Genomic DNA, 56,308 nt, shown 5'->3' on the forward strand with positions numbered 1-56,308 from the left:
GGCAGGCGATTTGGTGAGACCGGGCGGGTTGGGTAGTCTGTAGATACCGACGCGGGGTGGAGCAGCTCGGTAGCTCGCTGGGCTCATAACCCAGAGGTCGCAGGTTCGAATCCTGTCCCCGCTACTAGCGAAACGGCCCCCGGAGAAATCCGGGGGCCGTTTTCGTTCGTCGAACTGGTTATCCGCTCGTCTCGGCAACGCGACGGGTGATTTCCTGCGTATGGCGCTCCAGCCGCGGAAGTAACCGGTCGGCCACATCCTGGGCAGCGGGACTGTCGATGCCGGCGAGTACTGACCGGAATGCATCCGGCGCGGCGATCGCCAGGTCTGCGACCCGGGCCAGTCGCTCGGCGCGGTCGAGCTTCATCTCGTCAGCATGGCGTTCGAAGTTCTTCTTGAGCACCTGACCGAACTTGCGTCGCCCACCGATCGACATGGCTACGGAGGAAAGGTCATAACCGCCCGCTCGTGGTTCGTAGGCCAGCGCCGAAGACAAATCGTAAAGCGGTGCCATCCGGGGTCTGCCCCGAGGTGGATAGAGCAGCGCGAAGTTTTTCGCATGCGCATCGGGTGCGCCGACGACGTAGTTGAACAGCACGGCGTCGGAGAAGTGGCGGACATCCTGCTCAGGGAGTGCCGATTCACGGCGCAACATCGCTGCCAACTCGGCGGTGCGTGGCCCGTTGCGCTCTTCGTACTTGTTCGCGGGCATGCGCCCCATGGCCTGGCAGAAGTCGACCTGGTGAAGACGGCACACCGCGGAACTCGGGTCGTGGTAGCGATCGAAGCGGGTGATGACGATCGCGGTTTCGCCGGCGAAGTCGGCTAGTTCGGTCGCCGCGACGGTCAGCCCGAGCCGTGCGGCGACCTGCATCGTCGCGTATTCGAGGACGGCCTGATGTCTGAGCCGGGCGACGCCGGGTTTGACGATGTGGGTGGACGCGGCGGCTCCGCGTGCCTCATGCCAGCGATTTGCCAGGCGTGCCAGGGTGAATTTCTCTTGGGCGCCCGGCAGGCTCCAGTGTTCTTCGGGGAGTGTCCAGGACGCTCCGGTGGCATGCAGGGCGGCGAGCCTTGCGCCAATCTCGGTGTTGCTGACCGGTCGGTAGTCGGCGGCTCGGCGGGTGAGTTCGTCCAGTGCGTCGTCATGGGCGAATTGGACGGCACCGACGCAGTCCCTGCCCATCACGGCCAGCAGATCGAATGCGGTCTCGCCGGTCTTCAATTCAGCCGCCCAGGCCCCGCGCACGTCGGGGCTCTCGGGAAGGAGCCCTTCGACGTAGGCCGTGACCGCTTGGTGTCCGAACCGGGTGTCGCTGATCGGCAGTGCCGGACTCAATGGAATCCGACCGGTGTTGCGGTAGCCCTCGCGGTAGGTAAAGGTGTACTGGCCCAGGCGGTTTCGAGACCAATCGCCGACGATCTGGCCTCGCAGCAGCACAACTAGCCGGTCAGTCATCGAAGATCGACTCGAACGCAGTCTGGGCTGCGTGATCCTCGGGGGTGTCCTGAATGGGTGAGAGCGTTACTGTCAGGCCCAGTGCGGCGATGACACGGAAAACGCTATCCAGCTCCGCAGTCGCATGCCCGCCTTCCAGTCTGATCAGCCACCCGCGCGACACCTGCGCTCGACCGGCCAGGTCAGTCTGGGTGAGGCCTTGACGACGGCGCTCTTCGCGCAGTGCACGGCCTAACCGGCGAGGCTCGGTGAGCTCGTACATGAATGTCATCGTACGTGAACATACTCCAAATGTCATCGATCAATAACATTTGTGAAATGTCATTGCTCGATGACGTCACGAAGGCAGTCGCGCCGTCAGGTCCTGCCGGAGGAGGCCGACCTCCGCGCCGAGTGCCTGAAGAATCTCACCCGCGACTTCCGGTCCTGCCCATGGATCGTCGAGCCGGCCCAGGATTCCGAGGAGGAGGTGCTCGGCACCGATGTGGTGGTGGCCGAGTCGGCGCGACTCCGTCATGGCCAGATGCAGTACGTGCTTGACCCCCGGGCTGTAGGGCAGGTGTTCCGGGGGTCCGTCAATCGCGTCGCCGACGAGACGGCGTGCTTGCGTCCAAATATCGCGTGGTGAGAGGTTGGCCGTGAACAGTGCTTCGGTGACCGGCCCTCGGGCGTGATCGACGAGGGCCAGCAGGAGATGCTCGACACCGATGTGACCATGCCACAGTGCCCGGGCATGCTCGGCCGCAGTCAGCAGTGTCTGGCGTGCGTCGTCGTTGATCGACTCGAACATGACTCGTTCCTCCCAGATCCTCGTCGGAGCTGTTGTGCCAGCCCGACCACGTAGTGGCACGTCTCCCGCAGGCGGTCCTGTGAATCCGCAGGCCATTCGCGCAGCGGTGGGCAGGTCAGGATGAAGTCGCATAGTTTGTCGCGGCTCTCGGCGCAGTCGGTTTGCTCGGCGGCCAACGCCAGCAGTGCCTGAAGCGCCGCGTCGACGGGCTCGACGACATCGTCGGGATCCATGGCCGGCACGGTATCGGTAGCTACCGACACTGGGGATGGCCGGACGCTGCTGTCGCCCAGCGCCCCACTGCCTCCGTCGTCCGAACCGTCGACCCGTCATCGCTTGTCCCCTGCCTCTGCGAAGCTGACACCCATGACCTACACGCCAGAACAACTGACGTCCCTGATCGCCCGCTGCGAGCAGTTCCGCGGCACCACGGCCCCCGCCGGCTACCGTGAGGGCCTCGCCTTGTGCATCACCGACTCGGTGCAGTCGACCGGTGTCACATACTCCAGCGTGGAGAAGGTCGTCAACCGCTACCGGGCTTACCGCCGTGACCGGGGCGGCGACCCGAACAGCGACGGTGTGCCCGAACTCCTCGCCACGTTCGATGTGCTGGGCGGTCCGGACGGGTGGGTGGAGCAAATCGGTAACCGAAACCGCACCTCCACCCGTAACGGGGTATTGAAGGCCGAGGCGATCCGGGATGCGGCCCAAGCGCTCGCCGCCCAGGGCATCGAAACAACGGAGGACCTTCGCGGCGCTGCCAGCGACGAAGCCCGTCTCGCGCGACTAGGGGCGGCATGGCGGGCCGTGGTCGGTCAAGGCTCCGGCATCACCTGGCACTACGTGCAGATGCTCGCCGGAATCCCGGGCGTGAAACCCGACCGAATGATCTGTCGATTCGTGGCGGATTCTCTGGAACTGCCGCGTAACAGCGTCACAACGGAGTTCGCCGGTGCAATCGTCACGGCCGCAGCTGCCGAGATGGGTTTATCGCCGACCGACCTCGACCACGGGATCTGGCAATGGCAGCGGGTACGGAAATAGGTGCGGTGCGACTCGTAAGACAGCCTCAGATCACTGGATGCCAACGCCAGGAAAGGGTCGGGCGTGAGCGGTCATCCGAGGTCTACGAGTTCAAGCCAGTTGCAACCGCTCCGTGGGTTGCCCGGTGATCGCGGTGATGAGGTCGAAGTCATTGTCGACATGCAGGATGGTGAGTCCGGTCAGTTCTGCGGTCGCCGCGAGGATGAGGTCGGGGATCGACGGGGCGCGGTGCTGGCCGCGGTCGGCGAGGAGGGCCTGCACCTCCACGACGCGGTCCTCGATCCGTGGCTGCAAATGCTCCACCGGCATGAGGGAAACCGGTGGTTCACGCAACTCGCGGCGGGCGATGTCACCGGTCTGACAGGAGAATCCGATTTCAAGTCGGGTGACGGTGGTGATCCGGACGAGGCCCCGTGCGATCCGGTTCAACCACAGTTGCGGGTCCGTGCAGACCGGAATCCGGATCAGGGCCGACTTGTCGATCAGCCATTGCTGCTCGCTCACCAGCCCCACGCTTTGCGCATCAAGTCCTCGTCGGCGAGGCCGGCGCAGTTCTGCGCAAACCGCTCCATGTCCGCGGGAGTGACCGACCGCTGCGAGGCGGCAGGTGTTGCAGCCAGTTGGCGATGTACGTATTCTGCGCGAGACAGGCCGAGTCGCGCGGCCTGGACATCGAGGCGGGCGATAACGTCGTCAGGAACGTCACGGATCAGGAGGTCGCCCATTCCGCAACGATAGCGAGCGATATCGCGACGGTGTTCCTGGTGATAGGAGACATCGAATCGCACCGTGTACCTGTCGTGGAGGGGTGCTTCGAGGCTCAGTCATGCTGAGTTGCCTGCCGGGCCGGGTAGACCACCGTGCCGCTGTTGAGATCCTTGATCAGGGAGGGCCAGTCGCGGTAGTCGAGGGCTAGCGCGTCGTGGTAGCGGCATGTTGGTAACTATCTGCGGGTGTTCAACTTGAGTCGTGTCAGCCACGGATGGTTGGCGGGAACGTTTGATCCGGACACGACGACGACCTGGCCAATGGGACTGGACGCATACGTCACCTGCACCTGCGGCCGCGATGGTTTGACATCCGAACCGCCCTGCCGCGCAATGAATTGACTCGGATAAGCGGGGCGATGTGGTGCTGGGGGGATGCGTTCGCGCTCTACCGGGATACCGCAGGGGCGACGATCACCGCGATCGCTGCCAGCCGGTCGGGCGACTCCACTCGAACCGGGTGGTGTCCTCATCGCCGAGCGCCGCGGTGATCCGTCGATGCATGTGCGTCGGCATCTCCGGCAGCGCGTCTAGCGCACACCCGCGGGCCGCGGTGCTCTCGTCGTCGGCGGGATAGGGCTCCCCGGCCACCCAGCGCATCAGGAACGTGTGGTCGAGGTATTGGGCCTGATCGCCGTTGACGTGGGTGATCAGCGGCGTGGTGTGCACCCACGCCAGTCGGACGGGCTCGGCCCGCACCCCGGTCTCCTCGGTGACCTCTCGGCAGGCGGCGTCGGCCGGTTCCTCGCCGGGGTCGACGATTCCGGTGACCGGTGTCCACCAGCTGTTGTCTGCGCGCTGGACCAGCAGCACGTGATCGTCGCGGATCACCACCGCCGTCGTGCCGATCAGCCAGAGCGGGGTGTGCCCGACGTGGGTGCGCAGGGCGGCGATGAACGCGGGGACCGGCATGGCCCGATCGTGCCAGCCCGCCACGCGTCCGTCACCGGTGGGCGATGCCGCGCTGGAGTCACCCGCTGCGCAGCCAGCGCAGCACCTGTCCGGCGTGCTGGTTGGGCGGGAACACCGGGTAGAAGACGTGTTCGATTACCCCATCGGCGACGATCAGCGTCAGCCGCCGGTACAGCCTCGCCCCACCCGCCCGGAACGTCGGCATGCGCAGGGCGTCGGCGAGCGCGAGGTCCGGGTCGGCGAGCATCGGAAACGGCAGGTGCAGCCGCTCGACCACTTCCTGCTGATAGTCGCTGTCCTGGCTGGACACCCCGTACACCCGCGCCGCGCCGGCGGCGAGCAGGTCGGCGTGGTGATCGCGGAAGTCGCAGGCCTGCGCGGTGCATCCCCGTGCCCCGGGGATCTCGTCCCAACCGTCGGGCAGCGCGATTCCGGGCCGGCCGGTCAGCGGATAGCAGTACAGCACCGTGCGGCAGGGCCCGAGTGCGTCCACGCGCACCCGGTCGCCGGTCGTGCCGACCAACGTGAGCGGTGGCAGCACCAGGCCGGGCAGGTGCGCGGCGGCGCCGTCGTCGACCGGTTCGGGCAGTCCGGCCGGGAGCCGGGTGTAGTCGGGGTGGGGCCGTGGGATGGCGAACATCCGGCTGGTCCGGACGGTGCCGTCGGCCCGAATCCACTGCGGCTCCAGCCGTGATGGCAGTTCAGTGACCCCTGCCAATTTGAGGATGGCCGCCGCAGAGCGCTGATTGCGTTCGTCGGTTCGTAGTCGGACCCAGTCGGCGCCGCCGTCGAACGCGGCGGCCAACATCAGGCGCTTGGCTACGGTGTTCACGCCGGTGCCCCACGTCGTGGGGGAGAGCAGTGTGGAGCCGATCTCGATCCCGTCCGGTGCTGCCGGGTCGAAGTGAAACGATGACGTACCCACCACTGTGCCGGCGCGACGGATCACCAATGGCTGTTGGGTTGCGGCGCCGGTCAGCCGGATCGTCAACTCCGCTGGTGTGTGCGGTCGCGCACCCGGGATGTGGGTCCACACGGCGTCGGCGTCCAAGACCGGGAACAGTTCGGTGGCGTCGGTGGCGAGATAGGTAGTCAGGTTGATCTCGTCGGAGGTCGCGATTCGCACGGTGACGGGGAACTTCACCGGCGCGACGTTAACCGCCGTGGATACGGTGCGCCACCGATTTTGGGGTGCGGATCGTGCTCGTTGCGGCATGTTTTAGCCTGGCGATGTCCGCATTGCGGGTGCGGCCGGTAACTTCATCGCGATGACCGCGATCGAGGTGCTGCGGGTGTTCACCGATGCCGACGGGGCGCACGGCAACCCGCTCGGCGTGGTTCTCGACGGGGCCGCGGTCGCCGAGCCCGAACAGCGGCAGCGGCTGGCCGCCGCGCTGGGCTACAGCGAGACGATCTTCGTCGACGACCCCGACCGTGGCCGGATCCGCATCTACACCCCGGTGACTGAACTGCCGTTCGCCGGTCATCCCGCCGTCGGCGCCGCCTGGCTGATCGCCCGCGAGACCGGCCGGACCCCGACCGCGCTGGACACCCCCGGCGGGCCGGTGCCGACCTGGGCGGAGGGCGAGACGGTGTGGGTGCGCGGTCGGTTGGCCGCGACACCGCCGTGGTGGCAGGAGCGGTTGCCCGATGCCGTCGCGGTCGCCGCGCTGACCGGCCCGCTCAGCCCCGAGCAGGACGCCACCCAACTGTGGGCGTGGCAGGACGAAGCCTCCGGTGCGGTGCGCGCCCGCGTCTACGCGGCCCGGTACGGGATCACCGAGGACGAGGCGTGCGGGTCGGCGTCGATGCGCCTGGCCGCCGCGCTCGGCCGCGACCTCACCATCTGCCACGGGGCGGGGTCGGTGGTGCGGGCCCGCCCGGGTCCACCCGGGACCGCGGAACTCGGCGGGCGCGTGGTCAGCGACGGTGCCGTGCCGAACCCGCTGGAGACGCGGACCGGCGGCGACCGGTGACACCGGGGCACTCGGCGGGGGAGTCGACGGGGTTCTTCCGGGTCGGATACTTCGGCGATTTCCACTACGGAGAACCGGCCATCGTGGTTGGTGCCGACCGCGCAGGCATGCGGGCGTGGCAGCGTGCGATCCGAGCGGCCCGGCAGCGGGGACAGGCGACGTTCACCCGGCACGGCGTTGAGCACACGATCCGGCGACACGACGGCTCCGTCGGTGTGGAACTTCGACGGGACCGCACCAACTGGTGCCTCGCCGATACCCGGCTCGAGGAGATCCTCGATCTGGGGCGGTCACTGCTGGAGTCCGGCCGGGCCGGACATCACTACCTGGATTTCCGCACCGACCCGGCGGTGACCGTGATCCTGTCGGTCGACGAGTACGTCGACGATGCGATGTTCGACGAAGCGGCGGAACGATCTGTTGCCGTCGGGGTGCGGCGGTACGTCTGAGTGCTGACTGGGAACGTGCGGACACCGCGGACGGCGCCGGTCGCGCACTGCAGTCACGGCTCAAATCGGCATGCGTTCGCTGCGGCGCGTAGTGCGCTGCGAGCCGCGTCGATCGAAGGGTGAGACTCGGTTCCCCGGCGATATGCCAGGTGTGTTCTGCGGCGGATCGGCAGCGGATTCAACACGACTCCGGCGGGTTTGGCGGTCGTGCCGAGTTCGGGGACGAGAGCAACGCCATGACCGGCCGCGACGAGTGCGAGAACGGCGCCGAAGTCATCGACGAGGTGGCGGATTCGGGGGGTGAATCCCGCAGCCCGGCAAGCGCTCACGGTCAGCGTGTGACACAACGTGCCGAGGGTGCCGGTGATCCAGTAACGGTCTCGGCAGGTATCGAGGGTAGTGGCGTTCGGAGCCGCCAGATGGACCGGCTCCACCAGTAGCGGCTCGGTGCCCAGACTGGGGTCCGTTGCGATCGGCACGTAGTCGTATTCCTGGATCAGTGCGATGTCGAGATGTTCTCCGCGTAACGCGTCGGGGACCGCGGCCGGGTCGAGTTCGGTGACCGTCAGATCGAGGTGCGGGTGGTCGGTGCCCAGCGAGATGAGTGCGGGCGTCAAGATCGTCGCGACCGCCGACGGGAAGCCGCCGATGCGCAGCATTCCCGTGAGAGTGCCGCCTGCGGTATCGAGGTCTGTGCTGGCCTGCTGCAGGATCGCCAGGACCGCCTCGGTGTGGGCGACCAGGGTGTGGGCCGCCGAAGTCAGCGTGACACGCCGGCCGGTGCGTTCCAGCAGCATCACCCCGGTCTCGCGCTCCAGTGCGGTCAACTGTTGGGAGACCGCCGACGGGGTGTAGGCGAGCGCCTCAGCCACCGCCGCGATGGTGCCGCGATACGCCAGTTCCCATAGGAGTCGCAGCTTGCGAACATCGAGCATAAGTAAAATTTACGGTAACGGTCATAAATGCGAACTGGATCTGACGCCGTTGGTGGGTCATCGTCAAAGCCATGCCGCTCTCCGGACTTTTCGTACCGCTGGTCACGCCGTTCACCCCCGGCGGTGATCTCGCCGCTGACGCACTGGAGCGGTTGGCCCACGACGTGCTCGACGACGGTGCCGCCGGCATCGTGGCCCTAGGTACGACGGCGGAGACCGCCGCGCTGACAGTTGATGAACGCAGCCGTGTCATCGATGTCTGCGCCGACGTCTGTGCGCAGCGTGACCGGCCACTGATCGTCGGCGCCGGTACGAGTTCGACGGCCGAATCGCAGACGATGGTGACGTCGATCGACCGTCGTGCGACGGCCGCGCTGGTGGTCGTTCCGTACTACGTGCGCCCCACTGAGCAGGGCGTGGTCGAGCACTTCCGGCAACTCGCCGGAGCCAGCCCGGTACCGCTGCTGGTCTACAACGTGCCGTACCGCACCGGCAGGCCCCTGGCGGCGGGAACCCTCGCCGAGTTGGCGCGCATGCCGAACATCATCGGCTTCAAACATGCGGTCGGCGGAATCGATGACACAACAATCGAATTCATGAGCCGTGCACTGCCGCACACCACCGTCCTGGCCGGTGACGACCTCTTCGTCGCGCCGATGCTGGTGCTGGGCGCAGCCGGTGCGATTTCTGCGAGCGCCAATGTCGCCACCCGCGCTTACGCCGATCTGCTGACCGCTTGGCGCGACGGTGCCGTAAGCGTGGCTCGTGGCCTGCACGACCGACTCGCCCCGCTGGTGGCCGCGCTGTCTGCCGGGCCCAATCCGGTAGTGCTCAAAGCGGTGCTGCACGCGCAGCGGCGAATTCCCAGCCCGCGCGTCCGACTGCCACTGTTGCCCGCGGACCCTGCGATGACCGCAGCCGCCCTCGATGCCTGTTGATCCGGCCCCGGTTGCGCCAACCCCATCCCGACGGTAGTGAAGGACCCTTGCCCACATGACCCGCGAGCACCGCTACGCCGACATCACCGTGACCTGGACCGGCAACACCGGGTCGGGGACGAGTTCCTACCGGGCCTACAGCCGTGACCACGAGATCGGTGGTGCCGGGTTGCCGATGATCCCCGGAACGGCCGACCCGGTGTTTCGCGGCGATCCCGCCCGCTGGAACCCCGAGCAGTTGCTGATCGTCTCGCTGTCGCAGTGCCACCTGTTGTGGTACCTGCACTTCGCCGCCGAGGCCGGGGTGGTCGTGACCGCCTACCGCGACCAACCCACCGGCGTCATGTCGATCGGGGCCGACGGCGGTGGCCAATTCGAGCGGGTCACGCTGCGTCCGCACGTCACGATCGCCGCCGGCGGGGACGCCGAACTCGCGGCCCGCCTGCACGCCAAGGTGCCGGCGGTGTGCTTCATCGCCCGGTCGGTCAACTTCGCCGTCGAGCATGCGCCGACGATCGTGATCGAAGGATGAGCCGGGGCGGTGAAACCGAATCCGTCGGTGCCATTGCCTACCCTATGTCTCGTGGACTACCCGGCGATCGAGGCGCTGCGGGACCGGCACCCCGCCTGGCGGCTGCTGCGCGCCGGCAACGCCACGCTGATCCTGTCGTTCCTGGGGGCGTTCTTCGTCGAAGACAACCGCGGCGCGTGCTCGGCCAGCCAGGTCGCAGCCGCCCTCGATGACCACCTGTACGCGCTGAACACCGAACTGGGTACAGACGGTGAGCCGCGGTTCCCCAAGGAAGCCCGCGCCTACCTGGAGGACTGGGCGGCCACCGATGCCGCCTATCTGCGGCGGTTCTACCCGCCCGGCGACGACGAGGTCTATTACGAGGTCACCCCGGCGTTCGAGAAGGCCTACGGCTGGGTGACCACGCTGCAGGGCAGATCCTTCGTCGGCACCGAGTCGCGGCTGCACACCGTCGTCGAACTGCTCCGCCAGATCGTGCACGGCACCGAAGTCGAGCCGGAGATCCGGTTGGCCGAGCTGCGGCGTCGTCGCGACGAACTCGATGCCCAGATCGCCGCGGTCGAATCCGGCATCGTCACCGTGCTCGATGAGACCGCGGTCCGCGACCGCTACCAGCAGCTGTCGAGCACCGCCCGGGAACTGCTCGCCGATTTCCGCGAGGTCGAGGAGAACTTCCGGCTGCTCGACCGCGCCGCCCGGGAGAAGATCGCCGCGTGGGATGGCGCCAAGGGGGAACTGCTCGCCCAGTTGGTCGGCAGCCGCTCCGACATCGCCGGGTCGGACCAGGGGCGCAGCTTCCAGGCGTTCTACGACTTCCTGCTCTCCGAGGCGCGCCAAACCGAGCTGACCGACCTGCTCGCGAAGGTGTCGGCGCTGAGCGCCGTCGACGCCGACCACCGCATCCGCGGCATTCACCACGACTGGTCGGAAGCCGCCGACCGCGCCCAGCGCACCGTCCGGCAGATCTCCGAGCAGCTGCGTCGCTTCCTCGACGATCAGGTCTGGCTGGAGAACCGGCGGGTGCTGGAGTTGGTCCGTGCGGTGGAGAGCACCGCACTGAAGATCCGCGACAATCCGCCGACGTTCGGGCTCGACGTCGACCAGCCGGGCATCGAGATCGCGCTGCCGTTCGAGCGGCCGCTGTACCAGCCGCCCGCAGCGGCCACCGTCGAGAGCCGGATCACCGAGGCCACCGAAGAAGTCGACACCGGACTGCTGTTCACCCAGACCTTCGTCGACCAGGCCCGGCTGGTCGACATCATCCGCACCGCACTGCCGGAGAACTCCGCGGCGCTGCTGTCCGACGTCGTCGCGCAGCACCCGATCACCCAGGGGGCGGCGGAGATCGTCGGCTACCTCGCCCTCAACGACGAGGACGTCACCGTCGAGATGGACGACACCGACGAGACGCTGCTGGAGTACACCGACCCGGACGACGCTGATGTCACCAAGCGGGCCAGGCTGCCGAAAGTGATAGTGCGACGCCGATGAGCACCGAACATGCGATCGCGCACGCCATCATCCGGCTGATGCAGGGCGTCGTCTACCGCGAATCCGACGAGGACACCTGGCTGACCCTGGAACGTCAGGGCGCTGCGGTCCGCGACCACTTCGCCGCGATCGGGGTCGACGTGGTGGTCGACGACGTCGAGGGCTACGCGTATCTGCGGTCCCGCCCCGCTGATGACGGCGACGAGGAGCTGCCGCGGCTGGTTCGCCGCCGGGCGCTCACCTACAACGTCAGTCTGCTGCTGGTCCTGCTGCGCAAGCGGCTGGTGGAGTTCGAGACGACCGGTGGCGACAGCCGACTGGTGCTGACCAGCGACCAGATCGTCGACATGCTGCGGGTGTTCCAGGCGGAGTCGACCAACGACGCGCGCGTGGTCGATCATGCGGAGACGACGATCAGGAAGGTCGCCGAATTGGGCTTCCTGCGGCAATTGCGCGGCCAACGAGACCACTGGGAGGTGCGGCGGATCCTCAAGGCGTACGTCGACGCGCAGACGCTGTCGGACTTCTCGGCGAAACTGCGCGAGTACGCCGGGGTGGTGGCCGACGATGAGTGACGGACTGTTCTCGATGGTCGAATTCGGCGACGTCGGGCGGGCCGGCTATCGCCTGCAACACGTCGAAGTGCTGAACTGGGGCACCTTCGACGGGCAGGTCTGGCGGTTCACCCCCGCCACCGAGACCGCTCTGCTGACCGGCGACATCGGCTCGGGTAAGTCGACGATCGTCGATGCGATCACCACGCTTCTGGTGCCCTCCCACAAGGCCGCCTACAACAAGGCCGCCGGCGCCGACGCCAAGGAGCGCACCCTGCGCTCCTACGTCGAGGGCCACTACAAATCGGAGCGGGTGGAGGCGACCGGTCGGTCTCGCCCGAAAGGCTTGCGGGAGAACCGGCGCAGCTATTCAGTCGTGCTCGGCGTCTTCGTCAACCACGGCTACAGCGAGACCGTCACCGTCGCGCAGGTCTTCCAGCAGCGGGAGAGCACCGGGCAGCCGTACCGCTTCTTCGTGACTGCGACCAAAGCGCTGTCGATAGCGACGGACTTCGCCGACTTCGGCTCTGATCTGCGCGATCTGCGCAAGCGGCTGCGGGCGTCCGGCGCGGACGTTTTCGACGAATTCCCCAAGTACGCAACCTCGTTGCGCCGCCTGCTGGGGATTCGCTCGGAGCAGGCACTGGAGTTGTTCCACCAGACCGTCTCGATGAAGTCGGTCGGCAACCTCAACGAGTTCGTGCGTGACCACATGCTCGAACCCAGTGATTCAGGCGAGCGTGTGCGGGCGATCATCGCCCACTTCGACGACCTGACCAAGGCCCACGATGCGGTCAAACGGGCGCGTGAGCAGCTTGAGGCACTGGAGCCGGTCGTGACGGTCGCAGCGAAATATGATGCGGCGCTGTCAGATCGGGCCGCGCTGGAACGCGAGCGATCCGCGGTGCGGCTGTTCATCGCCGAGTTGCGCTCCGGTCTGCTGGCCGATGAGATCGTCGGGCTGGATATCCGCGGCGCGACCCTGCTTGCCGAGCAGGACACCGCCAAGTCCCGTCAGCAGGCGCTCACCGATGAACGTGAATCCCTGATCGAGGAGCGTGCCAAGGCCGGCGGGGACCGGATCGGTGAACTGGAACGGCTGACCCGTGAGGCTCGTGCCCAAGCCGAGAAGCGCAGTCACCTGCGGACGCTGTTCGATGCCGCCGTCACCGCCGCGGGGCTGCAACCCGTCTCCGACAGTGCGGGATTCACCGCGCTGACGGCGCTGATCGCCGCCGAACGCCCTCGCCTGACCGCCGAGAAACGGGCCCTCGACACCGCCAGCCATGACGCGATCCGGCGGGAGGGGGAGTTGCAACGCGACTGCGACCGGGTCGCCGAGGAGTTGGTCAGCCTGGAGCAGCGCACCAGCAACCTGCCCGTCGAACAGGTCGACGTCCGGGCCGAGTTGTGCGCGGACCTGGGTCTGACGCCCGAAGAGCTGCCGTACGCCGGCGAACTGCTCGACGTCAGTGCCGAGCACCCCGAGTGGCGAGGTGCCGCCGAACGCGTGCTGCGGGCGTTCGCGCTGTCGCTGCTGGTGCCCCAGCAGCACTACGACGCGGTCACCGGCTGGGTCAACGGCCGCAGGCTCACGTTCCGCGGGCGCGGCGGTCAGGTGATCGGCGCGAAACTGGTCTACGAGCGGGTGGCCCGGCACCGGGTCCGGTTGCAGCCCGCAGCCCGCGACGGGTTGCTGCTCGCCGACTGTCTGGACATCAAGGACGGTCCGTTTCGCGACTATCTGTCCGATGAACTCGGCAAGCGTGCCGACCATCGCTGCGCGGCCGACCTGGCGGAGTTTCGCAGCGAGAAACGGGCGGTCACCCGCGAAGGGCAGGTGCGTTCGGGGGATCGCCACGAGAAAGACGACCGGCACCGCCATGATGACCCGCGCCGCTGGGTGCTGGGCTGGGCCAATGAGCGCAAGATCGCCGCACTGCGCGCCGAACTGGAGGGTCTGGACACCCTGCGCGCCGAGGCCACCGTCGAGCGGGAGCGACTTGCGGCGCAGCGCGAAACGCTCGACTCTCGGTTGCAGGCCCTCGCCGGGTTGGACGCCTACCACGCCTGGGCGGATCTCGACGTCGACGAGGCGGTGTCACGCGCCGACGGCTACGACGCCGAACGCGCCCGGCTGCAGGCCGGCTCGTCGCGGCTGGCGGAGATCACCCGGGCGCTCGACGACAACGCCGCCGCGACCGCCGCCCTGGATGCGTTGATCGGCCGGATCACCGGTGACCTGGCCACCACCGCGGTGGCGAAACGCCAAGCCGAGCAACACAAGAGGCGAGACGACGAGTTCGCCGCCGCGCAGCCGGAGGACCAGATCACCGCGGCCCGGGCGGCGTACCCGGCCCTGGGGGAACGCCTCGGGAAGAACCGCCCGACGCAGGCGGCGGACTGTGCTGAGGCCGAGACGAACCTGTCGGAGGATCTGCACCGGCGCATCGAGCGGCTGTCGGGGCAGCTCAACGGCTTTGGGCTGAACCTGAGCCAGCACATGAGCGAGGTCCTGCGGCGGTGGCCGGAGCTTCGCGCGGACATGGACGCCAGTGTCGAGGCTCGCGGCGATTTCCGGGCGCTGCGCGACCGGGTCGCCACCGATGACTTGCCGCGGTTCGAGGCTGAGTTCAAAGAGCAGCTCAACAAGAACGCCATCCAGGAGCTGGCCGGGTTCAACAACTGGCTGGGCCGGCAGGCGTCCGCCATCGACGAGCGCGTCGAGCGCATCAACGAAGCCCTCGGCGCGGTGCCCTACAACCCCGGCCGCTGCATTCGGCTGGAGAAGGAACCCACCACCAATGCCGATGTGACGCAGTTCCGGTCGGATCTGCGCAACCTGACCAACGACAGTCTCGCCGTCGACGGCGACCAGTACTCCGAGCAGCGCTTCGCCGACGTCAAACGGATCATCGAACGGTTCCGCGGCCGAGACGGGTACGCCGATTCCGACAAGACCTGGACCCGGCGGGTCACCGATGTGCGGAACTGGTTCGTCTTCTCCGCCTCCGAGCGGGACGTGGAGACCGGGGTGGAATGGGAGCACTACAGCGACTCCGACGGCAAATCCGGTGGGCAGAAGGAGAAACTCGCCTACACGATCCTCGCGGCATCGCTGGCCTACCAGTTCGGACTGGAGTGGGGGGCGCAGCGGTCACGGGACTTCCGGTTCGCGGTCATCGATGAGGCGTTCGGGCGGGGTTCGGATGTGTCGACCCGCTACGCGCTGCAACTGTTCGCCGCCCTCGGGCTGCAACTGCTGATCGTCACCCCGCTGCAGAAGGTTCACGTTATCGAGCCCTACGTGAAAGCGATTGGCTTCGTGGATAATCCGTCCGGAACAAGTTCGCGGTTGCAGACGATGACGATCGAGGAGTTCCGGGCCCGCCGCGGCGGTCCGCGGGCATGACCCGCGGGTGGACGACCCCGGCCGACATCGCCGCGAAGGTCCGGCGCCGCTGGGATGACGGAACCCTGCTGCGCGGTCATGCCGACGCCGGTCCGTTCGAACCGATCGAAGTCCCGCTGCGCGGCCCGAAACCCGCACAGGTCGGCGATGACGTCGCGGCTGCGCGGGACTGGGTCGCCGCCCTGGACGCCGGCCGCCGCGACGACACCCGCTACACGCTGGTGTGGCAGGAAATCGGCGGTCGACGGATCGGCCGCAATGAACTACCGGTTCGTGCGGTGGTGTCCTCCCCGGAGCAGGCCTGGGCGCTGCTGGGCGTGACTGCGGCCGTCCGCCGATTCGACGAGATGCTGGGGCTCGCTCGAGACCATCCGCGGATTCGGTGCTGGGTCGCCGAACATCCGCACCGCGCACTGGAACTCGCGCCGGAGATGGCGCAGTTGATCGCCGCCTACACCTGGCTCGATGAACACCGGGGAGCGCAGCGCTACCTGCGCACGATCAGCGCCCCCGGCGTCGACACGAAGTTCGCCGAGCGGCATCGAGCCGTGCTGGCCGCCATGCTCGGTGTACCCACGAGCGCCGCCGGATTCCTCGCCGGCCTCGGCCTGAAAGCCAAACCCACCCTGGTCCGGTTGCGGCCCTGTCCGAGGCTGGGGCTGCCGGCGCCGCTCACCGAACTCGCGGTGCGCGCTGGGGAACTGGCGCAACTGCCGGTCGCGCCGCGAACGGCGGTGATCGTCGAAAACGAGATCAGCTACCTCAGCGTCGACGTCCCCGTCGACGGTGTGGTCTTCTGGGGCAAGGGCTTTGAAGTCGACAGTGTCGGTGGCCTGCCCTGGCTGGCTGACGCCGACGTCGTGTACTGGGGCGACATCGACACCCACGGCTTCGCGATCCTGGACCGGCTGCGGGCCCGGCTTCCGCACGTCCGTTCGGTCTTGATGGATCGAGACACACTGCTTGCGCATCGGGACCGGTGGGTGAGAGAAGACCGGCCGGCCACGTCGATGCTGTCCCGACTCGCGGCGCCGGAGCAGGCGCTCTACGAGGACCTGGTCGGCGATGTTCTCGGTGAACGTGTCCGACTTGAGCAGGAGCGGATCGACTGGGCGTGGGTGCAGCAGCAGCTGACCGCCCCCGGAACCGCCGGAACCGCCGGAATCCAGGGCCGGGCCACACGGTTGGACACTCCACGTTGAGGTGGCGTCCACCATGAATTGGCCGGTGCTGCCTACAACACTGCGCCCACCAGCGCCAGCGGCAGGATGCCCAGGTCTGCGGCGATCGGGATGCCGATCGCGTCGAGCAGGTTGCCGTTGGCGAGTTCGTAGGTGAATTCGTGGTAGTCGAGTTGCGGCAGGGTGAGCAGCAAGGCGGTGGCCACATCCAGCGGCGGGACGCCGGTGTGCGGCGGGAAGGTGCCGAACAGGTCGTTCAGCGTGGTCGGTACCGGGGACAGGATCGAGAACGTGGTGCCCGGGATGATGGCTTCGCCGGCCTTGATGACCTCGTCGGCCCAGGACGGCAGTGCGTAGACGTAGTTGCTCGGGGTGATCAAGTCGTTGAACGCATCGGTGACGCCCTTCTCCAGGCCGCCGAACAGAGCCTGCGGAATCTGTTCCAGCACACTCGTGTCCGGCAGGAACCCGAGCGGTGTACCCACGTTGGCATCGCCACCGTCCCACCCGCCGAGGACAGTGCCCGCGGCGGTGTCTTCGTAAGTGCCGTCGAGGGTATTGCCGTAGCCCAGATTCACCAGCACCGACAGGTCCGGCTGCAGTAGGTCGACCAGTGGGTTGCCGATGAACGGGATCAACTGCAGCGGCGCCAGCAACGGCAGCGTCTGCGCCGGCATCATGAAGTAGTCGGTCATGCCCCCGGTCGTGGGCAGTTGGATCGCATCGCTCACCTGGTCGGGTGTCAGGCCCAGGTAGGTGCCGTGTTCGAGGATGCCCATCACCGCGTTGAGGTCGGACAGGAAGTCGATCGGATACTTCGGGAAGTCGGCGAACAGGTCGTACTCGTTGGTGTAGATGTCGGTGGGGTAGAGATCGTCCGGGGTTGCGCCGCTGAACGTCAAACCGAGGCTGGAGATGGTCATCATCGGATCGCCCGGCAGGTTCATCCGTTCCAGCAGTCCGCCGTCCGGGTTGGCCGGGTCGCCGATCATCACGAAGTGCACGTCGCCGCTGGGCACGGGGACGGCCTGGTGGGCGAGCGCCTGCATGGCCGAGGTCTCAACGTCGGCGCCCTGCGAGTAGCCGAAGACCACCACCGGGTTCTCCGGGCTCACCGCCGGCAGGTCGGTCGAGTTGATCCGATCGTTGATGGCATCGACCAGGGTTGTTGCGCCCTGGGCCACCGACAGGTCGAACGTCTCGCCGAACGGGCCCAGGAACGGGTACAGGCCTTCAGGGGTGCTGATGATCTGGGTGTTCCCGGTGAACCCCTGCAGGAAGAGGTTGACCGCGGCGTCTGCGTAACCCTGCCCCGGTGTCGAAATGCTGCTGGCTCCAACGATCATCGCCGTGCCATCACCGAGCGGAGAATCCGCGTCAGCACTGGTCAGACGCACCGCGTGGACGTGAGTGTCGGGCAGTGCCGATGGCACGGGCAGCAAGGCGACCAGGCCCGCACTGGCGACGGCAATCCCGCACGTGATGTATGGGCGAAGCATCGGTGCCCCCTGATGTGTGAACTGCGTTCCCCTGTGGATAAGCCGTGATTAAGGCTATAACACCATCCGTTGACGCTAAGCGCGGCTGCGGTCACTGGACGGGGAAATGCCCGGTGGACGGCATCGAGGCGAGTGCGGCTGGTCCAATCCGGCGTCGGGATGGATCGACGCCGAGATCTCGTCGCAACGGATCGACGGCAACCTCGCCGAGACGCCGGCAGCCCCCGACCGTTTCAGCCACGGCGAGCCCGATCGGCCTGGTGTCGAAGGCTAATCCCGCAGGCGCACCACGACTTTGCCCTTGGCGGTGCGGTTCTCCAGTGCCTCGATCGCCTCGGCGGCCTGCTCCAGCGCGAACACGTGCGGCTGCGGCGGTGCCACCGCGCCGGAGGCCAGCAGCGGTTCCAGCTGCGCCCACTGCTGCGCCAGGTAACCGGGATGCGACATCACCCACGCGCCCCAGCCGACGCCGACCACGTCGACGTTGTTGAGCAGCAACCGATTGACCTTCACGGTCGGAATGGCGCCGCCGGTGAAACCCACCACCAGCAGTCGACCGCCCGGGGCCAGGCAGCGCAGCGAATCGGTGAAGCGGTCGCCGCCGACCGGGTCGAGCACGATGTCCACGCCACGGCCATCGGTCAACTCCCGCACCGCATCTTTGAAGCCGTCGACGAGAACCGTGTCGGTGGCACCGGCGGCGCGGGCCACCTCGGCCTTCTCCGGCGTGGAGACCACCGCGATCACCCGGGACGCACCCAGCGGGCCGGCCAAGCGCAGCGTCGAGGTGCCGATGCCGCCGGCGGCGCCGTGCACCAGCACCGTTGCGCCCGATGCGAGCCGGCCGCGTTCGGCCAGCGCGAACAGCACGGTCAGGTCGTTGAACAGCAGCCCGGCACCGGCTTCGAACGACACTGTGTCGGGGAGTGTGAAGACCTGATCGGCCGGCGCCGAGATCACCTGGGCCATCGCCCCGTTGAGCATGGTCAGCACCGCGACCCGGTCGCCGGCGGCGACATGCGCCCCGGCCGGCGCGCTGCGCACCACCCCGGCTGCCTCCCCGCCCGGCACGAACGGCAGAGCCGGTTTGTACTGGTAAAGGCCCCGGGACTGCAGGACATCGGGGAACGCCACCCCGGCGGCGTGGACCTCGATGACGACGTCGTCGCCGGCGGCGGGCTCGTCGAGTTCGACGATCTTCGCCCCTGCCGGACCGTCGAGTGCGGAGATCTGTACGGCGCGCATGATGGCCCTCTCGTTTGCTGTGGAGTCGGTGGTTACCCGAAAACCTAGACCACCGGGCGTAGACTCGCGGTGCGGCAGCGTTGCCGCGTCTGCGATGGGGTGGCGAATGAGTTCTCCGACTTCTTCAGAATCCGGTCGGCGCGGGGGCGTCGGCAAGTACGCAGCGGCCCTGCCGCCGGCACGCACGGTGGCGGTCAAGGCGGCAGATGGAACGCGGTTGCACACCCAGGTATTCGGGCCGGCCGACGGCTACCCGGTGGTGCTGGCACACGGGATCACCTGCGCCATCCCGGTGTGGGCGAACCAGATCGCCGACCTGAGCGCGGACCACCGGGTCATCGCCTACGACCATCGCGGGCACGGCCGCAGCGGTGTGCCACGGGGTAGCGGCTACAGCCTCACGCATCTGGCATCCGACCTCGACTCGGTGCTGGACGCCACTCTGAAGCCGGGGGAGCGCGCGGTCATCGCCGGACACTCGATGGGCGGCATCGCCATCAGCGCCTGGTCGGACCGGTACCGGCATCGGGTGGCCGAACGCGCCGACGCTGTCGCCTTGATCAACACCACCACCGGCGATCTGCTCGAGCACGTCGATCTGGTGCAGGTGCCGCGGACGCTGCGGTTCGCCCGCATCCAGGCGGCCCGCCGACTGCTGCTGATGTTCGGCAGTGTCCCGATCATCGGCCCGGCCACTCTGGCGGTGCGTCAGTTCGTCGAGATGCTCGCGGTGGGCCGGGACGCGGACCCGACGGTCACCGAGCTGGTCTGCGACCTGTTCGCGAACACGTCGGCGGCCGGGCGCGGCCACTGGGTGCGGACGCTGGTCGATGCGCTCGGTCCGGACCACATCAGCCTGGACGGCCTGACGGTGCCGACCCTGGTCATCGGCAGTACTCGGGATCGACTGCTGCCGATCGTCGCGTCGCACCGGATCGCCGCCACCGCACCGAATCTGTGGAAGTTCGTCGAACTGCCGGGCGGACACTGTTCGATCCTCGAGCACGCGGAACGGGTCAACCGCGAACTGCGCGGCCTGATCGAGTCCGTCGCCCCCTCGGCGGTCGGCCGGCAGGTCAGCTCCTGAGCCGCGACCCGGTGAAAGTCCTTGCCGCACTGAGCGGACTGACCGGCGTCGTCGAACAGACCCGGCAGTTGCGGGCCGCGGGGGTCGACGGCGTATTCAGCTTCGAGGGACCCCATGACGTGTTCGCGCCGCTGACGCTGGCGTCGACGGTCGGCGGGCTCGACCTGATGACGAACGTCGCCATCGCGTTTCCCCGCAACCCGATTCACCTCGCCCATCAGGCCAACGACCATCAGCTGCTCAGCGAGGGACGGTTCGTGCTAGGGCTGGGCACCCAGATCCGCACCCAGATCGAACGCCGCTTCGGCGTGGCGTTCGACCGGCCGGTGGACCGGATGATCGAGTTGGTCGCCGCGCTGCGGGCGATCTTCGAATCCTGGTCCACCGGAAGCCGATTGAACTTCACCGGTGAGTACTACCAGCACACGCTGATGACGCCGGCGTTCAACCCCGGACCCAACCCGTACGGGCCGCCGCCGATCTACGTCGGTGCGCTGGGACCCCGGCTGACCCGCGCCGCGGCCGAACACGCCGACGGTCTGCTGGTGATGCCGTTCTCCAGCAGGAGATTCCTGCACGAGGTGACGATGCCCGCGGTGCAGGCCGGCTTGCGCGCCGCCGGGCGTGGTGACGGCGAGTTCACCGTGGTGCCGGAGATCATCGTCGCCACCGGCGTCACCGAGTCCGAGCGGACCGCCGCCGAGGCCGCGACCCGCGCCCTGCTGGGTTTCTACGGGTCCACCCCGGCATACCGGCCGGTGCTGGCCGTCCACGGGTGGGAGGCACTGCAACCCGAACTCAACGCCCTGTCCAAGCAGGGCCGCTGGTCGGAGATGGGCGCCCTGGTCGATGACGAGATGCTGCACACCATCGCCGCCTGCGGGACGCCGGCCGAGGTCGCCGAGCGCATCCGGGACCGGGTCGCGGTGGCCGGCCGCATGGCGGGGGCCGTCTGCGTCTACCAGGCGGTGCCGTCGCCGCCGGCCCTGATCGGTGAGATCGTCGCCGCGTTGGGCCGGGAAACTTAGGGCGCCACCGACATCCAGTCGACGAACCCGGACGGGTCGTGGCGACCCAGCGCACCGTGCTCGTAGAGCCCCCAGCCCTGCACCGGTTCGCCGTCGCCGTCGCGACAGGTCGCCCGCCCGACGTGGTCGATCACCCCGAATCCGCTGCGCGCGACGATTGCCGGGTCAGTCATGTCGTAACTGCGCCGCTCGGTGAACTTCTCGCCCTTCCACTGGCCGTGCAACCAGTCGACGTCACCGCCGTAGCCCCCGCCCACGTGGATCGGGACCGGCAGTTTCGACTCCACCTCGAAGACCACCGGTGTGCCATCCGGTCGGGTGGCCTCGATGGTGGCGCCGGTGGGAATCCGGGTGCCCGAGCGGTACCGGGTCGTCACCCGCGGCCAGCCCAGCTGCTCAACGCGGCCGTCGGCCCACACCCGTGTGCAGTCGTTGAGCGACCGGAACCCGTCCGGCTCCTCCTGGATGATGAGCACGATCGCGAACTCGTCGAACGCGATCGGGGTGTACAGCCACCACATTCCATCGAACGGCGGATCGGCGGGCCGGCCGGCCGGTTCGCGCTCACCGACCGGACGGATGCCCCACGACCGGTCCCGCGAGCCGATCCACACCGCCGGGTCGACGGTGATCTCCTCGCCGTCGATCACCAGAGTCCCACTCCAGGAACCCAATTGGGCGAACCGCTGCGCGTCCAGGGTCACCCGGTTGCCGGAACGCAGCACATGAGGCTGCTCCTGCACCGGGGCGAATAGGCCCTGCCAGCTCAGGTCGACGGCGATGCCCTCGGTCTCGTCCATCACCACCCGCAGTCGGTGCAGCGGTTCGGTGACCTCGATGCGATAGGCGCCGACGTGCGGGTTCAACCGGTCCTGGTCGATCGCATCCGACAGGTGTACCGCGGTCTGGACATCGCCGCGGGAAACCAGTACGAACGCATCTTTGACGCCGAGGTTCGGGTAGTAGCCGATCCCGGTGATGAAGAAGATGTCGCCGGTGCGGTCGTGGGCGTTGAGGTAGGACCGGTCGTAGAAGTTGCGGTCGGAGGAACCGGGCCACGCGATCGGTTGCGGCACTTGGTGAACCGGGTATTCATCGAGCGGTCCGAGCATCAGGATTCCTCTCCGATCAGGCGTTTCAGCAGGGCGGCGTGGTAAAACAGGGACTCCGGGCAGGTGCCCTCGTCGGCTGCGGGGCGCTCCATCTCGCCGAAATGGATGCGCCGGGCGCCGGTGCGCATGAAGACCACCGCCCAGATCAACGCCGAGTACGCGTAGAACCAGTGCAGATCGGCCAGATCCACGCCGGTCACCCGGGTGTAGGTGGCGCGCACATCGTCCTCGGTCAGCACCTGTGGCAGTCCCGGCAGGGTCGCCATCTCGGCGATCTCCTGAAACACCTTGTGCGCGAAGATCAGCCACGCCACATCGAATTCGCGGGGCGCGATCGCCGCCTCCTCCCAATCCAGCACCGCGGCCGGGTGGAAATCGCGGTAGATGACGTTGCCGATGCGGGCGTCACCCCAGGACAGCACCGGCGGCCGGTCCGCCGCCGATTCCGGCCAGTGCGCCTCCAGCCAGGCGAAGGCCCGCTCGAGCAGTGGGGAGGGTCCGATGTCGCGGGCGGCGAACGCATACCAGTCCCGGACCCAGTTGATGTGCCGGCGCAACGCGGTGTCGCCGGTCCGGCCGTCGTCGAGGAACCCGAACGTCCGCTCCGGGTCGGGGATGGAATGCAGCGACGCGAGTACGCACACGGTGGCGTCCTGCAGTTCGCGCTGCCGCTCGGCTGGGGCGTCGCCGAACCAGTTGCCGCCGAACGTGTACGGCATGACATCCGGCGGCACCTCGCCGTCGATGCGGTCCATGACGAAGAACGGCCGGCCGAGCAGCTCGCCGGTCGGGTCGAGCCAGCGCAGCCGGGGGACCGGGACGTCGGTCAACTCGCCGACCAGACGCATCACCTCGAATTGGTGATCCAGTCGGTAGTTCTCGAACACGGGCACGTCGTCGGCGCCGGGCGCGACCCGCATCACCCAGTGCTGCTCGACCGGCACCCCGTCTTCGCTCCACCGGCCGGTCAGCATGATCGTCTCCGAGGACATGCCGTTGGCGTCGACGCCGCTCTCCACCGTGATCTCCGGCGTGGCACCGCCGGGCAAGCGCGCCGAGAGCCAGCCAGACATTACCGTGGGGAGGGTGCTGACATCGCGGCTGGAACGTTGGATTCGCCCGACGTCGTGTTCCACTGTCGGTTGTTCGCCCACGAGTGCGTCCTCCATCATCCAATTACGATACGATGAGTAGCGGTATGAAACCAGAGTCTTCGCCGGTTGGCAAGGGGCCGAGCGCCGGTCGGCCCAGGGATCCACGCATCGACGCTGCCATATTGCAGGCCGCCGCGGAGCTGGTTGTCGAAGTCGGGTATTCCAACCTGAGCCTGGCGGCGGTCGCCGAACGCGCCGGGACCACCAAGACCGCGCTGTACCGCCGCTGGCCCAGCAAGGCCGAGTTGGTGCACGAGGCGGCGTTCTCGATGCCGCCCAGTGCGGTCACCATGCCGGCCGGCGACGTGGCCGGCGATCTGCGGGCGATGATCACCGGGGCGCGCGATGTGTTCACCAGCCCGGTGGTGCGGGCGGCGCTGCCCGGGCTGATCGCCGACATGGCCGGCAACGCGGAACTGACCGCCCGGGTCCTCGGCCGGTTCGAGGGCCTGTTCGACGGGCTGCGGCACTGGGTGACCGACGCTGCGGCCCGCGGTGAGGTGCGCGACGGGGTGGACCCCGGGCGGCTGCTCGAGGTGATCGGCGGCGCAACCCTGTTCGGGTTGATGCTGCGACCCGGCGACGACCTGGCCGGCGACTGGGTGGAACAGGTCGCGGTCATCGTCACCCGCGGGGTGCTGGCGGCGCCGTGACCGAACCCTTTCCCGCGGACTGGCGTTCGGCACTGGTGCTGATGCCGCACCCCGACGACCCCGAGTACGGCACCGCAGCCGCCGTCGCCAAGTGGACGGCAGCCGGCAGGATCGTCCGATACGCCTTGGCGTCCCGCGGCGAGGCGGGGATCGCCGGCCTGGCACCGGCGGTGGCGGGGCCGGTCCGGGAGACCGAGCAGCGGCGGGCCGCGGCGATCGTCGGGGTGCACGATCTGCAGTTCTGGGACTTCCCGGACAGCGAGATCCGCAACACGGCGGCGCTGCGTGCGCGGATCGTGGCGGCGATCACCGACACCGAACCCGATGTGCTGGTGACGATCTACGGCGGCGCTCAGTTCGGGCCCGACGCACCTAATCAGCGCGACCACATCGAGTTCGCCGCCGCGGTAACCGAGGCCTACGACGGCCTGGCGGCACCGCCGCGCTGGCTGTTCCAGAGCGGCGGCCCGGCCACCCACGTCGAGGCGGTGGACGGCTACGCCGACGCCGCAGTCGCCGCGCTGGCAGCCCATCAGACCTACTTCGCGGTGCTCGATCCCGGTACCGCGGTGGAAGATCAGGCCCGGCGGATCGTCGACATGACGACACCCGCCGGTCCCGGAGGCCGGTTGTCGGGATTCATCTGCGAGCGGAGGGCATTTCGATGACCGAGGCGGCGAAACTGCGGATCGGCGTGCTTGGCGCAGCCCGGATCACCCCGACCGCGCTGATCAAACCAGCCCGCGACAACGTCGAGGTCGAGGTGATCGCGGTGGCGGCGCGCGACGCGGGCAGGGCGCGGGCATTCGCCGACAAACACCGAATCCCGAAGGTGCACAGCAGCTATCACTCACTGATCGCCGACCCGGACGTGGACGCGGTGTACAACCCGCTGCCGAATGCACTGCATGGCCGCTGGACCCGCGCCGCACTCGCGGCCGGCAAGCACGTGCTGTGCGAGAAGCCGCTCACCGCCAACGCCGACGAGGCCCGGGAGATCGCCGCTGCGGCGGATGCGTCCGGGCTGGTGGTGATGGAGGCGTTCCACTACCGCTACCACCCGATGACGCTGCGGATCGAGGAGATCATCGCCAGCGGCGAACTGGGGACGCTGCAGCGGGTGGAGGCGGCACTGAGCTTCCCGCTGCCGAGGTTCGCCGACATCCGCTACGACTACGCGCTGGCCGGCGGCGCGCTGATGGACGCCGGCTGTTACGCGGTGCACATGGCCCGCACGTTCGGCGGTGCTACACCGGAAGTGGTTGCCGCGCAGGCGAAGCTGCGTGACCCGCGGATCGACCGGGCGATGACCGCGGAACTGCGGTTTCCGGCCGGGCACACCGGCGCGATCCGGTGCTCACTGTGGTCGGCGAACCTGCTGCAGGTCAACGCGAGGGTCATCGGGGACCGCGGTCAGCTGCATGCGATCAATCCGCTGATGCCGCAGTACCCGCACCGGCTCGTGGTCCGGTCGGCAGACGGCAGGCGGGCCGAGCACTTCAGCCATCGGGCGTCCTATGCCTACCAGCTCGACGCCTTCGTAGGCGCGGTGCTGCGCGGCCAGGAGGTGCGTACGACGGCCGAGGACGCGATCGAGAACATGACCGTGATCGACGCGATCTACCGGGCCGCCGGGCTGCCGTTGCGTCAGCGAGCCTGAAGCGCGCTGTGCCAGGCCAGCGGGTTCAGGCGACGGTACGGGTCATGGCTGCGGAGGTCTCGCAGCTCCGCCAGGGCGGTCTCCAGCGCCCGCTGCGTGCGACTCTTGACCGTGGCCACCCAATCCCCGTCCGTGGCCGGTGCGGTGGTCTGGATGGGCGCGGCGAAGCGCAGATACATCCGTTGTGGGCGCGGGATCAGGGTCGGGCCGATGCCGTGCATGAGCGGCGGCGGGCTGTCCCGCCGGTCGGTCAGCTTCTCGCCGAGTTTCAGGCTCAGCCGGCCCAGCACGCTGTCGCGGGCGATTGGGCTGCGGTAGACGTCGTCGCCGCCGACCAACGCGGCCGGCACGATCGGGTAGTCGTTCTCCACCGCCAGTCGGGCGAACCCGGCGCGGCCCTCCCAGCGCAACCGGTATTCCTCGCCTTTGAACTTCGCGATCTCCCGTCCGCCGCCGGGGAACACCAGGATGGTCTGGGCGTGCCGCATCAGTTCGCGGGCGTTGTCGGGGGAGCCGATGACGGCACCGTAGGCGGCCAGCACGTCCCGGACCGGCCTCGGTAGTTCGCCCATCATCCGCTCGGTCAGCGGCCGGACTCGCGTCCCGATCGCCCGGCGCACGACATGCGGGATGAACGTGCCTTCCACGCCGGACACGGTGTGGTTGCCCACCACCAGGAACCGACCGTCGGGCGGCAGGTTCTCCAGCCCGTCGACGTACGGGCGGAACAGATCCACCAGGGGTTCAGCACCCCGGGTGAGGGTGTCGATGCCGCTGCGCAGCGTCTGCACCCGCTGCGGGGGATTCATGATCGTCTCAAGCCCGGGCATGTTCGTCATGGTGACCACCATACCAAACCAACTAGTTCGTCTGGCTATGCTGAACCGGTGAGATCGACAGGTGAGCTGCGGGGTGAGATCCTCGCCGCCGCGCGCTCGGAGTTCGCGCAGTACGGGCTCGCCGGTGCTCGGATCGACCGGATCGCCCGGACGGCGGCGGCCAGCAAGGAGCGCCTGTACGCGCATTTCGGTGACAAGGAGACGCTGTTCCACGAGGTGTTGGCGGCCGACGCCGCGGAGTTCCTGGCCGCGACACCGCTGCGCGCCGATGCTGTCGCCGAATTCGTCGGGGAGATCTACGACCTCGCTCGCACCCATCCTGAGCACTTCCGGATGATCAACTGGGCCCGCCTGGAGGGTGTCGACCTCGGCCCGCCGGACGGGGAGGGTTTGGACGGACCCGCGCAGGCCTTCGCCGCCATCCGGCAGGCTCAGGAGACCGGTGCCGTGGACCCGGCCTGGCGACCCGATGAGCTGCTGGTGCTGCTGTTCGGCCTCGGGCTGGCGTGGTCCTCGTGGCCCGACCCGCTCGCCGCGACCGAGGACGCTGACGAGATCGCCCATCGGCGCGCCTCCGCCGTCGAGGCCGCCACACGGATCATCGCGGTGCGCACCTAGCGGTCTTCGTCGTCGGGTGGGTCGGGGTCGCCGCGCAGGAGTTCGTCGGGGTGGTGGGCGTGGTTGATCTGTGGTGGGTTGGTGCCGTCGGTCCAGGCGAGGCGGCCGGTGTCGGTGCGGGTGGTGTGTTGTTCGCCGCGGGTTTCGGCGGCGTGGTCGGGTTCGCAGGCGAAATACTGCTTGTCGGCGTCGGTGCGCCCGCCACGGGCCCAGCCGGGTTCGTGGTGGACTTCGCAGTGGTAGCCCGGTTCCAGGCAGTTCGGCCGGGTGCAGCCGCGGTCGCGGGCGTAGCAGATCAGCCGTTGGTCGGCGGTGGCGATGCGTTTCTGCCGGCCCAGGTACAGGGGCCGTTTCATGTGGTCGTCGAAGACGGCCAGGTAGTGGATGGCGTTGGCGGCCATGCGGATCAGGTCGCGCATCGGTAGTCGGGAGCCACCGCCGGTGTGGGCCGGGGCAGGCATCGGCACATTCGGGTCGGTCACCGATCGGGCGGCTTGGTCGAGTTCGGCCAGGGTGGTGGTGACCACGACGGTGACGGGGTGGCCGCGGTGGGTGCCCAGGCCGCCGGAGGCGATGGCGGTGGACAGGGCGAGTTTGAGTGCGTCGTGGCGGCGTTGGGCGGGGCTGCGTGAGTCGCGCTCGGTTGAATCGGCGTTGTCGGGTTGGTGGCGGCCGGGGCGCACTGCGGCTACCACGGCTTCGAGGTGGGCGCGGGTTTCGGGGTCGAGCAGTGCGGTCAGTTTCGACATGCCGTCGGGGCCTTGCCGGCCCAGGGTCAGGCTGCGGCGGCGGGCGCGGTCGGCGTCGCTGAAGTTGCCGTCGGGGTTGAGGTCGTCGGCGATGCGCTGCCCGATTTTGGTGACGATGCCGGAGTCGAGCCGGCGGGCGTGGTCGACCAGGGCGCGTTCGGCCTGCGCGACCCGATCCGGCGGTACTGCGGCCGGTAGCAGGTCCACGGCGTCGCAGATCGCCCGAATGTGGTCTTCGCCGACCGCGCCCGCTTGCACTGCGGCGGCCAACTCGGGTAGCTCAGCGGGGATGGGTTCGCCGGTCAGGGTGCGCCGGGGCCGGATGCGGGCGGCCAGTCGGAATCGGCGGTTGATCTCGCGCGGGGCGATGCGCAGTCGCTGCCATAGTGCGGTGCGGACGGTGTCGGTGGCCGCGGTGTCGTCGGGCGGGTCGGCCAACTCCCCGAAGTAGCGGTACATCAGGCCGCGGTTGACCCGGCACTGGGTTTCCAGGCGTTCAGCCACCGCCACTCGGAAGTCGTTGCCCACCAGATCCGAGGAGGTCGTCTGCAACACGTCATGGGCGGCATCGACCGCGGCCAGCGCAGCGGAGATCGCCTCCCGCGCCGCCGTCGCACCCAGACCTGTTGCCATACCCCGACGCTAAAAACGGGTCCCGACAACAACGGCGGATCGGAGCCCACCGAACCCCCGGCCTGTGGATGAACCCCGAACTGGGGATAACCGGCCCTACCGGGCGAACATCGTTGCGGCGCCCAGCAAGTCGAGCGCCGGCTGCGGCAGGATGCCCAGCACCACGGTGACCGCGGCGCACAGTGCGATCGACGCCTTGCTCCAGATGCTGGGCAGCACCAGGTGCGGCGGGTCGTCGGGAGCGTCGGTGAAGAACATCAGCACGATCACCCGCACGTAGAAATAGGCGGCCACCGCGCTCATCACCACGCCGATCACCACCAGCGGCGCGGCATCGCCTTCAGCGGCCGCCTTGAACACCGCGAACTTACCGATGAAGCCGCCGGTGAGCGGGATGCCGGCGAACGACAGCAGGAACATCGAGAACAGCAGTCCCACAACCGGATAGCGTCGCCCCAGCCCGCCCCAGCGGTCCATGTCGAGCTCCTCCTCGCCACCGGTCCGCCGGATCAGGCTGATGACGGCGAACGCGCCGACGGTGGGGAAGCTGTAGGCGATCAGGTAGAACAGCGTCGACGAGATCCCGTTCGGGACCGCGGCCAGCACGCCGGTGAGGATGAAACCGACCTGGGAGATCGACGAATACGCCAGCATCCGCTTGACCCCGGTCTGGGTGATCGCGGCAACGGTGCCGACCAGCATCGTCAGGATCGACATCAGCCACAGCAGCGGCCGCCACTGGTCGTGCAGCGCCGGCGGCGCGATGTAGAGGATCCGCAGCATCGCCCCGAACGCGGCGACCTTGGTCGCAGCAGCCATGAAGCCGGTGATCGGCGTCGGTGCACCCACGTAGACGTCGGGAATCCAGGAGTGGAACGGTACCGCCCCGACCTTGAAGAACAACCCGACCAGCAGCAGCCCGGCACCGGTCAGCGTCATCGAGTCGACACCGCTGGCCAGCAAGCCGGCACCCACCTCGGGCAGCGACAGACTGCCGGTGGCGCCGTAGATCAGTGCGACCCCGAACAGGAACAGCGCCGACGAGAATGCACCCAGCAGAAAGTATTTCAGCGCCGCTTCCTGTGACAGCAGCCGGCGGTGCCGGGCCAGTCCGCACAGCAGGTACAGCGGCAGCGACAGCACCTCCAGGGCGACGAACATGGTGACCAGGTCGTTCGCGGCGAGGAACACCATCATGCCGCCGACCGCGAGTACGGTCAGCGGGAACACCTCGGTCTGCATGACTCCGGCCCGGTTCGCGTCGATCTCGGTGCGCCCGCCCGGGATGGCTGAGGCCTGCGGGGCGAACGACGCCAGCCCCGCACGGGCGGCCGCGACCGGCGCCGCCGCGGCACCCGGTCCCTCCGGCGCCGCCACGGGCCCGGTGCGTTCGGCGATGAAGAAGACGGCCATGACGCCGAGCACCAGCAGGGTGCCCTGCAGCACCAGTGCCGGCCGGTCGACGGCCACCGCGCCGAGTACCACGATCCGACCGGCCGCCGGCACCCGGCCACTGGTGGTCAGCAGCGTGGCCAGCGCCGCCAGGAGCCCGCCGACGGCCAGCACGACCTGCGTCGCATAGCGCGCCCGACGGGACACGAACGCCTCGAACAGCACCCCGACGACCCCGGTGCCGAAGACGATCAGCAACGGTGCGACCAGGGCGTATTCGATCTGGGGGGTTGGGATGCCGGACATGGTCAGCGGGCCCCTTCCGCGGTCAGCGGCGCCGGGTCGGTCTGCCCGATCGTGGTCATGGTGTGGGTGACGCCGGGGTTGATGATGTCCAGCACCGGCTTCGGGTAGAAGCCCAGGAACAGCAGCAGGGCGAGCAGCGGCGCGACGACGATCGCCTCGCGGGGCACCAGATCGCGGATCCGTTCACTGCCCGGCCGGACCGGGCCCGTCATCACCCGCTGGTAGAGCCAGAGCATGTAGATCGACGACAGCACCAGCGCGATGGTGCCGATCACCGCGGCCAGCCAGTACCGGTTGAAAGTGCCCAGCAGCACCAGGAATTCACTGATGAACGGCGCCAGCCCGGGCAGCGACAGGGTGGCCATCGCCGCCACCAGGAAAGTGCCGGCCATGACCGGCGCGACCTTCTGCACCCCGCCGAAATCGGCGATCGCCCGTTTGCCGTCACGCCGGGACACCATGAATCCGGCGATCAGGAACACCGCCGCGGTCGACAGCCCGTGGTTGACCATGTACAGCGTCGACCCGCTCTGACCCTGGCTGGTCATCACGAAGATGCCCAGGATGATGAAGCCGAAGTGCGAGATCGACGTGTAGGCGATCAACCGCATGATGTCCTGCTGGCCGATCGCGACCATGGCGCCGTAGACCACCCCGATCACCGCCAGCACCACGATCGTGGGGCGGAAATACGTTGCGGCGTCCGGGAACATCTGCAGGCAGTAACGCAGCAGGCCGAACGTACCGACCTTGTCCATCACCGCCATCATCAGCACCGCCGTCGCCGGTGTGGCTTCCACCGCGGCGTCCGGCAGCCAGCGGTGCAGCGGCCACAGCGGTGCCTTCACCGCGAACGCGAACATGAACCCGGCGAACAGCAGCTTGAGCATGTTCGGGTCGACGGTGGTGGAGCCCGGGGCGAACGCCGTGACCAGCGCCCGGAAGTCGAAGGTGCCACCGGTGCTGCCCTCGACGTTGCCGGCGCTGACCACATACACCCCGATCACCGAGGCCATCATGATCAGACCGCCGAACAGGTTGTACAGCAGGAACTTCAGCGCCGCCTGCGATTTGCGGGCACCGTTGCCGAAGCCGCCGATCATGAAGTACATCGGGATCAGCATCGCCTCGAAGAACACGTAGAACAGCAGCACGTCCAGCGACACCAGCGAGATCAGCACCATCGACTCGACGGTGAGTGTCAAGGCGAAGTAGGCGTGCGAACCTCGACTTCGTGCCCCGCCGTCGTTCCAGCCGGCCAGCATCAGCAGCGGCACCAACCCGGCGGTCAGCAGCACCAGCACCACCGCGATCCCGTCCACCCCCAGCGTGTACCCGGCGCCGAACGCCGGTATCCACGAATGGGATTCGACGAACTGGTAGGGCTCACCGGATGCGGTGCTGTCGAAACCGACGGTGACCACGACCGCCACCGCCAGCGTCGCCAGGCTCAGCAGCAGGCCGGTCCATTTCGCCAGCGCCTGGCCGCCGGCCGGCAGCACGATGACCAGGCCGGCGCCGGCCAGCGGGAGCAGCCACAGCACGCTCAGCCAGGGCAGGCAGGGCAGCGAGTCGAGCAGCCCGGCGTTCACAGCTGCACCGCCAGCACCACTCCGATGACCAGCACGGCGCCGGCGCACATCGTCAGCGCATAGGAGCGGACGAAGCCGGTCTGCAGACCTCGCAGCCAGTCCGAGCCCTTCGCCACCAGGGCGGCCAGGCCGTTGACCGAGCCGTCGACCGCGCGATCGTCGACTTCGACCAGGGTCTGCGCCAGCTCATTGCCGGGTCGCATGAACACCTCCTCGTTGAAGGCATCGCCGTACAGGAAGTTCCGTGCCGCGACGGTCAGCGCCGAGACGTCGGTGGGTGCGGTCACCGGCACCGGCTTGCGGGCGTACATGCCGTAGGCCGCGGCGCAGCCCAGCAGCACCATCGCCAGGGTGACGCCACCGCTGACCATCGGCGAAATCACGTGTGCCGCTTCGACGGCCGGCGCCAGGTCGGCGACCGGGGTGACGATCGGCTCCAGCCACCGCTCCAGTCCGCCGTAGACGAACAGCGCCCCGGAGAACACCGCCCCGATCGCCAGCACGATCATCGGCCAGGTCATCACCTTCGGCGCCTCATGCGGATGCTGCAGCGCCAGTTCGTCGGTGACCTCGCTCTCGGTGGAGGCCCACCGGCGGTGGCCGTGGAACGTCAGCAGCATCACCCGGGTCATGTAGAAGGCGGTGATCGCCGCACCGAGCACCGCCACCCCGCCCAGCACCCAGCCGCGGGTCCCGCCGCCGGCCAGGGCCGCCTCGATGATCGCATCCTTCGACCAGAACCCGGCGAACGGCGGGATGCCGATGATCGCCAGGTAGCACAGCCCGAACGTCGCGAACGTCACCGGCAGGAACTTGCGCAGCGCACCGTAGTGCCGCATGTCCTGCTCATCGTTCATGCCGTGCATCACCGCACCGGATCCCAGGAACAGCCCGGCCTTGAAGAAGCCGTGGGTGAGCAGATGCATGATCGCGACGGCGTAGCCGACCGGCCCCAGCCCGGCGGCCAGCACCATGTACCCGATCTGGCTGATCGTGGAGGCGGCCAGCGCGCGTTTGATGTCGTCCAGGGCGCAGCCGATGATCGCGGCGAACAGCAGGGTGAAGGCACCGACCACCACCACCGCCAGTCGGGCGTCGGCCGACAGGTCGTAGATCGGGCCGGAGCGCACGATCAGGTACACCCCGGCGGTCACCATGGTGGCCGCGTGGATCAGCGCCGACACCGGGGTGGGGCCCTCCATCGCGTCGAACAGCCAGGCCTGCACCGGAACCTGCGCGGATTTCGCGCAGGCGCCGAGCAGCAGCAGCAGCCCGATCCAGGTCAGCATCGCCGGTGAGCCGTCGGGGGCGGCGGCGAACACCTCGTCGTACTGCAGGGTGCCGAATGACGCGAACATCATGAACATCGCCAGCGACAGGCCGTAGTCGCCGACCCGGTTGGAGATGAACGCCTTCTTGCCGGCCGCCGCGGCGACGGGCTTCTCGAACCAGAACCCGATCAGCAGGTAGGACGCCAGACCGACGCCCTCCCAGCCCAGGTACAGGCCGAGGTAGTTGTCGGCGACGACCAGCATCAGCATCGCCGCGACGAACAGGTTCAGGTAGGCGAAGAACCGTCGGCGTTCGGTGTCGGCGGCCATGTAGCCGATCGAGTAGATGTGGATCAGCGCACCGACGCCGGTGATCAGCAGCACGAAGCAGATCGACAACTGGTCGATGAGAATGCCGAAGTCGATGCGCAGGTCGGCGACCGGCACCCAGTTGAACAGCCGGGTGTGCAGGGCGCGGTCGTCGGCGGGCCGGCTCAGCATCTCCGCGAGCAGCACCAGGCCCATGCCGAACGACGTCAGCACCGTCGCGCAGCCGAACAGGTGACCCCACCCGTCGCTGCGCCGGCCCAGCACCAGCAGGATCAACGCGCCCGCCGTCGGCAGCGCCACCAGCAGCCAGCTCAGCTGGCCCAGATATGTCATAGAGCTCCCCAAACTCCTAGCCGCGCAGCAGGTTCGCGTCGTCGACCGACGCGGAGCGCCGGGCGCGGAAGATCGTCATGATGATGGCCAGGCCGATCACCACCTCGCAGGCGGCGACGACCATCGTGAAGAACGCGACCATCTGCCCGTCGAGTTCGGTGTGCAGCCGGGCGAAGGTGACGAACGCCAGGTTGGCCGCGTTGAGCATCAGTTCGACGCACATGAACATCACCAGTGCGTTGCGTCGCAGCATCACCCCGGCAGCGCCGATCGTGAACAGCATCGCCGCCAGGTAGAGGTAGTTCTCCGGGTTCATTCGGTACCGCCCTTCGTACCGGCAGCGGCCGCCGCTGAGATCTCGGCCGCTTCTGAGGCCAGCTCCTCACGTTCGGCTTCGACGGCCTGGCGCTCGGCGTCCTCGACGATGCTCTCGATGTACGGCGCCCGCACGGCGTCACCGGATTCGCCCACCCAGCGGTGGGTGAGCGTCTCGGAGACCGACAGTGGCGAGTAGGAGCCGTCCGGCAGCAGCGCGGCGATGTCCACCGCGTTGTGCCGGGCGTACACGCCCGGCGTCGGCATCGGGGTGGGGTGGTGGCCGAGTTGGAAACGCTGAATCGACAGCTCCCGCTGAGTCAGTCGCGGACTGAGTCGTTCGCGGTGGGTGAGCACCATGGCGGCGAGCACCGCGGTGATCAGCAGTGCGCCGGTCAGTTCGAACGCCCACAGGTAGCGGGTGAAGATCAGCGCCGCCAGACCCGCCACGTTGTCGTCCGCGGGGCCGCCGACCGCCGCCGGTGCGGTGTGGTCGGTGAGCGTCCGCAGGTGCATCGTGCCGCCGCCGATCCCGGCGATCAGCAGTACACCGAATCCGATCCCGGCCAGCGTCGAGCCGACCCGCTGACCGCGCAGCGTCTCCACCAGCGACTCCTGCGAGTCCACCCCGATGAACATCATCACGAACAGGAACAGCATCATCACCGCGCCGGTATAGACGACGATCTGCACCACACCCAGGAACATCGCGTCCTGCATGAAGTAAAACGCGGCGAGGATCAGCATCGTCATCGCCAGGAACAGCGCCGAGTACACCGCTTTGGCCGCGGTGACGACACCGATGGCCCCGATCAGGGCCAGCGCGCCGAGCGCCCAGAACGCCACCGCCTCCCCGGTCGAGGTGCGGACGATGATGTCGGCGGCGAGCAACTCCCTCATCAGGCCCGCCCCTGTTTCTTGCGGTCCAGCAGCACGAACAGGTCGGTGTTGTCGGACAGCCCGTCGGCGGTGACGTTGCCCAGGTAGTAGTCCTTGTCGGTGGCGCCGGGCGGCATCGGGTGCGGTGGTGCGGTCATCTCCGGCTGCAGCGGCACCAGCAGCATGTCGCGGTCCCAGATCATGTCGGCCCGGTTGTCGCCGGCCATCTCGTACTCGTTGGTCATGGTCAGCGCGCGTGTCGGGCAGGCCTCGATGCACAGGCCGCAGCCGATGCAGCGCAGATAATTGATCTGATAGACGCGGCCGTAGCGTTCGCCGGGCGAGTAGCGCTCCTCGTCGGTGTTATCGGCGGCCTCGACGTAGATGGCATCGGCCGGACAGGCCCACGCACAGAGTTCGCAGCCGATGCACTTCTCCAGCCCGTCGGCGTGCCGGTTGAGCTGGTGGCGGCCGTGATAGCGCTTGGCGGTCGGTTTCTTGACCTCCGGATAGCCGTCGTTGAGCGGCTTCTTGAACATGGTCGTCCAGGTGACGCCGAACCCGGCCATCGCCTCCCGGAAGCCGGCCCAGCCGCGGGCCGGGACCTCGGTCGCGTCGGGCTGATCGGAGCTAGCCACGGGCATCCTCCTTGATCGCGGTGATCGTCGAAGTCCGGTGTTGCGGCAGCGGCGGTGTCGGGAAGCCGCCGGAGACCGCCGAGACCCGGGCGGCAGGGGCGGCCGGGGTCGGCGGCACGGCCACCCGCGGGTAGCCGCGCACGGTGCTGAATTTCCTGTGCAGGGCGATGACCAGCGTCAGTGCGGTGACGGTGCTGATCGCTATCAGCACCACCTCCCAGTGCGGGTAGCCGTCGTTGCGCGCGCTGCGCATCGCCGCGGCGACCAGCACCCAGACCAGCGCCACCGGGATGAGGACCTTCCAGCCGAGCGCCATGAACTGGTCGTACCGCAGCCGGGGCAGTGTGGCGCGCAACCAGATGTAGATGAAGATGAAGCCCCACAGCTTGGCGGTGAACCACAGCAGCGGCCACCAGCCTTGCTCGGCGCCGGCCCACATGTTGACCGGCCAGGGAGCGTGCCAGCCGCCGAGGAACAGCGTCACCGACAGCGCGGAGACCGTGGCCATGTTGATGTACTCGGCCAGGAAGAACAGCGCGAACTTCAGCGACGAGTACTCGGTGTGGAATCCGCCGACCAGTTCGCCTTCGGCTTCGGGCAGGTCGAACGGCGCCCGGTTGGTCTCACCGACCATCGCGGTGACGTAGACCAGGAACGACGGCATCACCAGGAACGCGAACCACACCCGGTCCTGGGCGGCGACGATCCCGGACGTCGACATGGTGCCCGCATAGAGGAAGACCGACGCGAAGGCCAGGCCCATCGCGACCTCGTAGGAGATCACCTGGGCGGTGGACCGGATCCCGCCGAGCAGCGGGTACGCCGAGCCCGACGACCAGCCGGCCAGGATGATCCCGTACACCCCGATCGAGGACATCGCCAGGATGAACAGCACCGCGATCGGCAGGTCGGCCAGCTGCAGCGCCGTGCGGTGCCCGGCGATGCTGACCTCGGGACCGAACGGGATGACCGCGAACGCGGTGATCGCCGGGACCACCGAGATGATCGGCGCCAGCGTGTAGATCACCCGGTCGGCGTTGACCGGCATGATGTCCTCTTTGAGGGCCAGTTTGATGCCGTCGGCCAGGCTCTGCAGCCAGCCCTTCGGGCCCACCCGGTTCGGGCCGGGTCGCATCTGCATGTGGCCCAGCACTTTTCGCTCGATGACGATGGCGAACAGCACGGTCAGCACCAGGAACCCGAACACCGCGAGCACCTTGGCGAGCACCAGCCACCACGGGTCGACGCCGAAACCGCTCATGTGTCCGACCTTTCGATCCGCACCACCGAGCCCGCGGTGGCGCCCAGTTCCCGGTGCACCGCCGAGCCCGCCGAGTTCATCGGCAGCCAGACCACTCGGTCGGGCATCTCGGTGATGACCAGTGGCAGGGTGACCGCGCCGCGGTCGGTGACGACGCTGACCGCGTCGCCGCCGAATGCGCCGATCTCGGTGGCGGTCTGCGCGCTGAGCCGCACCACGGGTACGCGGGCGGTGCCGGCGAGATTCGGTTCGCCGTCCTGCATCAGCCCGGCATCGAGCAGCATCCGCCAGCTGGCCAGCACCGCTTCGCCGGCGTCCGGCTGCGCCGGTGCGGTGGCCGTGACGTCGGGTGCGGTGGCCCGTGCACCCGACCACACGCCCAGTCGCTGCAACTCGTCGCGGGCCGCGTCGACGGTCGCCAGGCCCAGCGCGACGCCCATCTCATCGGCGATCGAGTCCAGCACCCGCACGTCGGGCATCGACCCGGTGTCGGCCAGGGTGACGCCGAAGCGCCGATGCCGGCCCTCCCAGTTGACGAACGTGCCGGACTTCTCGGCCGTCGGGGCCACCGGCAGCACGACGTCGGCGCGTTCGGTGACCTCGCTGTGTCGCAGTTCCAGGCTGACCAGGAAACCGACCGCGTCGAGTGCGGCCAGCGCCGCGTCCGGGTCGGCCAGGTCACCCGGCTCGACGCCGCCGACCAGCAGCGCACTCAGCTCACCGGCGGCGGCCGCAGCCAGGATCCCGGCTGTGTCGCGGCCCGGCTCGGCGGGAACCGTGGTACCCCATGCCTTTTCGACCTCCGTCCGGGCGGCGGCGTCGCCCAGCGGGCGCCCACCGGGCAGCAATCCGGCCAGTGCCCCGGCGTCCAGGGCGCCGCGTTCACCGGCGCGCCGCGGGATCCACGCCAGCCGGGCGCCGGTCGCCTCGGCCAGTCGCACCGCCGCGGACAGTGCACCGGGGGAACCGGCCAACCGCTCGCCGACCAGCACCACCGACCCGGGCTGCCGCAGCAACTCACCCACCTCACCGGTGTGCAGGCCGTCCAGCGTCGCCGCTTCGGCACCCGGCACCGTCGACAGCAGCGTGCCGAACATCTTGCCCAGCGCCCGGTCGGCGAACGGCGCGACCGAGTAGACCTTGACCTGCTGCTTGCGGGCCGCCTTGCGCAGTCGCAGGAAGACGATCGGGCATTCGTCCTCGGGTTCGAACCCGACCAGCAGCACCGCCGGGGCGGCCTCCAGATCGGTGTAACTGACGTCCACCGGTGTCGCGGCCACCCGGGCCGCCAGGAACGCCGCCTCCTCCGCCGAATGGGTGCGGGACCGGAAGTCGATGTCGTCGCTGCCGAGCGCCATCCGGGTGAATTTGGCGTAGCCGTAGGCGTCTTCGGCGGTCACCCGGCCACCGACCAGCACACCGGTGCTCCCCGCGGCGGCGGCCAGGCCACGGGCCGCCAGCGCCAGCGCGTTCGGCCACGACGTCGGCACCAGGGCGCCGGAGGAGTCGCGGACCAGGGGAGTGGTGATCCGGTCCGGCTGGGTGGCGTAGGTGAACGCCCACCGGCCCTTGTCGCAGTTCCACTCCTCGTTGACGTCCGGATCCTCACCGGCCATCCGGCGCAGGATCTTGCCGCGCCGGTGGTCGGTGCGCTGGGCACAGCCGGCCGCGCAGTGCTCGCAGACGCTGGGGGTGGAGACCAGGTCGAACGGGCGGGCCCGGAACCGGTAGGAGGCGCCGGTCAGCGCGCCGACCGGGCAGATCTGCACGGTGTTGCCGGAGAAGTACGACTCGAACGGTTCGTCGGCGTAGATGCCGACCTGTTGCAGCGCACCGCGATTCATCATCTCGATGAACGGGTCGCCGGCGATCTCGTTGGCGAACCGGGTGCACCGGGCGCACATGATGCAGCGGTCCCGGTCCAGCAGCACCTGGGAGGAGATGTTGATCGGCTTGGGGAAGACCCGCTTGGCCTCCTCGAAGCGGGTCTCGGTGCGGCCGTGGGTCATCGCCTGGTTCTGCAGCGGGCACTCACCGCCCTTGTCGCAGGTGGGGCAGTCCAGCGGGTGGTTGATCAGCAGCAGTTCCATCACCAGGTGCTGTGCCCGGTCGGCTTCGGCGGAGGTGTGCTGAGTGCGCACCACCATGCCCTCGGTGGCCGGGATCGCGCACGACGGTTGCGGTTTACGCTGACCCTCGATCTCCACCATGCACTGCCGGCACCAGGCGACCGGGTCGAGCAGTGGATGGTCGCAGAACCGCGGGATCTCGATGCCCATCTGCTCGGCGGCGCGAATGATCAACGTGCCCTTCGGAACGGTGACCGGCTTGTCGTCGATGATGAACGTCACCATCTCCTGGTCTGCCGGGTTCACGCGGCACCGCCTTTCGCCGAGCCGGGGCTGAACATCGCGTCCTTCGGGTCGAACGGGCACCGGCCCTGCTCGACGTGGGCGATGTACTCGTCGCGGAAGTGCTGGATCGACGACTTCACCGGCATCGCGGCGCCGTCGCCCAACGCGCAGAACGACTTTCCGAACAGCACGTCGGCGATGTCGAGCAGCGTGTCGAGGTCCTCTGCGGTGCCGCGGCCGGTCTCCAGCCGCTCGTAGATCGGCACCAGCCAGTAGGTGCCCTCCCGGCACGGGGTGCACTTGCCGCACGACTCGTGCTTGTAGAACTCCGCCCAGCGCCGCGCGGCGCGCACCACGCAGGTGGTCTCGTCGAAGATCTGCAATGCCTTGGTGCCCAGCATCGATCCGGCCGACATCATGCCCTCGTAGTCCAGTGGGATGTCGAGATGCTCGTCGGTCAGCAGTGGTGTCGACGAGCCGCCCGGCGTCCAGAATTTCAGCCGGTGCCCGTTGCGCACCCCGCCGGCGTAGTCCAGCAACTCGCGCAGCGTGATGCCGAGCGGGGCCTCGTACTGACCGGGCTTGTTCACATGGCCCGACAGTGAGTAGATGGTGTAGCCGCGGGACTTCTCGGTGCCCATCAGCTTGAACCAGTCCGGCCCGTTGCGCAGGATCGACGGCACGCTGGCGATCGACTCGACGTTGTTGACCACCGTCGGGCACTGGTACAGCCCGGCGACCGCCGGGAACGGCGGCCGCAGTCGCGGCTGGCCGCGGTAGCCCTCCAGCGAGTCGATCAGCGCGGTCTCCTCACCGCAGATGTACGCACCGGCGCCGGCGTGGACGGTGATGTCCAGGTCGAAGCCGGACCCGCCGATGTCCTTGCCCAGGTAGCCCGCGGCGTACGCCTCGGCGACCGCGTTGTGCAGGCGGCGCAGGATCGGCAGTACCTCGCCGCGCACGTAGATGAACGCGTGGTGTGCGCGGATCGCGTGGCAGGCGATGATGATGCCCTCGACCAGCACGTGCGGGGTGGCCAGCAGCAGCGGCATGTCCTTGCAGGTACCGGGCTCGGACTCGTCGGCGTTGACCAGCAGGTAGTGCGGTTTCGCCCCCGCCCCTTCGGTGCCCTGCGGGACGAACGACCACTTGGTGCCGGTGGAGAAGCCGGCGCCGCCGCGGCCGCGCAGCCCGGACTCCTTGACCAGTTCGATGACCTCGTCGGGGGTCATCGCCAGTGCCCGGCGCATCCCGACGTAACCGCCGTGGCGGTGGTAGGTCTCCAGCGTGAACGACGCCGGATCGTCCCAGTAGGCGCTGAGCACCGGGGTCAGCGGGGTGGCGGCTGCGGGTGCACTCACTTCGCTGCACCTCCCTCGGCGGCCGGGGCGTCCGGCGCGGCCATCTGATGCTCGTGGGCGAACTGCAGGCCGGCCAGGGTGGGACCGGCCGGGCCACCCTGCCCGTCGTCGGGCCGCTCGTCGAAGAAGCCGGCCAGCACCCGGGCGGTCTCCTTGAAGGTCTCCAGCGGCATCCCGCGGGTCGGCCGCACCTCCTCGCCCGCCCGCAGCGAGTCGACCAGGGCGCGGGCCGACTCCGGCGACTGCTGGTCGAAGAACTCCCAGTTCACCATCACCACCGGGGCGCAGTCGCAGGCCGCGTTGCATTCGATGCGCTCCAGCGTGACCTTGCCGTCGGCGGTGGTGTCGTCGTCGCCGATCTGCAGGTGCTCTTTGAGCGTGTCGTGGATCGCGTCGCCGCCCATCACCGCGCACAGCGTGTTGGTGCAGACACCGACCAGATAGTCACCGGTGGGTTTGCGCCGGTACATCGAGTAGAACGACGCCACCGCGGCCAGCTCCGCGCCGGTCAGCTCCAGCAGTTCGGCGACGAACGCCAGCCCGGCCGGGGTCACATAGGAGTCGTGTGACTGCACCAAGTGCAGCAGCGGCTGCAGCGCCGACCGCCGCTGCGGGTAGCGCGCGATGATCTGTTGCGCGTCGGCGCTCAGGCGCTCCTTCACCTCCGGCGGATAGGACTGCGGGGCACCGGGGTAGTTGAACTGGCCGGCCTCCTGCGGCGGCCGGCCGAGCTGGATGAACTTGCGGGCGCCGTTCATGCCGGCGGTCGGCGGCATCATCCGGCCCCGGCCGGTCTTGCGTTCCAGCGCCTGCTGGTCGGGGGTCTTCCCGTTCGACGTCTGCTCGTTCTGCACGGTCATCGGTCCACTCCGCCCATGACCGGGTCGATGCTGGCGACCGCGGCGATCACGTCGGCGATCAGGCCACCCTCGCTCATCGCGGCCACCGCCTGCAGGTTGGTGAAGGACGGATCCCGGAAGTGGACCCGGTGCGGCCGGGTCCCGCCGGCGGAGACCATGTGCACGCCCAGTTCGCCGCGGGGGGATTCGATCGACACGAACACCTGTCCCGGCGGGACCCAGAGATCCTCGGTGACCCGTTTGAAGTGGTGGATCAGCCCCTCCATCGAGTGCCCCATGATCCAGCCGATGTGCTCGCTGGAGTTGCCCAGGCCGTCCTCCTCGATCTTCAGGTCGGCCGGCCAGGCGATCTTGCGGTCTTCGATCATGACCGGTCCGGGCTGCAGCTTGTCCAGGGTCTGCGCGACGATTTTCAACGACTCCTTGATCTCGGCGATGCGAATCAGGTAGCGGCCGTACGCATCACAGCCGTCGTCGGTGATCACATCGAATTCGTAGTTCTCGTAACCGCAGTACGGCTCGGTCTTGCGAAGGTCGTAGTCCAGGCCGGTGGCCCGCAGGATCGGGCCGGTGATGCCCAGCGCCATGCACCCGGTCAGGTCGAGATACCCGACGCCCTTGGTGCGGGCCTTCCAGATGTAGTTCTCGGTCAGCAGATCCTCGATGTCCTTGAGCCGCTTGGGCATCAGCGTCAGGAAGTCACGGATCATCGGGACCGCCTCGTCGGGCAGGTCCACCGACACCCCACCCGGCCGGATGTACTGGTGGTTCATCCGCAGCCCGGTGATGGTCTCGAAGATGTCGAGCACCAGTTCGCGTTCCCGGAAGCCGAACAGCATCACCGAGAGCGCGCCGAGTTCCATGCCGCCGGTGGCCAGTGCGACCAGGTGCGACGAGATCCGGTTCAGCTCCATCATCAGCACCCGGATCACGCTGGCGCGCTCGGGGATCTGATCGGTGACGTCCAGCAGCTTCTCCACCGCCAGGCAGTAGGCGGTCTCGTTGAACAGCGGCGCCAGATAGTCCATCCGGGTCACGAACGTCACGCCCTGCGTCCAGGTGCGGAACTCGACGTTCTTCTCGATTCCGGTGTGCAGGTAGCCGATTCCGCAGCGGGCCTCGGTGACCGTTTCGCCCTCGAGTTCCAGGATCAGGCGCAGCACGCCGTGCGTCGACGGATGCTGCGGACCCATGTTGACGACGATGCGTTCGCCGGGGTCGGCCGCCTTGGCCGCGTCGATGACCTGTTCCCATTCCTGGCCGCCGACGTTGATGACCTTCTCGGCCCGTGGCTGTCCGGTGGTCGGGGTGCTCATCAGTTGTATGCCCTCCGCTGGTCGGGCGGCGGGATCTGCGCGCCCTTGTACTCGACCGGGATGCCGCCGAGTGGGTAGTCCTTGCGCTGGGGGTGGCCGTGCCAGTCGTCCGGCATCTCGATTCGGGTCAGCGAAGGATGGCCGTCGAAGATCAGGCCGAAGAAGTCGTAGGTCTCCCGCTCATGCCAGTCGGTGGTCGGGTAGACCGCGTACAGCGACGGAATGTGCGGATCAGCGTCGGGCACAGCCACTTCCAGCCGGATGCGGCGGTTGTGGGTGATCGACTTCAGCGGGTACACCGCGTGCAGTTCCCGGTCGGCGTCCTCCGGGTAGTGCACCCCGGACACCCCCAGGCTCAGCTCGAAACGCAGGTTCGGCTCGTCGCGCAGCAGTTGCGCGACCGTCGGCAGCATGGCCCGCGGCACGAAAGCGGTGAGCTCACCGCGGTACACCACGACTTTCTCGACGGCGTCGGCGAATTCGACGCCGGCGGCCTGCAGCGCCGCCGCCAGATTGTCGATCAGCTCGTCGAAATAGCCGCCGTAGGGCCGGGGGCTGTCACCGGGTAGCGCCGACTCCCGCACGATCCGCCCGTACCCGGAGGTGTCGCCGCTGCCCGCGGCGCCGAACAACCCGCGGCGGACCTTGATGACCTCGTCGTCGCTCGGGGTGTCCTGACCGGTCTGATCTTCGGTGGACTCGCTCACTTGAGCAGCCCCTTCATCTGCCAGGTGGACGGCGCCGACAGGGCCGCCTCCTCGGCGGCGGTGATCGCGTTCTCCCGGTTGACGCCGAGCGGCATCTCCCGAATCTTGTCGTGCAGCTTGATGATCGCGTACATCAGCGATTCCGGGCGGGGCGGACAGCCGGGCAGGTAGATGTCGACCGGGACCACGTGGTCGACACCCTGAACGATCGCGTAGTTGTTGAACATCCCGCCCGACGAGGCGCAGACGCCCATCGCCAGTACCCATTTCGGCTCGACCATCTGGTCATAGATCTGCCGCAGCACCGGTGCCATCTTCTGGCTGACCCGGCCGGCCACGATCATCAGATCGGCCTGACGCGGCGAAGCCCGGAACACCTCCATGCCGAACCGGGAGATGTCGTAGTCCGGCGCCATCGACGACATCATCTCGATCGCACAACAGGCCAGGCCGAACGTCGCCGGCCACAGCGAGCCCTTCCGGAAATATCCGGCCAGATTCTCGACGGTGGTCAGGAGCAGACCGCTCGGCAGTTGCTCTTCCATCCCCATGGGGTTACCTCAATCCCAGCTCAGACCGCCCCGTCGCCACACGTAGGCGTAGGCGACGAAGACGACGACGACGAACAGTGCCATTTCGACGAGGGCGAACACGCCGAGCCCGTCGTAGGCGACTGCCCACGGATAGAGAAAAACGATTTCGATGTCGAAGACGATGAACAGCATCGCCGTCAGGTAGTACTTCACCGGGAAGCGCTGGCCGGCCGGCGCGTGCGGTCCGCTGACCGGCTGGTCGGTGGGCTCGATGCCGCACTCATAGGCCTCGAGCTTGGACCGGTTGTAGCGGGACGGGCCGACCAGCGTGGCCGCGACCACGGAGAATACGGCGAAACCGGCTGCCAGAGCCGCGAGGACCAGGATCGGTAGGTAGAGATTCATGCCAGTGACGTGGTTCTCTTCCGGGGGTCGATGTGAAGTAAGGCACAGCCTAACGTGCCGTCGCACACCGATTGGGGGGAATCGGGAATTGCCGTCAACTGTGACGGTCGTCACCTGTAGCGGTCAACGGCGACAGGGGAATTCGCGCCGGACCGGCCCCGCGTTACGGGGTGGGCGTGCGCAGCAGCTGCAGCGCCGTGCGGCTGAGCGCGATGGGGTCGATCGGGTGCGGCACGGCGGCGTCGGCGCGTGACCAGTTGGCCAGCCAGACGTCGTCGGCGCGGCCGGTCAGTACGACGATCGGCGGGCACGGCCGGATCTCATCCTTGAGCTGCTTGCAGATGCCCATACCGCCCGCCGGGGTGGCCTCGCCGTCGAGGACGGCCAGGTCGATCCCGCCGGCGTCCATTGTCCGGATCACCATCGGCTCGGTCGCCACCTCGGTGTAGCTCAGCTCCGGCAGATCCGGGTGCAGATGCCGGCCGAGCGCGGTCATGACCTGCGAGCGGGTCGCGGCGTCGTCGCTGTAGACAAGGACATGCAACGCGGCAGTGGTGTCGGACACGGTGCCGATGCTACTGCGAGAACGCTGATCGCAGGCCGACAAACGTCATTCGCCGTCGTTCATTCGGCGTCGTAGCCGGGATGGTCGATCGCGATCCGGTGCTGCACCAGCGCGCGCAGGCAGGCGGTCACGGCGTCGGCGCGGTCGTCTAAGTCGCCGGCCCGGATCGCGGCGGCCAGGGCGGCCTCGTCGGTAAAGCCCAGCAGGTCCGGCGGCGCAGTGGCGGTGTCGAGCAGTTCGCGTTCGACGATGCGCAACGCGTTGGCGGCCACCCGTGCATGGAAGTTGACCCGGCCCTCGGTGGCGGCGCGCACATCGCCGTCGAGGAATTCGATGACCGCGGCGACCAATTCGGCGGCGGTGGGCCGGCGCGTCATGCCGCCCCGTCCAGCAGGTCGAGCAGATCCCACTCGGTCTCCGACACCCGGCGGCCGATCGTCGCCAACTCCACCGAGCGGGTCTGCCCGGACAGGTGCCGGTGCGCCTGGTGGCGGCAGATCACCCCCCAGTGCAGCGTGCTCAGCATCAGCCACCAGCGGAACCGGTCGCGGTCGACGACTGTGCCGGTGGCCTGCTCGTAGCCGGCCAGAAAGTCCTCGACGCTGCCCAGACCACCCGCGCCGCGCTCGGCCGGCGCCCCGAACCGCCAGGCCCGTTGGCAGAACCAGGCCAGGTCCTCGCAGGCGTCGCCGAGGTGGGTCAGCTCCCAGTCCAGCACGGCGGCGAGCCGGGACCCGTCGACGATCAGGTTGCCCATCCGGAAGTCGCCGTGCACCAGAACCGGTGGTGCGGGCGGCGGCCGGTGCGCAGCAAGCCAGCGGAACGCCCATTCGAACGTCGCGGTGGTGTCGCCGATCGCGTCGAGTTCGCCACGGCAGGCTGCCAGTCGGTCTTCGCCGGTGGCGCCGACGCAGCTCGGGTCGGCGCGGTGGATGGCGGCCAGCGCCTGCGCGCACTGCGTCAGCAGTTCGGCCCTGCCGGCGTCGTCAAGCTGCCGGTCGATGCGCCGCACCACGGTCTCGCCGGCGATCGCCTCGCAGATCAGAAACGGATCGCCAAGGGCCGCAGGGGAATCATCGGCCAAAAGCACGTGGGGGACAGGGGCGCCGGCGGCCGCGGCAGCGGCCTGAGCGTGCGCCTCCAGCACCATGCCGGCGTGCGCCTCCTCGGCCGGCCCGAGGCGCAGGATCAGCCGGTGCCGTTCGGTCGCGGTGCGTGCCTCGAACGCCCAGGTGGTTCGGCTGGCACCGCCGGTCAGTGCCTGCAGGCCGGTGATCTCGACGTCGCCCAGCACGGGTTGCAGGACGTCGCCGAGTGCGGTCGCCAGGGTTCCAGTGGTCACCGCCGGTCGAATCCGAACAGCCGCTGGGCGACCCGGCGGATCTGGATCTCCTCGGCGCCCTCGGTGATCCGGTAGCGGCGGTGATGCCGGTAGATGTGCTCGAACGGTTCGTGCCGGCTGTAGCCGATGCCGCCGTGGATCTGCATGGCCCGGTCGGCGGCGTCGCAGACGAGCCGGTTGGCCCGGTAGTTGGCCATCGACACCTTGTCGGAGACCTCCAGGTGGTGTTCGCGGTCCAGATGCCAGGCCGCGTAGTGCACCAGCAGTCGCACCATCTGGGCCTCGGTGTTCAACTCGGCCAGCGGCCACTGCACCGCCTGGTTCACCGACAGCGGCTTGCCGAACACCGTGCGGTGACGGGCGTAGTCGGCGGCCCGATCGATGCAGTACTGCGCCGCGCCGAGACTGGAGGCGGCCTGGCGGATCCGGTTCTCGTGCAGGAACGTCTGGGCCACCTCCAGCCCGCGATCCACCTCGCCGAGCACCGCGTCGCCCGGCACTCGGACGTCTTTCAACTCCACCTCACCGTGGTCGGTGGGCATGTTGAACGTCCACCAGTAGAACGGCACCGTGAAGCCGGCTGCGTCGGTGGCAACCAGGAACGCCGTGATGCCCTGTGCGTCACCGGCGTTGCCCGAGGTTCGGGCGAACACCAGGTCGTGGGTGGCGCGGTGCACCCCGGTGTTCCACCGCTTGGCGCCGTTGATCACCCAGCCGTCGGCGGTCGGCTCGGCGCGGGTCTCCAGCCAGGTGGCGTCCGAGCCGTGGTTGGGCTCGGTGAGCCCGAACGCCATCGACCGCGCACCGGTGATCAGCGCCTGCGACCACTGCGCGCGCTGCGCATCGGTGCCGAACCGCTCCATCATGATGACCTGCGGGAAGTTCCCGACGATCGACGATTCGTCCTGCAGGTCGTTGTGCAGGCCGAGTCCCTTGTGCGCCAGATGTTCCCGGATCACCGCCATGTCGACGTTGGTGCCGTCCCGGCCGCCGACTGACGACGGGAGCCCGTACCGCAGCCAGCCGGCGGCATCGGCGCGGCGGCGCATCTCGTCGAGCAGATCCTCCCACTCCCGGCGCGGGGTGCCGCCGGCGTCGACGTCGGTGCGGGCGAACTCCCGGCGGTGATCGAAGTACTGCATGTTCTCCGCCTGCAGTGGCGCGATCTCCGCCTCGATGAAGGCGTCCATCTCGGCGAGCAGGCCGGGCAGGTGCTCGGGCAGTGCGAAATCCATCAGGCTCCTTCGATGCGCTTACGGTCGCCCGCCCGCAGCAGTGCGCCGGGAAGGTCGTGGCCGACAATCGATCTGGCGGTATTCGCGGCGGCGATCGTGGCCGCCAGATCGACGTCGACGGTGTAGCCGGAGTCGATCAGCAGGTAGGCCAGATCCTCGGTGGCGATGTTGCCGGTGGCGCCGGGTGCGAACGGACAGCCGCCCAGGCCGCCGACCGAGGCGTCCAGCCGGGTGATGCCGGCACCGACCGCCGCGTAGGCGCTGGCCAGCCCGGTGCCGCGGGTGTTGTGGAAATGTGCGCCCAGCGGGATGGCGCCGATCCGGGGCCGCAGGGTGTCGACCAGTGCGGACACCCGGCCCGGGGCGACGGTGCCGATGGTGTCGGCCAGCGCCAGTCGATGCACGCCGAGATCCACTGCGGTCGAGACGATGTCGATCACCCGCTGGGCCGGTGTGGGGCCGGAGAACGGGCAGTCCCAGGCAACCGCGACGATCACCTCGAGGGTGGCTCCGGCGTCGCCGGCGATGCCGGTGATGTCGGCGATCGCCGCGGTGGCTTCACTGGTTGTGCGATGCACGTTCGTGAGGCTGAACTCGTCAGTGGCGCAGACGACGTACTCCAGTGAGCGCAGGCCCGCGGCGACGGCCCGGGCGGCACCGCCCGGGCTGGCGACCAGGGCGGAGAACTCGATGTCGGGGTAGCGCCACAGTTCGGCGGCGAGTTCGGCGGCGTCGGCCAGTGCCGGCACCTTCGTCGGTGAGACGAATGAGGTCACCTCGACTTCGCGGACCCCGGTCGCCGCGACGGCGGCCAGCAGTTCGAGCTTGGCCGCCAACGGGATCGGCTGCTCGATCTGCAGTCCGTCGCGCAGTGACACCTCGCGGATCGTGACGTGCCCGGGTGTCACAGCACGCCCTCGGCGCGCAGGCGGTCGAGTTGGGCGGCGTCCTTGCCGAGCAGGCCGGCGTAGACCTCGTCGTTGTGCTGACCCGGCCGAGCCGGCCCGGCCGACCGGATGGCGCCCGGTGACGCCGAGAGCACCGGGATGACGCCGGGGCCCTTGACGTTTCGGCCGATCCGCTCCTCCCAGTGGTCGGCGATCATGCCGCGGGCCTGTAGCTGCGGGTCGTTCATCACCTCGGCGACGGTGTTGATCGGACCGGCGATCACTCCGGCGTCGGACAGGGTTTCGATGATCGCCGCCGGTTGGCGCTGCGCGGCCCAGGCGCCGATGATCGCGTCGAGTTCGTCCTGATTGCGACCACGGGCGGTGTGGTCGACGAACCGGTCGTCGGCGGCCAACTCCGGTGTTCCCATGGCCTGGCAGAGTCGCGCGAACACGGTGTCCTGGTTGGCGGCGATCACCACCCAGCTGCCGTCGGCGGTGCGGTAGATGTTCGACGGCGCAATGCCCTCCAGCCGGGTGCCGGACGGCCCGCGCACCACGCCGCCGACGTCGTAGTCGGGGATGGTGGATTCCTGGATGGCCAGGCAGGATTCGGTCAGCGCCACGTCGACGACCTGGCCTTCGCCGGTGACCGTGCGCCGGTACAGGGCGGCCAGTGCGCCCTGGGCGGCGAACATCCCGGCCAGGCTGTCTCCGAGGGACAGCGCCAGCCGTGGCGGCGGTCCGCCCGGGAACCCGTTCATGTGCCGCAGGCCGCTGGCGGCTTCGGCCACCGAGGCGTAGCCGGCCTTGCCCGCATCCGGTCCGGTCTGGCCGTAGCCGGAGACCCGGACCAGGATGATGCCGACGTTGCGGGCGCGCAGCACGTCGTAGCCGAGATCCCAGCGCTCCAGCGTGCCGGGTCGGAAGTTCTCCACGATGATGTCGGCGCGATCCACCAACTCCAGGAACAACTCCCGCCCGGCGGGCGCGCGCAGGTCCAGCGTGATCGCCTTCTTATTGCGGGCGTGCACCGTCCAGAAGAAGTGCTCCCCGTCGAGTTCGGCCTGCCCCCAGGTACGCAGCGGGTCCGGGGCCGTCGGCAGTTCGACCTTGATGACCTCGGCGCCCGTGTCGCCGAGCAGGCGTCCGGCGAACGGCCCGGAGATCAGCGTGCCGAGTTCGAGCACCCGGATGCCGTCGAGGGCACCGGTGGGGTCGGGCGCCTGTGTCGGGACCGTCATGGTCGATGAGGTTACCGATCGAATCGGCGGCCGCGGCGATTACCGGTATCGCGCCGCGTCGGCGCGTTTTGCGCCGTTCCCTCCTGCGCGAACGTGCATAATTCACCACCCTCACCTGGGGGTTTGCCGGTGAATTGTGCACGATCGCGGGTTGGTGGGGGAGGGCGCCGGAGGTGTTTCCGAAGCAATGCAACGAATCGCAGCGATGCAACGGTTCTGCTGCGGCTTGCGTCCAGCAACGCTGATCCCGGTCGACGGGGTGCATCCCGGCTGGGCAGGCGTCGCGGTCAGTTGGCGACGGTCGGCCAGTCGCTGTCCGGGGCACTCCGCGTGCATCGGCGGATGCGCTGGTGGGAGAGGGTTTTCTCGATAGTGGGCCGGTCCGACCAGGCTGCCCCGGCAAGGCCGTGGGGCGGCGGCGGCAGGGGGTGGATCGTTGGTTTTCCGGGTTGTCCCGTGTGATACGTTTCCCGCACCGGATGCTACGGCTTAGGTTCGCTGCAGTTGAAGCACGAGGGTATTGGTATTGCCGCCGTCTGGAGCGATCTCAATATGCCCTCCTGAGTGTGAGGGGGTGTGGTCGGCCCATGACATATGGGAGCCCGCAGGATCCCTTCGGCGGTGATCCGTTCGGCGGCCGGGGATTTCATCAGAATCCCAGTGCGCCGGCGATGCAGTCGGGCTATCCACCGGCCGGTCCGGGTGGGTTCGGCGCCCCGCAACGGCAGCAGGGGCAGGTCAATGCCCTGGCGACCCTGTCGATCGTGTTCGCGTTCGTGTTCGCGCCGGTCGGGGCGGTACTGGGCCACCTGGCGCTGCATCAGATTCAGCGCACCGGCGAGCAGGGCCGGGAACGCGCCATCATCGGGCTCGCCGTCTCCTATGCGATCACCACGATCCTGGTGATCGCGCTGGTGGTGTGGCTGGTGCTCGGCGGCAAAACCTCGGATGCACCGCAGGCGCCCGCAGTCTCGACCACGGCGTCGGCGCAGGCTCCGCGCACGACCGTGATCACCGCACCGCCGGTGGCACGTCCCACGGTCAACGTCGGCGATTTGCGGGTCGGCGACTGCGTGGAGGTGAAAAAGGAATCCCGGGACAAAGACGACCCCAACAAGAGCTGGATCACCATTTACCGGGCCGCGTGCGAAGTGCGCGACGGAGTGGCGCAGGTCCAGCAGATCCTGCCGTCCGACACGTGCGGAACGACCTTGTCCCTGGTGAACAACGACCAGACCATCTTTGCGTGTCTTGCGGACTTCAAAGGCTGATATGACGCCACAGCCGAGTAACGGAGCGGCCTGATGTATCCCGGTTCGGACCCGTTCGGAACGCCACCGCACGACCCGTTCGGTGCACCGCCACCGCCCGCGAGCGGCTATGGCCCGCCGATCAGCCAGGTCAGTTTCGGCGCGCCGGCGCCGCAGGCCGCCTACAACACGTTCGCGGTGCTCTCCCCGATCATGGCGGTGGTCATTCCACCGGCCGGGGTGGCGCTCGGCCATATCGCGCTGCCGCAGATCGCACGCACCCACGAACGGGGGCGCGGGGCCGCGATCGCCGGCCTGGCGCTCGGGTACCTGATGTGCCTGGTGCTCATCGGCGCCGGACTGTGGTGGGGCACCCACACCTCGGAACCGTCGACCACGTCGGCGGTCGGCAACTCCTCGGTGCCGGGCGCCTCCGTCACACCGTTGCCACCGTCGGTCGTCACCTCGATCGCCGCGGCACCGGCGGTACCACGGGTCAAGCTCGACTTGGCCACCGTGCCGATCGGGATGTGCGTCGAGGTCCAGATTCGCAGCACCGAACGCGCGGAGGCGCTCGACCTGTATCAGACGCAGTGCGTCCACCAGGAAGGCGTGTATCGAGTCGACTCGAAGGTGGAGTCCTCAGTTCAGTGCAGTTCGGAATTCGTCGCAGCCCCGCCCGACCGCGCATTCGCACTGTGCCTGAATCCGTTTTAGAGGTGTGATGTCGAATCCGTTTGATTTCAGTGATTTCGGTGCAGCGGGCACTCCATCGGCGCAGCCCGGACCCGGGCCGGCCCCGGCGGCGCCGTTACAGCAGGGCGCCGGCGGCCCGGGGCATTTCGATCCGTGGGCCAATCAGCCGTCGGCCCCGGCCGCGCCGGCTGCGGCGGGCCCGGCGGCGCCCGATCCCGGCGGCCTGTTCGGCGCCGGCGCCGCGCCGGGAATCGGTGCCCAGGACGGGCGGGATGCGTTCGGGCATTTGACGATCAACCCGACCGGACCGGGGGCGCTGACGACATCCGGCCCGCCGCTGGTCTGGTTCGCCGTCGCCATCGCGTTGGCGGTCGGCGGTGCACTGCTGTCCGGGTTCGGCGCGCTGCAGGGCGGGAACATCGGCACTGCACTGGCCGGTTGGCTGCTGGCTGGGCCGGTGGCGATCGGTGCTCTCGCGGTGTTCAACCGGGTCGACACCCGTCGCCGCACCGATGCAATCTATTCGGCGCCGAGCTGGACGGCGACGCTCTACTGGGTGGTTCTCGCGCTGTGCCTGGTGGGAATCGTCGTCGGGGCGTGGCAGATCGCACTGTGGGCGGGGACGCTGTAAATGGTTATCGCATCGCGGATCCGCTGGACTTGGCGCGGACCGGCACTCCTGTTGCGGCTGCTCGCAGCGGCGGCGCTGATCGCCATGATCGGCGCGGTCGGGATGATGCCGAGCGCGGCCGCCGACTCGCAGGGGACGAGTCGATTCGGCGCCTGCCTTGCCGCGCAGAAGGCAGGGGACCTGCTGCTGCTGTTCGACGAGTCGCGCAGTCTGCAGGCCACCGACCCGGGTGCGGCGCGGGTGCGCGCCGCCCGGAACCTCCTGGAGACCTTGAGTAAATACGCCGACCGGATCGACGCCAAACTGGATGTCGCCGTCGCGGGATTCGCCGATACCTACACCCGCGAACGTGATTGGACGCCGCTGACCGGAGCCTCGGTCGGCGGGGTGAGCGACTCGCTGGCGGCCATCGCGTCGAAGAACAACGGCATCGACACCGACTACTGGCTGGCACTGGACGGAGCACGCCAGGAACTGACCAAGGGCGCCACCGGAAGTCAGGGCACGCGCTGCCAGGCCGTCGCCTGGTTCTCCGACGGCACCATCGACTACACGGCCCGGCCCGTCACCAAGCCGTACGCCGACGGGATCAAGCTCGACGCACCCAACGGGATCACCGAGACCGGCCAGAAGGCCGTGCAGTCGATCTGTCGGCCGGGCGGGCTGGCCGACCAGCTTCGGTCGAGCGGAATCATCATGCTGGGGATCGGCCTGGGCGCCAATCAGACACCGGGCGATTTCGACGTGATGTCGGCGATCAGCACCGGAAAGGGCTTGGGAGGCAAGACCTGCGGCGACATCGTCAACCCGGTGCCCGGAGATTTCATCCCAGTCTCCAACGTCGACGACATGCTGTTCGCCTTCGATGCGCTCAACCCCGAACCGGGCGTCTCCGAGACGGGCGGAGTCTGCCAGAAGGAGGTGTGCCCCGAGGCGCGCCACAACTTCGTGCTGGACGGCTCGATCGTCGAGGTCAACATTCTGGGATCGGGTGGGGTGCCCGGTGTCGAGCCCTACCTGATCTCGCCGTCCGGACAGACCGTGCAGCTGCCCCAGAAGGACGGCAAGACCGACGTCGACGTCGACGGGACGCAGGTCAGCTACGAGTGGAAGTCCGACTCCGCGCAGACCATTTCGATGAAGAACACCAACAGTCCGCACTGGGTCGGCCAGTGGGCGATCGTGTACGTCGACACCACCGGGCAGCACCCGGACGCCGCGTCGCGGGTCAACATTCACATCACCACCGACATCTTCCCGACGCTGGTCGGCGCCGACAAGGTCGCCTGGCACAGTGGACAGGTCGTCAACGACCTCACCTTCGGAATGGTCGACGGCCAGGGCCGAGCGGTGCAGCCCGGGAATCTGGCGGGGACGGCGGTGCTGTCCGCGTCGCTGGTACCGGCCGGCGGGGCGCCGATTCCACTGCTGACGTCGGTGGGCAAAGACGACATCGGCAGGCCCGTCTCCGCCGACCTGACCAACATCGGGCCGGGCGACGGTGTGCTCAAGATGTCGCTGGTGATCACCACCGCGGCGACCGCCGACCCGGAGGGAGCGCCGATTCCGGGTACCCAACTGTCGCCGCAGGAAGTCGCGAAGCCGATTCAGATCCTGCCGAAACTCGGGTTGCCGACGTTGGGCAACAGCATCGATTTCGGCACCGTCGAGGCCGCCGCCGGCGCGTCCGCCACGCTGAGTGTCGCCGGTCCCGGCTGCGCGTGGATCACCGACATCGGCGCGCTGACCATCGCGGCCGGGCCCGAGGGGATAGGAACCCCGCGGATCAGTTCGCCGGCGAACTCCGCGCAGAACTGCCTGCAGGTGCCGGCCGGGGAGACCGCGGAACTGACGGTCGCGCTGCACACCGACAGCAACGGCCACGGCAGCCTCAACGGCACCGTTCCTGTTCGCGTTTCGGCGCTCGACCACCCCGATGACGCGCAGACGGTGCCGGTGTCGTTCACCGCGTCCCTGGTGAAGCCGCTGAACACGACCAACTTCGTCCTGGTGCTGATCGCGGCCCTGCTGCTGGGGCCGGGGATTCCGTTGGCACTGCTGTATCTGTCGAAGTGGCTGACGGCCAAGATCCCCGACAACCCGCTGCTGGCCGAGCGGATCGGCGTCGACGTGAGCCACGATGTCGTGCAGCGCAACGGGAAACCGTTCGCGATGGCCGAGACCGACTTGGTGAACCCGGTGACGGGCCTGCCCGCGGGCGGCGCCCGCCGTCTGAGCGTCCTCGGCGTGAACCTTGCGGTTGTCATGGGGCGCAGTCCGTTCGGTGCCGGCCATGTGGTCGTTGACGCCGGCGGCATGGTCAGCGTCGGATCCCAGTTGCCGGGATCGGACAAATCCGGGCTGCACGCCGTGTTGCCGTTGGCGGTGCACAACTCCTGGGTGCTGCTGCACGATCCCCGCGGGCCGGAGGACTGCGCGGAGGTGCTGCTGCTGGTCTCCGGAACCACCGGTGCCACTGCGCGCGAGCAGATCTACGACGACATCGCCCAGCGCCTGCCCGACCTGCTGAAGGGCCTGCGGCTGCGGGCGACGGAGGCCGGCATGGTGTCGGCGTTCTCGGCGACGGGCCCGGGCGCGTCGCCGTTCGGTGAGACGTCCGCCGCCGGCCTGCCGCCGGGGCAGGATCCGTTCGGGGCAGGCGCCCCGCAACCGCCTGCGGCGCCGATGTCCTTCGGCGCGCCCCCGCCGCCCGGCGGTGGCTTCCCCTCGGGCGGAGATGCATTCGGTGGCGGCGCGGATCCGTTCGCGGTGCCTGCGACGCCTGCTGCGGCACCACCACCACCGCCGCCACCGCCCGCCGTGCTGCCGCCCCCGCCGAGCTATGGTGCGGCCCCGACACCGGCGGTGGACAACGCGATCCAACCACCGGATTATCAGCAGCCGCCCCGGGATGAGTTGGGGTACGGTCAACCGCCCCCGCCCACCCCGATTCAGCAACCCGACACCGGCGCGCCCCGGCCCCCGGAACCGCCGCCGCCGTGGCTGTCGGGACATGACTCTGATCCATTCGACCCGTTCGGAGAGGGAAACTGATGCGACGATTTCTGGTAGTGGGCTGCGGTGGGTCCGGGGGAGCGACGCTGTCGTTCATGATGGATCAGCTGCGTTCCGAGCTCCACGACGCCGGTATCGGCAAGCTGCTGCCCGGGTGGCAATTCGTTCACATCGACGTGCCGAGCGCCGCGGAGTCCGGCCCGGAGGGGCTGGCCAACGTTCCCGCACAGGGCGGTTCCTACATCGGCTGCGGGCCGCAGGGCAGCAGTTACGCGATCCTCGACGGTGCGCTGTCGCAGCGGCTGGTGGCGGAGTCGGCGCTGGACACCATCGCGACCTGGTCGCCGCGCAGCCCGCAGGAGGTGTCGATCCCGATCTCGGCGGGTGCGGGGCAGTATCGCGCGATCGGCCGGATGATCACGCTGAGCAAGGCCAGCGAGATCCACGCCACCCTGCAATCCGCCTGGGACCAGTTGTTCCGGGTGGAGACGATCTCGGAGATGTCGAACGTCAAGGTGCCCGGCATGGGGCGCTTCGATCCCAACGAGCCGCCGCTGGTGCTGGTGGTGTCCTCGATGGCCGGCGGTGCCGGGGCGTCGATGGCCCTGGACGTGTGCCGGTTGCTGACCCTGGTGACCGGACTGGACCCGAAGTTGATGGGGGTCTTCATGGTGACCCCCGACATCTTCGACTCCCTGCCGCAGAGTGCTGTGATCGGTGTGCGGGCCAACGCGCTGGCGATGCTCGGCGAGATCGTGGCCAGCCAGTCCGGCGCCGCCCGGGAGCACGACGTGCGGATCCTGCGGGCGTTGGGCCAGCATCACGGTGACGGCGAGCCGATCCCGTTCGCCCGGGTCTTCCCCGTCGGCCGCT

The 56,308-nt window shown here is 68.6% G+C and carries 54 protein-coding genes, 1 tRNA gene and 1 pseudogene (1 of these 56 running past the window's edge); 21 read left to right on the top strand and 35 right to left on the bottom strand.

The genetic code is table 11. The annotated features are described in order from the left end of the window. Positions 1-50: 50 nt before the first annotated feature. Positions 51-124 (top strand) — tRNA-Met (locus KIH27_RS08680). Positions 125-178: 54 nt separating this feature from the next. Here KIH27_RS08680 and KIH27_RS08685 read toward each other — a convergent pair. From KIH27_RS08685 to KIH27_RS08700, 4 genes are all read right to left on the bottom strand, one after another. Beyond that, a complete protein-coding gene (locus tag KIH27_RS08685) occupies positions 179-1,459 on the bottom strand; it encodes a type II toxin-antitoxin system HipA family toxin (protein ID WP_214092534.1) in 1,281 nt (426 codons plus the stop codon). Beyond that, positions 1,452-1,721, bottom strand: coding sequence for a helix-turn-helix domain-containing protein (locus KIH27_RS08690; protein WP_214092535.1), 270 nt, complete (start codon positions 1,719-1,721; stop codon positions 1,452-1,454). The genes KIH27_RS08685 and KIH27_RS08690 overlap by 8 nt, the downstream gene beginning before the upstream one ends. Positions 1,722-1,796: 75 nt before the next feature. Further along, positions 1,797-2,249 (bottom strand): Clp protease N-terminal domain-containing protein, encoded by a 453-nt coding sequence (locus KIH27_RS08695; protein ID WP_214092536.1) that lies wholly within the window; start codon positions 2,247-2,249, stop codon positions 1,797-1,799. Further along, entirely contained in the window at positions 2,207-2,482 is a 276-nt protein-coding gene (locus KIH27_RS08700) for a hypothetical protein (protein ID WP_214092537.1), read from the bottom strand. The genes KIH27_RS08695 and KIH27_RS08700 overlap by 43 nt, the downstream gene beginning before the upstream one ends. 133 nt (positions 2,483-2,615) lie before the next feature. On the opposite strand from KIH27_RS08700, the gene KIH27_RS08705 reads away from it, so the two are divergent. Further along, on the top strand, positions 2,616-3,293 hold the full coding sequence (locus KIH27_RS08705) for a DUF8548 family protein (RefSeq protein ID WP_214092538.1): 678 nt from the start codon (positions 2,616-2,618) through the stop codon (positions 3,291-3,293). 90 nt (positions 3,294-3,383) lie between these two features. Here KIH27_RS08705 and KIH27_RS08710 read toward each other — a convergent pair whose 3' ends face one another. The 4 genes from KIH27_RS08710 to KIH27_RS23190 all read right to left on the bottom strand — a co-directional run bounded on the left by KIH27_RS08710 (position 3,384) and on the right by KIH27_RS23190 (position 6,116). Continuing rightward, positions 3,384-3,797, bottom strand: a complete 414-nt coding sequence (locus tag KIH27_RS08710) for a PIN domain nuclease (protein WP_214092594.1) — start codon at positions 3,795-3,797, stop codon at positions 3,384-3,386. Continuing rightward, entirely contained in the window at positions 3,794-4,018 is a 225-nt protein-coding gene (vapB, locus tag KIH27_RS08715) for a type II toxin-antitoxin system VapB family antitoxin (RefSeq protein WP_214092539.1), read from the bottom strand. The genes KIH27_RS08710 and vapB overlap by 4 nt, the downstream gene beginning before the upstream one ends. Before the next feature lie 456 nt (positions 4,019-4,474). Continuing rightward, positions 4,475-4,972, bottom strand: coding sequence for an NUDIX hydrolase (locus tag KIH27_RS08720; RefSeq protein WP_214092540.1), 498 nt, complete (start codon positions 4,970-4,972; stop codon positions 4,475-4,477). 58 nt (positions 4,973-5,030) lie between these two features. Further along, positions 5,031-6,116, bottom strand: a complete 1,086-nt coding sequence (locus KIH27_RS23190; protein ID WP_307856820.1) for a GNAT family N-acetyltransferase — start codon at positions 6,114-6,116, stop codon at positions 5,031-5,033. 124 nt (positions 6,117-6,240) lie between these two features. Between KIH27_RS23190 and KIH27_RS08730 the strand changes: the two genes are divergently transcribed. Continuing rightward, positions 6,241-6,948 carry a PhzF family phenazine biosynthesis protein gene (locus KIH27_RS08730; protein ID WP_214092541.1) on the top strand — a complete coding sequence of 236 codons (708 nt, stop codon included), beginning with the start codon at positions 6,241-6,243 and terminating at the stop codon, positions 6,946-6,948. Further along, on the top strand, positions 6,945-7,397 hold the full coding sequence (locus KIH27_RS08735; RefSeq protein WP_214092542.1) for a hypothetical protein: 453 nt from the start codon (positions 6,945-6,947) through the stop codon (positions 7,395-7,397). Before KIH27_RS08730 ends, KIH27_RS08735 begins: the two co-directional genes overlap by 4 nt. 53 nt (positions 7,398-7,450) lie before the next feature. Here the strand turns inward: KIH27_RS08735 and KIH27_RS08740 are convergent, their stop codons facing one another. Next, a complete protein-coding gene (locus KIH27_RS08740; protein WP_214092543.1) occupies positions 7,451-8,332 on the bottom strand; it encodes a LysR family transcriptional regulator in 882 nt (293 codons plus the stop codon). 71 nt (positions 8,333-8,403) lie between these two features. Here KIH27_RS08740 and dapA point away from each other — a divergent pair, with 71 nt between their 5' ends. The 6 genes from dapA to KIH27_RS08770 are packed head-to-tail and all read left to right on the top strand — an operon-like array spanning position 8,404 to position 16,461. Then, positions 8,404-9,270: a 4-hydroxy-tetrahydrodipicolinate synthase gene (dapA, locus tag KIH27_RS08745; protein WP_214092544.1), complete on the top strand. Its 867-nt coding sequence runs from the start codon at positions 8,404-8,406 to the stop codon at positions 9,268-9,270. A gap of 55 nt (positions 9,271-9,325) precedes the next feature. Then, complete coding sequence (locus KIH27_RS08750; protein WP_214092545.1) at positions 9,326-9,802, top strand: OsmC family protein; 477 nt, start codon at positions 9,326-9,328, stop codon at positions 9,800-9,802. Between the two features lie 51 nt (positions 9,803-9,853). Then, positions 9,854-11,293, top strand: coding sequence for a DUF3375 domain-containing protein (locus tag KIH27_RS08755; protein WP_214092546.1), 1,440 nt, complete (start codon positions 9,854-9,856; stop codon positions 11,291-11,293). Then, positions 11,290-11,868, top strand: a complete 579-nt coding sequence (locus KIH27_RS08760) for a DUF4194 domain-containing protein (protein ID WP_214092547.1) — start codon at positions 11,290-11,292, stop codon at positions 11,866-11,868. Before KIH27_RS08755 ends, KIH27_RS08760 begins: the two co-directional genes overlap by 4 nt. Then, positions 11,861-15,259, top strand: coding sequence for an ATP-binding protein (locus tag KIH27_RS08765; protein ID WP_214092548.1), 3,399 nt, complete (start codon positions 11,861-11,863; stop codon positions 15,257-15,259). Before KIH27_RS08760 ends, KIH27_RS08765 begins: the two co-directional genes overlap by 8 nt. Further along, the gene (locus KIH27_RS08770; RefSeq protein WP_214092549.1) at positions 15,256-16,461 is read left to right on the top strand and encodes a Wadjet anti-phage system protein JetD domain-containing protein; all 1,206 of its coding nucleotides are present in this window, start codon (positions 15,256-15,258) and stop codon (positions 16,459-16,461) included. Before KIH27_RS08765 ends, KIH27_RS08770 begins: the two co-directional genes overlap by 4 nt. A 32-nt stretch (positions 16,462-16,493) precedes the next feature. Here KIH27_RS08770 and KIH27_RS08775 read toward each other — a convergent pair whose 3' ends face one another. After that, a complete protein-coding gene (locus KIH27_RS08775) occupies positions 16,494-17,786 on the bottom strand; it encodes a PE-PPE domain-containing protein (RefSeq protein ID WP_214092550.1) in 1,293 nt (430 codons plus the stop codon). Positions 17,787-18,209: 423 nt separating this feature from the next. Continuing rightward, on the bottom strand, positions 18,210-19,184 hold the full coding sequence (locus tag KIH27_RS08780; RefSeq protein ID WP_214092551.1) for an NADPH:quinone oxidoreductase family protein: 975 nt from the start codon (positions 19,182-19,184) through the stop codon (positions 18,210-18,212). A gap of 106 nt (positions 19,185-19,290) precedes the next feature. Between KIH27_RS08780 and KIH27_RS08785 the strand changes: the two genes are divergently transcribed. Beyond that, a complete protein-coding gene (locus KIH27_RS08785; protein WP_214092552.1) occupies positions 19,291-20,271 on the top strand; it encodes an alpha/beta fold hydrolase in 981 nt (326 codons plus the stop codon). 11 nt (positions 20,272-20,282) lie between these two features. Beyond that, positions 20,283-21,299 carry a TIGR03617 family F420-dependent LLM class oxidoreductase gene (locus KIH27_RS08790; RefSeq protein WP_214092553.1) on the top strand — a complete coding sequence of 339 codons (1,017 nt, stop codon included), beginning with the start codon at positions 20,283-20,285 and terminating at the stop codon, positions 21,297-21,299. Here the strand turns inward: KIH27_RS08790 and KIH27_RS08795 are convergent. Both KIH27_RS08795 and KIH27_RS08800 read right to left on the bottom strand, forming a co-directional pair. Continuing rightward, positions 21,296-22,411 carry an Rv3169 family protein gene (locus KIH27_RS08795; protein ID WP_214092554.1) on the bottom strand — a complete coding sequence of 372 codons (1,116 nt, stop codon included), beginning with the start codon at positions 22,409-22,411 and terminating at the stop codon, positions 21,296-21,298. The two genes, KIH27_RS08790 and KIH27_RS08795, sit on opposite strands and share 4 nt — an antisense overlap. Next, positions 22,411-23,583, bottom strand: coding sequence for a phosphotransferase family protein (locus KIH27_RS08800; protein ID WP_250149799.1), 1,173 nt, complete (start codon positions 23,581-23,583; stop codon positions 22,411-22,413). The genes KIH27_RS08795 and KIH27_RS08800 overlap by 1 nt, the downstream gene beginning before the upstream one ends. A 26-nt stretch (positions 23,584-23,609) precedes the next feature. Between KIH27_RS08800 and KIH27_RS08805 the strand changes: the two genes are divergently transcribed. From KIH27_RS08805 to KIH27_RS08815, 3 genes are read left to right on the top strand one after another with little or no spacing between them, the layout of a single operon-like run. Further along, positions 23,610-24,218 carry a TetR/AcrR family transcriptional regulator gene (locus KIH27_RS08805; RefSeq protein WP_214092555.1) on the top strand — a complete coding sequence of 203 codons (609 nt, stop codon included), beginning with the start codon at positions 23,610-23,612 and terminating at the stop codon, positions 24,216-24,218. A 41-nt stretch (positions 24,219-24,259) separates the two neighbouring features. Continuing rightward, positions 24,260-24,886 carry a PIG-L deacetylase family protein gene (locus KIH27_RS08810; RefSeq protein WP_214092597.1) on the top strand — a complete coding sequence of 209 codons (627 nt, stop codon included), beginning with the start codon at positions 24,260-24,262 and terminating at the stop codon, positions 24,884-24,886. Next, entirely contained in the window at positions 24,883-25,878 is a 996-nt protein-coding gene (locus tag KIH27_RS08815) for a Gfo/Idh/MocA family protein (RefSeq protein ID WP_214092556.1), read from the top strand. Before KIH27_RS08810 ends, KIH27_RS08815 begins: the two co-directional genes overlap by 4 nt. Here KIH27_RS08815 and KIH27_RS08820 read toward each other — a convergent pair. After that, positions 25,866-26,717, bottom strand: coding sequence for a lysophospholipid acyltransferase family protein (locus KIH27_RS08820; protein WP_214092557.1), 852 nt, complete (start codon positions 26,715-26,717; stop codon positions 25,866-25,868). The genes KIH27_RS08815 and KIH27_RS08820 overlap by 13 nt on opposite strands. Before the next feature lie 48 nt (positions 26,718-26,765). On the opposite strand from KIH27_RS08820, the gene KIH27_RS08825 reads away from it, so the two are divergent. Then, entirely contained in the window at positions 26,766-27,335 is a 570-nt protein-coding gene (locus KIH27_RS08825; RefSeq protein WP_214092558.1) for a TetR/AcrR family transcriptional regulator, read from the top strand. On the opposite strand, the gene KIH27_RS08830 is transcribed toward KIH27_RS08825, so the two are convergent. The 21 genes and pseudogenes from KIH27_RS08830 to KIH27_RS08930 all read right to left on the bottom strand — a co-directional run bounded on the left by KIH27_RS08830 (position 27,332) and on the right by KIH27_RS08930 (position 49,843). Then, complete coding sequence (locus KIH27_RS08830; protein ID WP_214092559.1) at positions 27,332-28,717, bottom strand: 13E12 repeat family protein; 1,386 nt, start codon at positions 28,715-28,717, stop codon at positions 27,332-27,334. The two genes, KIH27_RS08825 and KIH27_RS08830, sit on opposite strands and share 4 nt — an antisense overlap. A 96-nt stretch (positions 28,718-28,813) precedes the next feature. Continuing rightward, the gene (gene nuoN / locus KIH27_RS08835) at positions 28,814-30,415 is read right to left on the bottom strand and encodes an NADH-quinone oxidoreductase subunit NuoN (protein ID WP_214092560.1); all 1,602 of its coding nucleotides are present in this window, start codon (positions 30,413-30,415) and stop codon (positions 28,814-28,816) included. 2 nt (positions 30,416-30,417) lie between these two features. Beyond that, complete coding sequence (locus KIH27_RS08840) at positions 30,418-32,007, bottom strand: NADH-quinone oxidoreductase subunit M (protein ID WP_372451330.1); 1,590 nt, start codon at positions 32,005-32,007, stop codon at positions 30,418-30,420. Next, complete coding sequence (gene nuoL, locus KIH27_RS08845) at positions 32,004-33,941, bottom strand: NADH-quinone oxidoreductase subunit L (RefSeq protein WP_214092561.1); 1,938 nt, start codon at positions 33,939-33,941, stop codon at positions 32,004-32,006. The genes KIH27_RS08840 and nuoL overlap by 4 nt, the downstream gene beginning before the upstream one ends. Positions 33,942-33,957: 16 nt before the next feature. Beyond that, positions 33,958-34,257 carry an NADH-quinone oxidoreductase subunit NuoK gene (gene nuoK, locus KIH27_RS08850; protein ID WP_214092562.1) on the bottom strand — a complete coding sequence of 100 codons (300 nt, stop codon included), beginning with the start codon at positions 34,255-34,257 and terminating at the stop codon, positions 33,958-33,960. A gap of 137 nt (positions 34,258-34,394) precedes the next feature. Then, a pseudogene (locus KIH27_RS08855) lies at positions 34,395-35,156 on the bottom strand (NADH-quinone oxidoreductase subunit J); the annotation flags it as partial. Next, positions 35,156-35,773, bottom strand: coding sequence for an NADH-quinone oxidoreductase subunit NuoI (gene nuoI / locus KIH27_RS08860; protein WP_307856821.1), 618 nt, complete (start codon positions 35,771-35,773; stop codon positions 35,156-35,158). The pseudogene KIH27_RS08855 and the gene nuoI, both read right to left, overlap by 1 nt. Next, on the bottom strand, positions 35,766-37,034 hold the full coding sequence (nuoH, locus tag KIH27_RS08865; protein WP_214092565.1) for an NADH-quinone oxidoreductase subunit NuoH: 1,269 nt from the start codon (positions 37,032-37,034) through the stop codon (positions 35,766-35,768). The genes nuoI and nuoH overlap by 8 nt, the downstream gene beginning before the upstream one ends. Next, a complete protein-coding gene (locus KIH27_RS08870; RefSeq protein ID WP_214092599.1) occupies positions 37,031-39,388 on the bottom strand; it encodes an NADH-quinone oxidoreductase subunit G in 2,358 nt (785 codons plus the stop codon). Before KIH27_RS08870 ends, nuoH begins: the two co-directional genes overlap by 4 nt. Positions 39,389-39,405: 17 nt before the next feature. Continuing rightward, positions 39,406-40,749 carry an NADH-quinone oxidoreductase subunit NuoF gene (nuoF, locus tag KIH27_RS08875; protein WP_214092566.1) on the bottom strand — a complete coding sequence of 448 codons (1,344 nt, stop codon included), beginning with the start codon at positions 40,747-40,749 and terminating at the stop codon, positions 39,406-39,408. Further along, positions 40,746-41,507: an NADH-quinone oxidoreductase subunit NuoE gene (nuoE, locus tag KIH27_RS08880; RefSeq protein WP_214092600.1), complete on the bottom strand. Its 762-nt coding sequence runs from the start codon at positions 41,505-41,507 to the stop codon at positions 40,746-40,748. Before nuoE ends, nuoF begins: the two co-directional genes overlap by 4 nt. A 98-nt stretch (positions 41,508-41,605) precedes the next feature. After that, positions 41,606-42,925, bottom strand: coding sequence for an NADH-quinone oxidoreductase subunit D (locus KIH27_RS08885; protein WP_214092567.1), 1,320 nt, complete (start codon positions 42,923-42,925; stop codon positions 41,606-41,608). Continuing rightward, positions 42,925-43,632: an NADH-quinone oxidoreductase subunit C gene (locus KIH27_RS08890; RefSeq protein ID WP_214092568.1), complete on the bottom strand. Its 708-nt coding sequence runs from the start codon at positions 43,630-43,632 to the stop codon at positions 42,925-42,927. Before KIH27_RS08890 ends, KIH27_RS08885 begins: the two co-directional genes overlap by 1 nt. Further along, the gene (locus tag KIH27_RS08895) at positions 43,629-44,183 is read right to left on the bottom strand and encodes a NuoB/complex I 20 kDa subunit family protein (RefSeq protein ID WP_214092569.1); all 555 of its coding nucleotides are present in this window, start codon (positions 44,181-44,183) and stop codon (positions 43,629-43,631) included. The genes KIH27_RS08890 and KIH27_RS08895 overlap by 4 nt, the downstream gene beginning before the upstream one ends. 9 nt (positions 44,184-44,192) lie before the next feature. Further along, on the bottom strand, positions 44,193-44,570 hold the full coding sequence (locus KIH27_RS08900; protein ID WP_214092570.1) for an NADH-quinone oxidoreductase subunit A: 378 nt from the start codon (positions 44,568-44,570) through the stop codon (positions 44,193-44,195). A gap of 163 nt (positions 44,571-44,733) precedes the next feature. After that, positions 44,734-45,135 (bottom strand): Rv3143 family two-component system response regulator, encoded by a 402-nt coding sequence (locus KIH27_RS08905; protein WP_214092571.1) that lies wholly within the window; start codon positions 45,133-45,135, stop codon positions 44,734-44,736. Between the two features lie 59 nt (positions 45,136-45,194). Next, a complete protein-coding gene (locus tag KIH27_RS08910) occupies positions 45,195-45,512 on the bottom strand; it encodes a DUF6285 domain-containing protein (RefSeq protein WP_214092572.1) in 318 nt (105 codons plus the stop codon). Then, positions 45,509-46,462, bottom strand: coding sequence for a phosphotransferase family protein (locus KIH27_RS08915; protein WP_250149823.1), 954 nt, complete (start codon positions 46,460-46,462; stop codon positions 45,509-45,511). The genes KIH27_RS08910 and KIH27_RS08915 overlap by 4 nt, the downstream gene beginning before the upstream one ends. An 11-nt stretch (positions 46,463-46,473) precedes the next feature. Continuing rightward, positions 46,474-47,712, bottom strand: a complete 1,239-nt coding sequence (locus KIH27_RS08920; RefSeq protein ID WP_214092573.1) for an acyl-CoA dehydrogenase family protein — start codon at positions 47,710-47,712, stop codon at positions 46,474-46,476. Then, the gene (locus KIH27_RS08925; protein ID WP_214092574.1) at positions 47,712-48,620 is read right to left on the bottom strand and encodes a hydroxymethylglutaryl-CoA lyase; all 909 of its coding nucleotides are present in this window, start codon (positions 48,618-48,620) and stop codon (positions 47,712-47,714) included. The genes KIH27_RS08920 and KIH27_RS08925 overlap by 1 nt, the downstream gene beginning before the upstream one ends. Further along, positions 48,617-49,843: a CaiB/BaiF CoA transferase family protein gene (locus KIH27_RS08930; RefSeq protein ID WP_214092575.1), complete on the bottom strand. Its 1,227-nt coding sequence runs from the start codon at positions 49,841-49,843 to the stop codon at positions 48,617-48,619. Before KIH27_RS08930 ends, KIH27_RS08925 begins: the two co-directional genes overlap by 4 nt. Before the next feature lie 764 nt (positions 49,844-50,607). On the opposite strand from KIH27_RS08930, the gene KIH27_RS08935 reads away from it, so the two are divergent. The 5 genes in view from KIH27_RS08935 to KIH27_RS08955 are tightly spaced (at most 33 nt apart) and all read left to right on the top strand, a layout consistent with a single transcriptional unit that may run on beyond the window. After that, on the top strand, positions 50,608-51,114 hold the full coding sequence (locus KIH27_RS08935) for a DUF4190 domain-containing protein (protein WP_214092576.1): 507 nt from the start codon (positions 50,608-50,610) through the stop codon (positions 51,112-51,114). A 33-nt stretch (positions 51,115-51,147) separates the two neighbouring features. After that, on the top strand, positions 51,148-51,810 hold the full coding sequence (locus KIH27_RS08940) for a DUF4190 domain-containing protein (protein ID WP_214092577.1): 663 nt from the start codon (positions 51,148-51,150) through the stop codon (positions 51,808-51,810). A gap of 7 nt (positions 51,811-51,817) precedes the next feature. Continuing rightward, on the top strand, positions 51,818-52,420 hold the full coding sequence (locus KIH27_RS08945) for a hypothetical protein (protein WP_214092578.1): 603 nt from the start codon (positions 51,818-51,820) through the stop codon (positions 52,418-52,420). Further along, positions 52,421-55,474, top strand: coding sequence for a vWA domain-containing protein (locus KIH27_RS22970; RefSeq protein WP_214092579.1), 3,054 nt, complete (start codon positions 52,421-52,423; stop codon positions 55,472-55,474). It abuts the gene before it with no gap. Further along, positions 55,474-56,308, top strand: the beginning of a protein-coding gene (locus KIH27_RS08955) for a tubulin-like doman-containing protein (protein ID WP_214092580.1). The gene runs 2,714 nt beyond the window's last position; the window shows 835 of its 3,549 coding nt (coding positions 1-835); it begins with the start codon at positions 55,474-55,476; its stop codon lies beyond the right edge, outside the window. Before KIH27_RS22970 ends, KIH27_RS08955 begins: the two co-directional genes overlap by 1 nt.

The organism is Mycolicibacter acidiphilus (assembly GCF_018455725.1).
Classification (GTDB): Bacteria; Actinomycetota; Actinomycetes; order Mycobacteriales; family Mycobacteriaceae; genus Mycobacterium; species Mycobacterium acidiphilum.

Excerpts from the sequence above, each read along its gene's own strand:
- KIH27_RS08685 (WP_214092534.1), bottom strand. The coding sequence starts at position 1,459 with ATGACTGACCGGCTAGTTGTGCTGCTGCGAGGCCAGATCGTCGGCGAT.
- KIH27_RS08690 (WP_214092535.1), bottom strand. The coding sequence starts at position 1,721 with ATGTACGAGCTCACCGAGCCTCGCCGGTTAGGCCGTGCACTGCGCGAA.
- KIH27_RS08695 (WP_214092536.1), bottom strand. The coding sequence starts at position 2,249 with ATGTTCGAGTCGATCAACGACGACGCACGCCAGACACTGCTGACTGCG.
- KIH27_RS08700 (WP_214092537.1), bottom strand. The coding sequence starts at position 2,482 with ATGGATCCCGACGATGTCGTCGAGCCCGTCGACGCGGCGCTTCAGGCA.
- KIH27_RS08705 (WP_214092538.1), top strand. The coding sequence starts at position 2,616 with ATGACCTACACGCCAGAACAACTGACGTCCCTGATCGCCCGCTGCGAG.
- vapB (WP_214092539.1), bottom strand. The coding sequence starts at position 4,018 with ATGGGCGACCTCCTGATCCGTGACGTTCCTGACGACGTTATCGCCCGC.
- KIH27_RS08720 (WP_214092540.1), bottom strand. The coding sequence starts at position 4,972 with ATGCCGGTCCCCGCGTTCATCGCCGCCCTGCGCACCCACGTCGGGCAC.
- KIH27_RS08730 (WP_214092541.1), top strand. The coding sequence starts at position 6,241 with ATGACCGCGATCGAGGTGCTGCGGGTGTTCACCGATGCCGACGGGGCG.
- KIH27_RS08740 (WP_214092543.1), bottom strand. The coding sequence starts at position 8,332 with ATGCTCGATGTTCGCAAGCTGCGACTCCTATGGGAACTGGCGTATCGC.
- dapA (WP_214092544.1), top strand. The coding sequence starts at position 8,404 with ATGCCGCTCTCCGGACTTTTCGTACCGCTGGTCACGCCGTTCACCCCC.
- KIH27_RS08750 (WP_214092545.1), top strand. The coding sequence starts at position 9,326 with ATGACCCGCGAGCACCGCTACGCCGACATCACCGTGACCTGGACCGGC.
- KIH27_RS08760 (WP_214092547.1), top strand. The coding sequence starts at position 11,290 with ATGAGCACCGAACATGCGATCGCGCACGCCATCATCCGGCTGATGCAG.
- KIH27_RS08765 (WP_214092548.1), top strand. The coding sequence starts at position 11,861 with ATGAGTGACGGACTGTTCTCGATGGTCGAATTCGGCGACGTCGGGCGG.
- KIH27_RS08770 (WP_214092549.1), top strand. The coding sequence starts at position 15,256 with ATGACCCGCGGGTGGACGACCCCGGCCGACATCGCCGCGAAGGTCCGG.
- KIH27_RS08775 (WP_214092550.1), bottom strand. The coding sequence starts at position 17,786 with ATGATCGTTGGAGCCAGCAGCATTTCGACACCGGGGCAGGGTTACGCA.
- KIH27_RS08780 (WP_214092551.1), bottom strand. The coding sequence starts at position 19,184 with ATGCGCGCCGTACAGATCTCCGCACTCGACGGTCCGGCAGGGGCGAAG.
- KIH27_RS08785 (WP_214092552.1), top strand. The coding sequence starts at position 19,291 with ATGAGTTCTCCGACTTCTTCAGAATCCGGTCGGCGCGGGGGCGTCGGC.
- KIH27_RS08795 (WP_214092554.1), bottom strand. The coding sequence starts at position 22,411 with ATGCTCGGACCGCTCGATGAATACCCGGTTCACCAAGTGCCGCAACCG.
- KIH27_RS08800 (WP_250149799.1), bottom strand. The coding sequence starts at position 23,583 with ATGATGGAGGACGCACTCGTGGGCGAACAACCGACAGTGGAACACGAC.
- KIH27_RS08805 (WP_214092555.1), top strand. The coding sequence starts at position 23,610 with ATGAAACCAGAGTCTTCGCCGGTTGGCAAGGGGCCGAGCGCCGGTCGG.
- KIH27_RS08810 (WP_214092597.1), top strand. The coding sequence starts at position 24,260 with ATGCCGCACCCCGACGACCCCGAGTACGGCACCGCAGCCGCCGTCGCC.
- KIH27_RS08815 (WP_214092556.1), top strand. The coding sequence starts at position 24,883 with ATGACCGAGGCGGCGAAACTGCGGATCGGCGTGCTTGGCGCAGCCCGG.
- KIH27_RS08820 (WP_214092557.1), bottom strand. The coding sequence starts at position 26,717 with ATGACGAACATGCCCGGGCTTGAGACGATCATGAATCCCCCGCAGCGG.
- KIH27_RS08830 (WP_214092559.1), bottom strand. The coding sequence starts at position 28,717 with ATGGCAACAGGTCTGGGTGCGACGGCGGCGCGGGAGGCGATCTCCGCT.
- nuoN (WP_214092560.1), bottom strand. The coding sequence starts at position 30,415 with ATGTCCGGCATCCCAACCCCCCAGATCGAATACGCCCTGGTCGCACCG.
- nuoL (WP_214092561.1), bottom strand. The coding sequence starts at position 33,941 with ATGACATATCTGGGCCAGCTGAGCTGGCTGCTGGTGGCGCTGCCGACG.
- nuoK (WP_214092562.1), bottom strand. The coding sequence starts at position 34,257 with ATGAACCCGGAGAACTACCTCTACCTGGCGGCGATGCTGTTCACGATC.
- nuoH (WP_214092565.1), bottom strand. The coding sequence starts at position 37,034 with ATGAGCGGTTTCGGCGTCGACCCGTGGTGGCTGGTGCTCGCCAAGGTG.
- KIH27_RS08870 (WP_214092599.1), bottom strand. The coding sequence starts at position 39,388 with ATGGTGACGTTCATCATCGACGACAAGCCGGTCACCGTTCCGAAGGGC.
- nuoE (WP_214092600.1), bottom strand. The coding sequence starts at position 41,507 with ATGAACGGCGCCCGCAAGTTCATCCAGCTCGGCCGGCCGCCGCAGGAG.
- KIH27_RS08885 (WP_214092567.1), bottom strand. The coding sequence starts at position 42,925 with ATGAGCACCCCGACCACCGGACAGCCACGGGCCGAGAAGGTCATCAAC.
- KIH27_RS08895 (WP_214092569.1), bottom strand. The coding sequence starts at position 44,183 with ATGGGGATGGAAGAGCAACTGCCGAGCGGTCTGCTCCTGACCACCGTC.
- KIH27_RS08900 (WP_214092570.1), bottom strand. The coding sequence starts at position 44,570 with ATGAATCTCTACCTACCGATCCTGGTCCTCGCGGCTCTGGCAGCCGGT.
- KIH27_RS08910 (WP_214092572.1), bottom strand. The coding sequence starts at position 45,512 with ATGACGCGCCGGCCCACCGCCGCCGAATTGGTCGCCGCGGTCATCGAA.
- KIH27_RS08920 (WP_214092573.1), bottom strand. The coding sequence starts at position 47,712 with ATGGATTTCGCACTGCCCGAGCACCTGCCCGGCCTGCTCGCCGAGATG.
- KIH27_RS08930 (WP_214092575.1), bottom strand. The coding sequence starts at position 49,843 with ATGACGGTCCCGACACAGGCGCCCGACCCCACCGGTGCCCTCGACGGC.
- KIH27_RS08940 (WP_214092577.1), top strand. The coding sequence starts at position 51,148 with ATGTATCCCGGTTCGGACCCGTTCGGAACGCCACCGCACGACCCGTTC.
- KIH27_RS08945 (WP_214092578.1), top strand. The coding sequence starts at position 51,818 with ATGTCGAATCCGTTTGATTTCAGTGATTTCGGTGCAGCGGGCACTCCA.
- KIH27_RS22970 (WP_214092579.1), top strand. The coding sequence starts at position 52,421 with ATGGTTATCGCATCGCGGATCCGCTGGACTTGGCGCGGACCGGCACTC.